Consider the following 57,671-nt stretch of genomic DNA (forward strand, 5'->3'; position numbering starts at 1 on the left):
CCGCGTGATGCACACGAACGCAACACAGGCCGCCGAGGGGCTGAAACAAAACCTCGCCGATGCGTGGCGCGCCGCGCAGGCCGCCGGCATCACGCCCGACGCCTTCCGCCGCATCCTCCTCGAAACAGCGCAGGCTCGCGCTTTCGCTGACAGCGCTGCGGTCGGCTCGCTCATCGAGCGCCGCATCGAGGGCGCGTGGCTCATCCTGCAGCACACGATGGATCTGCCCGATTTCGTCGACCGTGTGCAGGAAGCGCTGCAGATCGTGCAGCTCCGCGAGCAGTGCCGCCAATCGATCGCCGGGCAGAGGGCCGCGTGATGACTTACGAACCACAACCGATAGACACGGCCCCAAAAGACCGGCGCATTCTGGTGTGGGTGCCAGGGCGGTCTCGTAACCAGTGGTATATCGCGCAATATAACGATGATAGATACTCTAAAAAGCCGCGTCCATATTGGGCGTGGGAAGGCTGGTTTCGCGTTACCGACGTGCGCGCAAACCAGCCTACTTTATGGCTGGATCTTCCTGCTGCACCAATAGAAGGGGCAGCGTGATGGCGACGCAGTATTACTCGCTCACCGAAGCCGTCAGGCGGTTTTTCCCGCCGGAATCGCGCATCACGGTGTGGACGTTGCGGAGGGCGATCCGAGAAGGTCGCCTTGCCGCTATCAAACCCGGCAAAATGCTTTTAGTGTGCGAAGCCGATGTCGAAGCGATGTTGGCGAAGTCGAGCTATGCATGCCCAGAAAGCAAAAATCGGCGCGTCTCTATCTCCGCCAGCGCGGCGGGCGTGAGCCCGTCTGGGTCATCCTCGATCGCGGGCGAGAGATTGGCACTGGATGCGGCGTGGGAGACACTGCGGGGGCTGAAGCAGCGCTGCAGAAATACCTCTCCCAAAAATACAGGCCGTCCGGCACAAGCGATCCCGCTGAGGTCGGGATCGCGGATATCCTGAATTTCTACATGCAAGAGATGGCGGGCTCTGTGGCCCGCCCCGACGTTATCACATATCGTAGCGCGCACCTGTTGCGATGGTGGGCTACAAAAAAGGCCATTGAAATCAAGCCAAAGGCGTGCCGCGACTATGTGAAGTGGCGCTGTTCTCTGGTTGGCCCGCGCGGCGGCACCGTCGCCGAGAGCACCGCTCGCAAAGACCTCGAAACGCTGCGAGCCGCGCTCAATTTCTATCACGCCGAATATACGCTGACTGCCCTGCCTGTCGTCTCGATGCCGGGCCGAGGGCGTCGCCGCGAGGACTGGCTCACGCGCAGCGAAGCCGCGCGGCTTCTCTGGGCTGCGTGGCGCGGGTCATCCAGCAAATTTGCCGCCGACGCCGACGCATCAAAACACCTCGCCCGCGTGATCCTGATCGGCCTCTATAGCGGCACGCGCTCCGGTGCGCTGTTGCGGCTGCGTTGGCTGCCGTCGCCCGACGCGGGGTGGATCGATGTCGAGCGCGGTCTCATCTATCGCAAGGGCGGCGCGCAGAGCGTGACGAACAAGCGGCAGCCGCCCGCGCCGATCCACGCACGATTGATCCCGCATTTGCGCCGATGGCAAGCTCGCGACCTCGCCGCCGGTATCGTGCATGTCATCCACTACAAGGGGGCACCGATTGAAAAACTCAAGACGGCCTGGCGGCGCGCTCGCGAGGTCGCCGCGATCGCGCGCGAGATCGTGCCGCACAGCCTGCGCCACACCGCCGCGACATGGCAGATGCAGGCGGGCACGGATCGATGGGAAGCGGCCGGATATCTCGGCATGAGTGTCGACACGCTGGAGCGGCACTATGGGCATCATCACCCCGATTTCCAGAGCGGTGCCGCCCGTGCCGAGGCGCCCAAGAAACGCCCACAAAACGTGGGCGGAAAAGGCACACCCGCGCAAAGGAAGAGCAATTAACACCCTGAAAAAACAGAGTATTTCCTCGCCAGAAATACCCGTCATCGTCCTTCTAAGCAGGGGGTTGGAGGTTCGAGCCCTCCCGGGATCGCCATTGAATACAATACCTTAAGCACCGGTTTCGCAGCGCTTGCATTCCGCAGGAAGGGCGGTACGGAACGCAAACAAGCTGTGATCGCAAAATATGAGGCTTCTCCCCGACGCCTCGCCGCAAATAGATGCCCAGATGAGACCGTCTGCGCGAACGACGTGCGAACGTTCCTGGAAGTCGCTGAAGTCTTTGCGCCCGAAGGCGAACAGCCGGGGGAGCGTAAGGCCCTTGCCAACCAATCCTTTCCAACCCGCGCCAAGACCGTGTAAATCGCGGACATGGGTGATTTGAACAGAGCGCGGGACTGCCTGCGCAAGACCTTCGGGTTCGCGGATTTCCGGGCTGGCCAGGATGATGTCATCAGCGCCGTCCTGAAGGGTAGCGATGTCCTTGCCGTGATGCCGACAGGCGGCGGCAAGTCGCTGTGCTATCAGTTGCCCGCCTTGATGAGAGAAGGACTGACCGTCGTCGTCTCGCCGCTCATTGCGCTGATGCGCAATCAGGTTGCGCAATTGCAGGCTTACGGGATAGCGGCGGGCGCTCTCAATTCTTCAAACAGCCGCGAAGAAACCGCCTCTCTCATCGATGCCATCGCAAATCGCCGCTTGCGCCTGCTTTACGTCTCTCCCGAAAGATTGGCGCTCGGCGATACGAAAGCGATGCTCCAGCGAGCGGGGGTTAGCCTCCTTGCCATCGACGAGGCTCATTGCGTTTCCCAGTGGGGCCATGACTTCCGGCCCGATTATCTCAATCTGGGAGAAGTGGCGGCAGCGCTGACCGGCGTTCAAATTCTTGCGCTTACAGCGACGGCCGACACCGCCACGCGCGCGGACATCCTGAGCCGTCTTTTCGTGCGTGAGCCCGCGGTCTTCGTCCACGGCTTCGACAGGCCGAACCTGCGCCTTGCCATGCGCGCGAAGAGCGACGCTCGCCGTCAGTTGACGGAGTTCATTGCCGACCACACAGGCGAAAGCGGCATCGTCTATTGCAGCGCAAGAAGGCAAACCGAGGATCTGGCGGCGTTCCTGAGCGGGAAAGGCATCCCGGCGCTCGCCTACCATGCCGGCATGGATAGCGCGGCACGATCGCAGACTCAGGACCGGTTCCTGCAGGAAGATGGCCTTGTCATGGTGGCGACTGTTGCCTTCGGGATGGGCATAGACAAGCCGGATGTCCGCTTCGTCGCCCATGCCAATCTGCCCAAATCGATAGAGGCTTATTATCAGGAGATCGGGCGCGCGGGACGCGACGGCCTGGCCGCCTCCACGCTGACGCTCTACGGCCTCGACGACATGCGCCTCCGCCGCCAGCAGATCGAGGATAGCGAGGCGCCGGACGAGCAGAAGCGCGTCGAACGCCGGAGGCTCGATGCACTTGTCGCGCTATGCGAGGCCCCGCGTTGCCGACGGCAGACGCTCCTCGCCTATTTCGGCGAGAGCGCCGAACCTTGCGGCAATTGCGATCTGTGCATCGAGGGTGTCGAACTCGTGGACGGCACGATTCTCGCGCAGAAGGCGCTTTCCGCGATTGCGCGCACGGGCGAACGGTTCGGAACCGAGCATCTGATCGCTCTGCTGCGCGGCCAGCAGACGGATCGCATCACACAACTCAGCCATCATGATTTGCCGACATTCGGGGTCGGCAGCGATATCGGTGCATCGGCATGGCGGGCGATTTTTCGCCAGCTTTACGCAGGCGGCGTCATCAATCTCGATGTTGCCGGATATGGCTCCTGGACCATCACCGCGCATGGGCGGGATGTCTTGCGCGGGAAGGCCGCGGTCGAACTCAGGAAAGAAGCGCTCGTGGAGCGGGGGCAGAAATCGCCTTCCCGCTCTGGTTCGGCGGCGGGCGGAAACGCCGTGGCCTTGTCGGGCTCCGACACAAGCTTGCTCGAAGCTTTGAAAGCGATACGACGTACGCTTGCGACAGACAAGCAGGTGCCCGCTTATGTGATATTCCCCGATAAAACCCTGCTCGACATGGTGCACCTGAAGCCTCAGACGCGCGATCAGATGGCGATGGTCCATGGCGTGGGCGCCGCCAAGCTCGATCAGTATGGCGACGCGTTTCTCGCCGTCGTCGCGGAGCATCTGGCCCGGGTGCGATAAATGCGGCTTTCGCTGGGGCGCCACATGATCGGCGCTTCAGGTTCCTGCCCGGAGCGCGTCCGGCAAGGGTGAAGACAGGATAGAGCGCTCTTCCGATACGATCAAAAGCAGATACGCTTAAGCAACGATCCGGTCGAACCGGCGTTCGCGTTTGCCGATCCTGCATGCGCGCCAAGCCGCAAGCGGCCCGGCGCGCAGACTGGGTCCAAGGCGACGTGCTACCGGTTGAGCACGCGCCCGGCGACAGCGTCGAGCTTCGCAAGCAGTGCCGGATCGCGCGCATCTCGCGACGTGACGATGGCATGTTCGAGCGCGCGGTCGGAGCCGATGGGGCAAGGTTCGTGCTCGCGCGGGAAGTCGGCGGCGAGACGCGCAACGAGACGGCTCGCCTTCTCGGAATTGTCCTTCATGATGCGGATGATCGCCGTCATGTCGACGTCTTCGTGCTCTTCGTGCCAGCAGTCGAAGTCGGTCACCATGGCGATGGTGGCATAGCAAAGCTCGGCCTCGCGGGCGAGCTTTGCCTCGGGCATGTTCGTCATGCCGATGACGCTGCATCCCCACGCCTTGTACATGTAGGACTCGGCGCGCGTCGAGAATTGCGGGCCTTCCATCACGAGATAGGTGCCGCCGCGTGTGTGGGCTATGCCTTCGGCCTTGGCCGCCGCTTCGATATGATCCGCAAGGCGCGGGCTCACGGGATCGGCCATCGGCACATGCGCCACGCAGCCCTCGCCGAAGAACGACTTCTCACGGGCGAAGGTGCGGTCGATGAACTGGTCCACCAGCACGAAATGTCCGGGCGGCAGTTCCTCCTTGAAAGACCCGCAGGCCGAAACCGAAATGAGATCGGTCACGCCGATGCGTTTCAGCACGTCGATGTTGGCGCGGTAGTTTATGGACGAGGGCGACTGAACATGACCGGCGCCATGGCGCGGCAGAAATGCGACCGAAAGGCCGCCGATCTCGCCGAGATGCACGTCGGAGGACGGATCGCCCCACGGCGACGGCACCTTCACCTTGCGCTTGTTTTCCAGTCCCGGCAGATCGTAAAGCCCAGATCCGCCTATGATGCCAAGAAACGACTTCGTCATGTCCCGCTCCAGCCGCGCCAAAATTCAAGTTGGCGCATCTTCAAAGCTGAAGCCGGGTTGTCAAGCCAATAGCTCGATATAATAAAGGGCGAAAACCCAGCGCGCTTCCTCTTCCTCCGTCCTCCTGGTGCCTGCCGGAAGTTCCCGCACGAGATAGATCGGACCGAAACCGCCGAGGTCGAAGGCGTTGCCGTCCGCTTCGAGCGCAAGAACCCAGCGCTCGGAATAGACCGTGTCGAGAGAGAGTTCGGCCGCGAAACCGTCGAGCGCGGAGAAGCGCGCCGTCTTCGCTTCGACGGGAGGCAAGGCGGTCGCCAGAACATCGTGGAGCAGCGGGCCCTTGTAGACATGGGCAATGCCGGCTTCGTCGAGGCTCGTCACGATGACTTGCGAAAACTGGAGGAGATCGCCGTAGGAAAAGGCGCGCGCCTCCTTGAAGTCGATGTTGTTGCTGTAAAACAGGCGGTCGCGCTTCTGCTCCAAAGGCGGGCGGTTCGGCGCGCCGACGAGGCCGCCGACCGTGAGGACCACGAGCCCTGCGGGCGCGGCGGGCGCTGCAACGGCGCTCCGGCCTTGCGTGGCGAATGCCGCCGCACCGCCCGCGAGTGCGGCCATGGTGCCCCGCCGGGTGATATTCCTTGCGAACATGCGTGTTCTCCTGTACATCGGGGTTGCGCCACCGACGCCGCGCGCCTAAACCGCTTCGCGGTGGGACAAGCGGGGCCACAAGGTGGATACTTATATTCAAGCGGCAGTGCTAGGTGTCATAGAGGGGCTGACCGAGTTTCTGCCCGTCTCCTCAACAGGCCATCTGATCGTCTTCGGCGATCTTCTCGGCTTCAAGGGGCCTCCCGGCAAAACCTTCGAGGTGATGATACAGCTTGGCGCCATACTCGCGCTGATCATCCTCTACTTCCGGAAGCTTTTCAGCACCTTGTTCGGCCTCCCGACTGACCCGGCCGCGCGACGATTTGCGCTTTCGATCCTCGTCGCTTTCTTGCCCGCGCTGGTGCTCGGGGCAACTCTTCACGGCTTCATCAAATCCGTGCTCTTCTCGCCGGTCGTCGTGGCGGTCGCGCTCATCGTCGGCGGAATTGTCATCCTAATCGCCGAGGAAACGCAAAAGCGCGTGCTCTACAAGGAGGCCGACAATATCCCGCTCAAGACGAGTTTCCTTGTCGGCTGCGGTCAGGCGCTTGCGCTCGTTCCAGGCGTGTCACGCTCAGGCGCGACCATTATCGCGGGTCTGCTGCTCGGCCTTGAGCGGCGCGCAGCGGCGGAATTTTCGTTCTTCCTGTCGATCCCGACCATGGCGGGCGCCTTCGTCTACGACGCTTTCAAGAACCGGCACGAGCTTTCAACCGGCGATGCCGGGGTGATCGCCGTGGGCTTCATCGCGGCCTTTATCGCGGCCATACTGGTGGTCAAGCCGTTCCTTGCCATCGTAACGCGGATCGGCTTCGCGCCGTTCGCGTATTACCGCATCGCGTTCGGCACCTTCATTCTCGCGGTTATCTACGTGTTCAACGCGTGGCCCGCCGCCGGCACAGCGTAAAGGTTGCGTAAACCTCGCTCATAAAAAATGCGTGACGGGGCACGGCAAAGCTTCCAAAGCGAGGCAATGCCGCTTATGTAATACTGTTGCATGAGACAAAACAGACCAGCCCGCGCTTGCGCTCTTTCGTACAGCCGATGTGCCGCTTTCGGCAGCGATACAGGCGTTCGCTTCGGGACGCTTGCGCTTTTCGGTCGGAAGGGCGACCTTTACCGAAGGGCACGCCGATCGAAATCGTGCGTCGGATCTTGCGCGCGGCATTCGGCGCAGGGTTCCCATTCACCATCATACGCCTCCGCACTTGCGCGTGCGGCTTGGTTTGCTTCCGTTCGGGATGTGCGGTATTGCGTCCGCGGATTCGACGGCTTGGACAGGATAGGCCATGGAAAGCGCTAATCCCCCTTCTCCTTTTGGCGACGCCCGGCAGATTGCCGTGGAACGCGCGATAGCGGAGTTTCGCGCGGCGCGCCCCGTGGTGGTCCGGTCGGGAAGCGCCGCTATCGTTGCGTTTCCCGTGGATGGCGCAACCGAAGCCGCGCTGGCGTTCCTGCAGCGAGGCGACGGCAAGCCGCGTGTCATCGTGCCCGGCGAAAAGATCCTGTCGGCGGGCAAGTGGATCAGGCCCGTTGCGGCGCTCAGGCTCGAGCCTTTCACTATGGAGGCGCTTGATGCGTATTTCGGCCACGATGAGCGCGTGACGGCTGCGGCGAACGAGAGTTTTCGCGCCGCCGACCGTGCCGAGGTAGCCGCGCTCGCGCTGGCGAACCTCGCGCTTCTCCTGCCCGCTGTGCTCGTTGCTGACGCGAGCGCGAATGCGCGGGACGCGTTTTCGCTCCTGGCTGTCGACGCTGAAGATATCTTTGGTTTCCGCGACCGCGAGGCGAAGGCGCTCAAGATCGTTTCGCGTGCGTTTGTGCCGCTTGAAGGGGCCGGAAGCTGCGAGTTCGTCGTGTTTCGCGGGGGCGACGGGTTCCGCGATCAGATCGCCATCCTCGTCGGCAATCCCACGCCGGGCAAGCCCGTGTCGGTGCGCATTCATTCCGCCTGCCTCACGGGCGATCTGTTCGGCAGTCTCAAATGCGACTGCGGCGAGCAGTTGCGCGGCACGGTGCGCGCGATGGCCGAACAGGGCGGGGGCGCGGTGCTATACCTCGATCAGGAAGGGCGCGGCAACGGCATCGCGAACAAGATCCGCGCCTACCGGCTACAGGATCAGGGGTTCGACACCTACGATGCCGACGAGCTTCTGGGCTTCGGGCAGGATCAGCGCCGCTTCGATTTCGCTGCGGACATGCTGAGGCTGCTGGGCTTCACGTCCGTGCGGCTGATGACGAACAACCCGCTCAAGATCAAGGCGCTGCGCGATGGCGGGCTCGATGTGTTGTCCACGCACCGCGTCCTGACACGGCCGACGGCGCACAATGTGAAGTATCTCGCGGCGAAGCGCGACAAGGCCGGACACCTGCTCGGCGACGCGGGGCTCGATACGTTCGAGGGCGGCGAACATCCTCTTTCCCCGGCGCGGCTTCCCTGAGCATTTGGAGCGAAACGGATATCGTCTCGCTCGAAGAGCGTCCGCCCGGAGCCGGCAGGCCAGTTGATCGAGCACCCGGACGCGGTCAAGCAGCCACGCGTTTTCCGACAACGCCCCTCGCCAGGAGCTCGTCGAACAGCGCGCGATACTGCGCCATGATGGTGGCTTCGGAATAGGTCGTCATGGCCTCTTCCTTGCCCGCCGCAGCCAGCCGAGCCGCGAAATCGCGGTCTCCGAGCACCTCGCGGAACGCAGCGGCCATCGCGGCCGGGTTTTCGTTCGGCACCAGCAGGCCCGTCTCGCCGTGGCGGATGAGATGTTCCGGCCCAGGCGAACGCACCGCCACCACCGGCAGCCGGTGCGACCAGCCTTCCAGCACGACATTACCGAACACCTCGAAACGCGAGGCGCACACGAAGATGTCCGCCGCCGCAAGGAACGGATGCACATTGTCCTGCCAGCCAAGGAAGCGGATGCGGTCATTCAAGTGAAGCTCGGCCGCAAGCGCGCGAAGCTCCGCCTCGAAGCGGCCCGCGCCCGCCATCCAGAGATACGCGCCCGGCACCTCCGCCAACGCCCGGACGACGAGATCAGGCCCCTTTTCGTGCTCCATGCGGCCGGTCCATACGATCAGCGGGGCGTCGTCCGGCGTATCGTAGTCGGGGCGGCGCGCCTTGTTCACGCCGAGTTCCAGTTCAGGCACGAAATTCGGGATGTAAAAGATGCGGTCGTCGCTCCAGCCGCCGCTGCGGAAATAATCGAGGCACCCCGGTGTGTTGCCGATGAGGTAGTCGCAGCGCGCGTAGTCCTCCAACGCATAATAGCCGCCGAGGCGGGCAACATGCACCCACGGCCCGCGTGGCGTGCGCTTGGTCGCGCGTTCGAGATGCGTCAGCACGAGGTTTGCGCGGGCTTCCTTCAGGATGCGCGGATATCTGATCGGGGTGACGAGATCGAGCGCCCCGCCGAAAGGCAGGCTGTGTATCTTCACGTTCGTCTTGCCGAGTTCAGCTTCGGTCCAGCCGCCGCGCTTGACGAGCACGCCATACTGCACGCCTTCCGCCTCCATGGCTTCGACAAGGCGCATCGTGAAGCGCTGGGCGCCTCCCTTGTGGCGGCTGCCGATAGCCTGCACGAGCCGGAGGGGCTCCATTTTGCTGCGTTGCCAGAACTGCATCGTTCCCCGCATGCGCCTTAGGGTGCGCGTCGGGTAAAATCTGCTCTAAAAGCGGTGAATGCAATTAAAAGCAGCAGTTTTTGGGTGTAAACATCTGTTGATTGCAAGGCTCACGCAAGTCAGGCTTCAAACGGGGGATCGAACGCGAAGTCGCCGCATCCCGTCACCACAAAATTGTGCAGAGCGGAGACGGAAAGCGTGATTCGCGCCACAGTGTGTGATTTAACCACCATGAGACTGGTCAGCCCCGGCTGGCGGTATGACATAGCGTGTTTGGTACATGACAAAGAAAAAACTGCTTCTTCTGCCCGGCGACGGGATCGGCCCCGAAGTGATGGCCGAAGTCGAACGGGTTCTCGCGTGGCTCAACGAGAGCGGGCGCGCACAATTCGAATATGAGACGGATCTGGTCGGCGGCTGCGCGTATGACGCGCATGGCGAGGCCATTTCCGATGCCGCGATGGACAAGGCGCATGCGGCGGATGCCGTGATCCTCGGCGCGGTCGGCGGCCCGAAATGGGCGAACGTACCCTACGCCCAGCGGCCGGAGGCCGGGCTTCTCCGCCTCCGCAAGGACATGAAGCTGTTCGCCAATCTCCGTCCCGCGATCTGCTATCCCGCGCTGACCGAGGCGTCGAGCCTGAAGCGCGAGGTGGTCGAGGGGCTCGACCTCATGATCGTGCGCGAGCTGACGGGCGGCGTCTATTTCGGCGAGCCGAAGGAAATCGTCACCCTGGAAAACGGCGAGCGTCGCGCAGTGGACTCGCAGCTCTATTACGAGCACGAGATCGAGCGTATCGCGCGCGTCGCCTTCGATCTGGCGCGGGCGCGCGGCAAGCGGCTCGCTTCGGTCGAGAAGCACAACGTGATGCGCACGGGCGTGCTCTGGAAGTCCGTCGTGACCCGCGTTCACGAAGACTACAAGGATATCGAGCTGACGCACGTTCTCGCGGACAATTGCGCGATGCAGCTAGTGAAGTGGCCGAAGCAGTTCGACACGATCGTGACCGATAACCTCTTCGGCGACGTTCTGTCCGACCTCGCGGCGATGTCGACCGGTTCGCTCGGCATGCTTCCTTCCGCCTCGCTCGGCGCGAAGGACGCGAACGGCAGGCGTCCGGCGCTTTACGAGCCGGTGCATGGCTCCGCGCCTGACATCGCGGGCAAGGGCATCGCCAACCCCATCGCCACGATCGGAAGCCTTGGCATGGCGTTGCGCTATTCCTTCGACCTCGGCAAGGAGGCGGACTTCCTCGACGCGGCCATCGCTGGCGTGCTCGCGAAGGGGCTTCGCACCCCGGACATCATGCAGGACGGCAAGACGAAGATCGGAACGGCGGAAATGGGCGAGGCCATCGTCGGCGAACTGAAGCGGCTTGCGGCGTAGCGCCGATCGGCGCGCATCCGTCTCGACGGGCGGAACCGTCTTACACTGCGGAGGTTCGCGCCTTTCGGCGCGGACCGCTTCCATGGGCAGCGGGAAGGAGATGAGGTGATGGCGGATCACTTCAGTCTTATCGGTTTCAAGGCGGCTTCGGCCGAAGATCTGTCGGCGCTTGTCAGCAGCCTCCTTGAACAAGGCGGCGACAAGGAGCCTTGCCCCGTCGGCTATTATCACAGGCTGAGACTGCCCGTTGGACCCGAACTCTGGGTTCACATGCAGAAGGCGGCCGAGAACGATCCCGATCCTTATATCGCCGTTGGCATCACGCCGTTTTTCGAGGGCGAGGGGCGCACGCCCATTCGCGTTCGCGCTTTGCGGCAGCGCCCGGACGACAATCTGTTCGAGGGGGCGTTCTATGTGGAACTCGGGCCGACCATCGCGCTGATCGACGTGGTCGATTTCGCTCGCTTTGCCGGGAAGCGCGTGCCGTTCATGGCCATAGCGCAGATCGTTGCCTTCCCTCACGAACTGGCCGTTTACGAAAACGAAGCCGCCTTCGAAGCCACGCAGGCCGACAAGGACGTGAAATTCACGCCGCGCTCGTTCCTCGCAAGCGGCCTTTTCACCGGCGGCGGCGATAGCGAGATCGTGTTCCTTGATCCGGAGGCGGAAGACTTCCGCGCCCCTGCTCGCGCCTTCCTGACGGGCGAGGTGCAGAAGACGGAACGCCGCCAGAACCCCGTTACCGGCCAGGAATTCACCTGGGCCGTGATAGGAACGGCGGGCGGCACCTTCGACCTCGTCGCCGACGACGCCATCCTCCAGCAGCCTCTCGAACCCGGCATGATCGTCGAGGGAGAATTCTGGTTGTGCGGGCGCCTGATAGAGATCTTCGGCGCGGCTTGATTCGCCTCAGGAATTAGCAAACCACTTCTTTTGTGTATGCACGGGTGTACATTACACAAGGGCAAAGTGATTCGCGCGGTGGGGGCTCATGCGGACAAATATCGATCTCGACGACACGCTTATCGACGAAGTCATGCGCGTCGCGAACGTTAAAACGAAAAAGGAAGCCGTGCATCTCGCCATGCGGGAGTTCCTGAAGGCGAAGAAGAAGAAAAATCTTTTCGAGTTGGCCGGAAAGATCGATTTCGACGCCCATTTCGATCACACCGGCTTCCGGCACACGCGCTACGATGCTGATTGACACCAGCACGCTCGTCGCTCTTTTCCGTGATCGCACGGGCACGGTATCGCGCGCGCTCCAGGCCGTGCTCGAAGGGCGCGACTACTACCTGACGCGCTTCACGCAGACGGAGCTTCTCGCCGGTGCGCGCGATGAGGTGGAGTGGCTCAAGCTGGCCGATTATCTTGCCGATCAGGATTATGTCGAGGCCGGCATGGATACGTGGGCCTTGGCCGCGCGACTTGCTTTCGACCTCCGGCGCGAAGGACTACCCGTTCCGGGCGCGCCAACCTGCTGCATCGCGGCGATCGCCATCGAAAACGGCATGACGCTTCTGCATAACGACGCCGATTTCGTCACCGTTGCGAAAATCAGTGCGCTGAAGCATCTGCCGTTTGAAATGCTTGGCGCGGCGCGGGTCATCTGACGCACCGCTTTGCTTCTTCCGTCGCACGACGGCGGCCACGAAGGCCACCGCCATCTTGAAAGTTAGAGCGCGCTCTTGTTTTTCCGCGCCCCGGTGAGCCTGAGCCGCAGCGCGTTCAGCTTGATGAAGCCCGCCGCGTCGCGCTGATCGTACGCCACCGCGCCTTCCTCGAACGTCACGAGTTCCTGATTATAGAGCGAGAACGGGCTTTCGCGCCCGATGACGTGCGCCGCGCCCTTGTAGAGCTTAAGCCGCACCGTGCCGGTTACGAACTCCTGGCTCTTGTCGATGGCGGCCTGCAACATCTCGCGTTCGGGCGAGAACCAGAAGCCGTTATAGATCAGCTCGGCGTATTTCGGCATCATCTCGTCCTTCAGATGAGCCGCGCCACGGTCGAGCGTGATGCTCTCGATGCCGCGATGCGCCTGAAGCAGAATCGTGCCGCCGGGCGTCTCGTAGATGCCGCGCGATTTCATGCCGACAAAGCGGTTCTCGACGAGGTCGAGGCGGCCGATGCCGTGCTTGCGGCCCAGCTCATTGAGTTTCGTGAGCAGCGTTGCGGGCGAAAGCTTCTCGCCGTTGATGGAGACGGCGTCGCCCTTCTCGAAGCCGACTTCGATGATTTCGGGCGTATTCGGCGCGTCCTCGGGCGAAACGGTCCGCTGATAGACGTAATCGGGCGCCTCGATGGCCGGGTCTTCGAGGAGCTTGCCCTCGGACGAGGTGTGCAGCAGGTTCGCGTCCACCGAGAAGGGGGCGTCGCCGCGCTTGTCCTTCGTCACGAGGATCTGGTTCTTTTCGGCGAAGTCGATCAGCGCCGTGCGGGACTTGAAATCCCACTCGCGCCACGGTGCCACCACCGAGATATTGGGATCGAGCGAATAATAGGACAGTTCGAAGCGCACCTGGTCGTTGCCCTTGCCGGTTGCGCCGTGGCAGACAGCGTCCGCGCCCGTCTCATGCGCGATCTCGATCTGGCGCTTGGCGATGAGCGGCCGCGCGATCGAGGTGCCGAGCAGGTAAATCCCCTCATAGACCGCGTTCGCGCGGAACATCGGGAACACATAGTCGCGCACGAACTCTTCGCGCAGATCCTCGATGTAGATCTGCTTGATGCCCAGCAATTCTGCCTTGCGGCGCGCCGGTTCCAATTCTTCGCCCTGTCCGAGATCGGCGGTGAAGGTCACGACCTCGCAGCCATAGGTGACTTGCAGCCATTTCAGGATGATCGACGTGTCCAAGCCGCCGGAATAGGCGAGGACGACTTTCTTGATGCTTTTCTTGTCGGACATTTCGGGCTCTTCGCGGATGTGGGGCGCTTGCGCGCACGCTTGCTTCGTCCGGCGAACGGCTCGCGGACGAGGGGAAAACATGCCGATACAAAACCCCATGTCGGCGCGAATGGGAAGACGATTCTGACGTGTCGCCAGGTTGAGTCCTTGCCCCGAAATCAGGGGGCGACGTTTTTGATTGAAATCAACAGGATGGACTCACTGAAATACTCAGGTTGCTGGTATACAAAAGACCTTCAACAATCGATCAAAGGTGTGTCCGCAATGCATCATAGGCGCCGCCTACGTGGCGGCGTAAGTCATTCTGATTCTTGTTGGTATTTTTGACGCAAGTTTTAGTTGAATTATATCACCCTGCTCTGCAATCGCGGGTTAGTAATCACCCGATTTTCCCGAAGCTAAACATTGGATTTGCGCATGGCGTGCGTGCCAATATCGGCTTTGGGGGAATTTTATGAAAAAGATTTTGTTGGGTGCGGCGAGTGTCGTTGCGTTCTCGTCGTCGGCTTTCGCGGCCGATCTTTACAAGGGCGGCAGCCTGAAGGATGCGCCGGTTTACGAAGCGCCCGCGACCTGGACCGGCTTCTACGTTGGCGCGCATGGCGGCTATGCCTGGAACTCGATCGATTTTCCCGGGACGCCATCTCACGCAAAAGGCGGTGCGCCGCGCCCCGATCTTGAAGGCGGCTTCGTTGGCGGCCAGATTGGCTACAATTATCAGTACGACAAGATCGTCGTGGGCGTTGTTGCCGACATTTCTGCCGCGAACCTCGAAAAGACCGTCGATGACGGCGGCACACTCAGTGAAACCGCCAAAATCGACAGATTTAATACCGTCCGCGCAATAATTGGTTACTCGTTCGGCAAGTGGCTTCCTTACGGTACGGTCGGCTATGGTTGGGCGAACGTCTCTTATCGCCATGATTGCCCCGCTGATCCCAATGTAAACCCGTACAGCGGCTGCGCTAAAACCACTTACGCAGCCCGTTCGTCCAGCGATGAACAGTCAATCGGTGGACTAGTTTATGGTGGCGGCTTGAAATACGCTATCAACGAAAAGTTTTCGGTCGGAGCCGAATACCTTCGGTTCGATCCTGCTGACGAAACCTTCTCATACAACGCTTACGCGAAATGGGGACCGTCCAAAGGCAAGATTGAAACCGAGACTGACACTGTGAAGGTGTCCGTCGACTACAAGGTCTTCGGCGGCAGCGTTTACGAGCCCTTGAAATAGTCCGCGACCCCATCCGGACTTCGGAAGCGGCGCCTCGCGGCGCCGCCTTTTGTTTCCGTGTGAGGCTACGACGGCACGATGCGGGCACACGCCCGCGTCGCCACCGGCGGCCCGTTTCGGCGAAGGGACCGCCGTCCCACCGAACGCCGCGCCGCACAACCACGCCGCCGCCCACAGCTCCCGCCACCACCTCTCTGGACATCGCGTGGCTGGGCGTCCATGTTATCGCCCATGCAGGCGGAGCTTCTCTCGAACATCGCGGAATTCACAGTCTCGGAGCTTTCCTTCGCCATCAAGCGCACGGTGGAGGATGCATATGGTCTCGTGCGCCTGCGCGGCGAAATTTCAGGCTATCGCGGCCAGCACAGCTCCGGCCACGCCTATCTCTGCCTCAAGGACGACAAGGCGCGCATCGACGCGGTGATCTGGCGCGGCACATTCAATCACCTCAAGTTCAAGCCCGAGGAAGGGCTTGAGGTCATCGTAACCGGGCGTGTCACCACCTTTCCCGGCAAGTCGAGCTACCAGATCGTCATCGAACAGCTGGAACCGGCGGGCGCGGGTGCGCTCATGGCGCTGCTCGAAGAGCGCAAGAAGAAGCTCGCCGCTGAAGGGCTGTTCGATGAGGACCGCAAGCGCCCGCTGCCGTTCTGGCCGCAGGTGGTCGGCATCGTGACGTCGCCGACGGGCGCGGTCATCCGCGACATGCTGCACGGCTTCACCGAGCGCTGCCCGACGCGCGTCATCGTCTGGCCCGTGCGCGTTCAGGGCGACACCTGTGGCGCGGAGGTTTCGGCGGCGATCCGGGGCTTCAACGCGCTCGACGGCTTCGGCCCGCTGCCGAGGCCCGATCTGCTTATCGTCGCGCGCGGTGGCGGCAGCCTCGAAGACCTATGGGGCTTCAACGAGGAAGCCGTGGTGCGCGCCGCCGCCGAAAGCGCGATCCCGCTGATTTCCGCCGTCGGTCACGAGACGGACTGGACGCTGATCGACCTCGTCGCCGACGCCCGGGCGCCGACGCCCACGAAGGCCGCCGAGTGGGCCGTGCCGAAGCACGCCGATCTCATCCTCCGCCTCGCGGAGTGCATCGAACGCGCGCGGCGCTGCGTCCGCCGCAACCTCGAACAGCTGCGAGCGGAGTTTCGCGGCGCGGAACGCGGCCTCCCGCGTCCGCATACGCTTCTTCAGGTGCCGCGCCAACGTCTCGACACGGCGGGCGCGCGGCTCGGGCAGGCGCTCATCTATTTCACGGAGCGCTCGCGCGGACGTTTCGAACGCTCCGCCGTGCGGCTTTCACCGCGCCTCGTCGCGCGGCCTGTCGTCGAGGCGCGCGAGCGTCTGGGCCGCGCCGCCACCTTCAACGCGCGGGCCTTCCGCGATGTGATCGTCCGCAAACGCGAGCGCTGGACCGTTCGCGCCGAACGGCTCAATGCGGGCCTCCTCGCCACGCCGACGCAACGCGGGATCGAGCGGCTGCTTGGGCTTGCCGCCCGCGCCGATCAGGCCGTGACAAACCTCGCCCAGCGCCACCGGCAGCGTGTTGCCGCGCTCGGACAGCTTCTTCAAAGCCTCGGCCACAAGAGCGTGCTGGAACGCGGCTTCGCGCTCGTGCGGGGAGCGGACGGTCGGGTGATACGCCGCGCCGCATCGGTGCCCGGTGCCGCCGCCCTTGACATCGAATTCGCGGATGGTCACGTTCGGGCTCATGGGGCCGCAGCCGATGCGCGAGCCGAGCCTGCGCCAACGCGCCGACGCCCGGCCACGCAACCGCAACCATCGCGGCGCGCGACTTCCAGAGACAAGGACGGGCAGGGTACGCTGCTCTAGGGACGACAGAGATGAATCGCATGGAGCGCCCTTTCGCCTTCGGGCAGGAGGCAAAAATCCGCTACCTCGACGGCGAGTTCCAGGTGCTGAAGCACGGCGCCTATGTGAAGTGCGCGGTAACGGGCGAGCCGATCCGCATCGAAGACCTGAAATACTGGAGCGTGGCGTATCAGGAGCCGTATATCAACGCGGCGGCCTCGCTGCGTCGTCATCTGGAACGTGCGCGCAGCCGCTGAGACGCGTGCGACGGCGTCCGCTTGAATAACTTATCATCCGGGTGATGCGGTGAGCGACGAGGCATCGGAAACATGGCCTGTAGGACCGCTGAACAGAATCCGGCGGGGCGATCGCGCGGATTATGACCGCGACGCCGTAAACGCTGTGCTCGATGAAGGGTTGACGGCCCATGTCGGCTTCGTCGACGGTGACCGCCCGGTCGTCGTGCCGATGTTTTACGGTCGCATTCACGATACCCTTTATCTGCACGGCTCGAACGGCACGCGGATCGCGAGGAAGCTCGGCAAGGGCGCGCCCGTTTGCCTCACGGTGACGCTTCTCGACGGGCTCGTCGTGGCGCGCTCCGCGTTTCACATGTCGGCGAATTTCCGCTCCGTGGTTCTGCATGGCCGCGCCGACCTCGTGACCGACGCCTCGGAAGCTTCGCGCGCGCTCGCCGCCATCACCGACCACGCCTTTCCCGGGCGCTGGGCCGAAGTCCGCCCGATGCTTGAAAAGGAATTGCGCGCTACAGCCGTTCTGCGCGTGACCGTGGAGGCCGCCTCGCTCAAGCACCGCAACGCGCCGCCGAAAGATGACGAGGCAGACATGGCGTTGCCCATCTGGGCAGGCGTCGTTTCGCTCGACACGCGCGCCACGGCAGCGACCGACGAAACATGCCCACCGGATGTGCCCTTGCCGCCGTCGGTCGAGGCGATGCTGAAGCGGCGCGACGCGGGCCTTTAGATTCGGCCTGCGTTAAATCGGGCTCGATTGAACCCGGACAGGCCGATCCGCTTCGCACTTTTCCGGACCCGCTTGAGCAGTCTACCGCAAGCGTGCAGCGACGGCAGTCATCAACGCGGCCTGGTCTTCCGCACGAAACCGCACGTCGATGGGAAGGGCCGCCGCGGCGTCACGAAGTTCTGCCACCGCGCCGGAACCGCCTTTCAGCCGCGCCCTGTCCTTCTCGGTCGTGAGAAGCCGCGCGCCCAACTCGCGCGATCGAAGAAGCAGCGCCCGCGCATCGCCTTCCGTGAAAGGATGATGATCCGGGAACGCCCGCGCCTCCGCCACCGCAATGCCCGCATCTTTCAGCGTGGTGAAGAATTTGCCGGGTCTCCCGATGCCGCAAAAGGCGAGCACCGGCTGCGAAAGAAGCGCGTCGTCGACCACCGGCACGATTTCCGCGCGAAAGAGCGGCTTGTCCGCGCGCATAAGCCTCTCGTCGCCCGGAAAAGGAGCAGCGGCCGCGCCTGCGCCGAGAACGACGATGGCATCGGCGCGAGCGAGTTGGGCATCGAGCGGCGCGCGGAGCGGCCCCATCGGAAACACGCGCGCGTTACCGATGCCCGCGCCGCCATCCACCACCACGAGGCAGAAATCCTTAGCGAGGGACGGGTTCTGAAACCCGTCATCCATGATGATGAGGTCAGGCGCGGTTTTGCCGGGTGGCTCGCATCGTGGCGTCGTGCTTGCCACCGCAGTCAGGGAGTCCCTATCGTTGAAACCGTGTGCGGTCGATCCGTCGGAAGCCGCCGGCAAGGGCTCGCTCCGGCCGCCGCCCATCGCCTCGATGAACCGGGCGCCCGCTTGCCGGTCCCGGCTCACGACTGTCGGCGCGTTGCGGGCCAGCAGGAGCGGCTCGTCCCCAACCCGCTCCGCGTTGTCTTCCTCACCATCGACAAGATAAGGCCCGCGCTCGCTGCCTCCGTAGCCGCGCGTGAGAAAGGCAGGCTGCCGACCGATCCCCCGAAGCAGGGCGGCGAGTTTCAGCGAGACGGGTGTCTTGCCCGCGCCGCCCATCGTGAAATTGCCGACGCAGATAACGGGGAGAGCGCTTTGATAAGGGGTCGCCTTGCGAAACCTGCGCTCGGCGATGCCACCATAAGCGGCAGCCGCAGGCCAGAGGGCCCAGGCTGCGAACGGCGTCTTGACGCCATGCCACCAGCGGGGTGGCTCAAGGTGCATCGTGCGGAAGGAGTTCGGGTTGCGGCGCAGCTTCGCCGGGCGCTCCCTGCGGAAGCCACGGTGCAAGCGCTTCGAGCGTCTTTTCCAGCGCTCCGCCGAGAGTGGCGATGGCGGCGGAAGCGTGGCTTTTCAACTTCGCGGCCTTTTCGCGATCCTCGAAAACCTCTTGCGCGGCGGCGGCGAGTTCGGCTGTGTCGCGCACAAGGCGGACGCCATCGAAGCGGGCGAGCGTCTCGTAGGTTTCGGTGAAGTTGAAGGTATGCGGCCCGGACAGGATGGCGGCGTCGAGCTTGATCGCCTCGATGGGGTTTTGTCCGCCATGCTCGACAAGCGAGCCCCCGATGAAAGCGGCCCCCGCGAGCGTATAGAAAAGGCCAAGCTCGCCGATCGTGTCCGCCACATAGATGCGCGTGGCCGCGTCGATCGCATCACCGGCGGACCTTCGCGCGACCGCGTCGCCCCGCGCGCCAGCGAGGGCCGCGACGTCTGCGCCGCGTTCGGGGTGGCGCGGCGCGATCACCGTCAGAAGGGACGGGATGGCCGCGCGCAGCGTTTCGGCGGCGCGCAGCACGATTTCATCCTCGCCCGGATGCGTGCTCGCGGCGAGGAAGACGGGGCGCTCGCCTATGGCGTGGCGAAGCGCGTCCAGCGCCACGGCGTCGACAGGCGGAGGCGGCGCATCGTATTTCAGATTACCGGTCACGACGATCTTGCGCGCGCCGAGACTCTTGAGGCGCTTTGCGATCCTGCGGTTTTGCGTCAGCACGAGGTCGAAGCGCGAGAAGACCGGCTGGCTCAGGCTCGACAGCCGCCGCCATCGCTGCGTCGAGCGCTGCGACATGCGCCCGTTGACGAGCGCGAGCGGCACGCCCGCGCCGTTCGCTTCCACGATCAGGTTCGGCCAGATTTCGGATTCGACGAAAAGGCCGAGGTCCGGTCGCCAGTGCTCGACAAAGCGCTTGCAGAAAGCGGGATTGTCGAGCGGTACGAACTGATGAATAGCCCCAGCGGGAAGGCGCTCCTTCGCGATTTTCGCCGAGGTCGTGGTGACGGTGGTCAGGAGCAGGTTCAATGTGGGGTGACGGCGCTTCAGCTCATCCATGAGCGCGAGCACGGAATTGGTTTCGCCCACGCTTGCCGCATGGAACCACGCGAGCGGCCCCACGGGGCGCGGCTCCGACGCGATGCCGAGGCGCTCGCCAAGCCGCTCCGGCACTTCCTTGCCGCGCGCGGCGCGCCGCTTTAGGATTGTCATCGCCGCGGGCCGGGCCGCCCATGTCGCGCCGCGATAGGCCGAAAGCAGGAAGCCAGATTTGCGCGGCGGCAGTTTTTCCTGCGGCAGCGTGCGGGTTATGTCACCGCCCGCGAGTTCATAGGCTCGCACGGTGGTCGCGTTCATGGCGTCTTCCACGAGCTGACGGTAGCGTTCCAGCTCGGCGTCGTCCGCATCGCGCGGCACATGGATCGGATCGCCTACGACCAACGCAAGCCGCGTGAACGGCAGATTGATCGTCATGCGGCTCCACGTCGGCAGCGTGAAAAAGCGTCCCGTTGCAACAGCGGCGGGCAGAATAGGCCGCCCCGACATCCGCGCGATGGTGACGATGCCGAGCCCGGCCACGCGCGCTGGCCCCGGCGGAATGTCCGTCGTCATGGCGACGGTTGTGCCGCCTTTCAGCGCTTTCAGCGCGGCACGAAGCGCGCCCGCGCCGCCGCGATCCTTGCCGGAATCGCCCGCGCCCGCGCCCCGGATCAGCCCCATGTCGAAATGCAGAAGCGTGCGGCCGATCATTTCGCCGTCCGCATGCTTCGCGACCATGTTGCTGACCGGCATCGTTTTCGGCTTGATCAACGGCATGCAGAGGAATTGACCATGCCACATGGCGACGATGGACGGATGGTGGGCCAGAAGGCGCTCGTCCGTATCAGCGGGATCGCGAACGATCCTGGAGGTGGAAAGCACCATGCGGACGTGCCTTGCCGCCAGCCCGCTGATCGTGTCCATGAACAGACCCGATTGCTGCACCCGTCGGAGGAATTTCTCTGGCTTTGGGGAAGCTGACGTCATTCAATCGCTGCACATGTGTCCTGAGGCATTGACGGTGTTAGCCCAAAGGATCGCGGCGTGAAAGTCCTAAGCGTCGGCTCACCCTGCTTATCCATTGAGCAGATCGCTTAAAGCGCGTCGCCCATGCGTTCCGCGAGGAGAGGGTAAAGCGATGGCCCGGCCGCAAGATAGCCCGGAACTTTCGCGCTTCTGTTGTTGAAGCGGAATGCGCTGCCGCTGGCATCGGTGGCGAGGCCGCCAGCCTCGGCGACAAGCAGAGAACCGGGCGCCACGTCCCATTCCCATTTGGGCGGCAGCGCGAAGGATGCATCCCCGACGCCGCTCGCGACGAGGCAGAGACGATAGGTCATCGAACAGATGCGGACCGATTTCAAAGCGGGCCACGGGCGCGTCCACCGGCTGCTTTTGAGATGCGAGGGCGAGACGATGAACGTCGCGCCGGAAAGCGTGTCACGCCCGCTGACGGCGATGCGGCGACCGTTGAGGAAAGCGCCGCCGCCGCGGCATGCCTCATAGAATTCGCCGCGCACGGGATTGACGACCGCCGAGAGAACCACTTCGCCGTCCTCGACGAGCGATAACGCGACAGTCCAGTCGTCCTTTGCTTGTATGAAGGATTGCGTGCCGTCGATGGGATCGAGAACGAACACGCGCCGCGCCGAAAGTCGCGATTCATGCTCGGCGCTTTCCTCGGACAGCCAGCCGTAATCGGGACGGGCCTCGCGAAGCCTTGCGGCGAAAAGAGCGTCGACCGCGCGGTCGGCTTCCGTGACCGCAGTGCCGTCCGCTTTCGTTTCCTGGTGAATGCCCCGTCCCCAATAGGACAGCGCAAGCTCGCCAGCTTCGCGCGCGGTCTCCCGGACCAGCTCGAAATCCCGTGCGAGGTCATCCGTCATGTGCGTCAAACCGGGATCGGGATCATGTCGAGGATCAGGGCGAGAAAGACGATCGCGCCAAACAGATGGTTGCTCCGGAAACGGTCGAGGCAATTCTGCCCGTTGTCCATGTCGAGCGTTGCGATCTGCCAGACGAGATGGCCGGCCGCGAGAGCCATGCCGGCATAGAAGACATAGCCCGCGCCGATGATGGCGCCCGCGAGCGTGATGCCGACGATGGTGATGCCATAGAAGAGCGAGAGCCACGCGGGCGTATTCTTCCCGAAGCGCAGCGCCGTGGATTTCAATCCGATGACGGCGTCATCTTCCTTGTCCTGATGCGCGTAGATGGTGTCGTAACCGATGGTCCACGCCACAGCCGCGACATAGAGCAGGATCGGGGCTACACCGAGCGAGCCGAAGATGGCCGCCCAGCCCATGAGCGCGCCCCAGGAGAAAGCTAGGCCCAGCACCGCCTGCGGCCAGAAGGTAACGCGCTTCATCAGCGGATAGACGAGAACGATGCCGACCGACGCGAAACCGAGTGCGATGGCGAAGGCGTTGAACTGGATGAGCACTGCGAGCCCGATAAGGCAGAGCGCCACGATCAGCGCGAACGCGGCCTTGACGGAGATGCGTCCGCTCGCAAGGGGCCTGCTTTGCGTGCGCGCTACCCTCGCGTCGATATCGCGGTCGAGGATGTCATTATAGACGCAGCCGGCGCTTCGCATGGCGAACGAACCGATGGCGAAAAGTGCAAGGAGCCACACATAAGGAAGCGTCGACGCAACGTCCTTGAAGTCGTTGAGATAACGGGCCGCCAGAGCCACCGACCACCAGCATGGCCACATCAAAAGCCACGCGCCGACAGGCCGGTCTGCCCGCATGAGCCGTAGCCAAGGCTTCAGGCTTTCGGGCGCCAGACGGTCCACGATATTGCGGTGCGGCGCGTCAGGGATTATCTCGGCGGGTGCTGCGCCCTGCGCGCTCGCCTTGTTTCCCGTTTCAGGCCATGTCGTTGGCATCGAATCCTCGTTCCCAGCCGATTTTTCTCCGTCGCGCGATATCGTGGCAAATCCTATGCTAAGTTTCAGCCATTGTCCTGCACAATACCCACCCAGCACGTTTTGACGCCATGGCCATGCAACGGATTTTTGTCGCAAATAAACTCGATCCCGACGGAGAGATCGCGCTCGATCCCGCGCAGGCTCACTACCTGTTGCATGTCTTGCGACTGTCGGAAGGAGCGGAGCTTCTGGCGTTCGACGGCACGACCGGAGAATGGCTTGCCAGGATCGTCAAGGCAAGGAAAAGCGCCTGCTCGATTCGCCTCACGGAGAAGGTGCGCGAACAAACCGCGCCAACCGGCATCCATTATGCGTTTGCGCCGCTGAAACAGGCGCGACTCGATTACATGGTGCAAAAGGCCGTGGAGATGGGCGCGTCGCTGCTGCAGCCGGTCGTAACCCAGCACACCGCGGTGCCTCGCATCGGCGCCGACCGCATGAAGGCGAATGCCATCGAGGCGGCGGAACAATGCGGCGTGCTCACCCTGCCTGAGATCCGGCCGCCAGTGAAGCTCGCGGCCTTCCTTCAGACGTTCGACAAGACCCGCGTGCTGGTCTTTTGCGACGAGCGCGCGACGGTCGCCTCGCCGCTCGAAGCGCTGGCGGGGCTTTCAGGAGGGCAAGTCACGGCTCTCATCGGGCCGGAAGGCGGCTTTTCGGAAAATGAGCGCACCGATCTCCTTTCCCGGAGTTTTGTTTGCCCGATTTCGCTCGGACCGCGCATCATGCGTGCGGACACGGCTGCCGTCGCCGTGCTCGCATTGCTTAACGCGACCGTGGGAGACTGGCGGCGTTGAAAAACCGTCTTACATTTCACTATAGTGTCGCCGAACCCCCGCACTCAGGCGGCGACAGGCAGGCCTCTCATGTTAGCGAACAGCGATAAAGCGCCTTTGATCGAAAGCCGCGACGATCTGGTGGCGGAGATTTCCAAGGGCGAAAAGCCGAAGTCGCACTGGCGCATCGGCTCGGAGCACGAGAAGATTCCCTTCTATCGCGATACGCTGCGGCCCGTGCCCTACGAAGGCGACGCGGGAATTTCGGCGTTGCTTCACGGCCTTGCGGAGCGTTTCGGTTGGAAGCCGGTCCACGATCTCGACAAGGTGATCGCCCTCGAAGCGCCAGCCGACAGTTCCGGCGGCTCCATCACGCTCGAACCGGGCGGACAGTTCGAGCTTTCCGGCGCGCCGCTCAAGACGCTGTTCGAAACCTGCGAGGAAGTCGGCCGTCATCTCGATCAGGTTCAGCAGATCGCCGATCCGCTCGGCATTTCCTTCCTTGCGCTCGGATTTTCGCCCGTGTGGACCATCGCCGAAACGCCACGCATGCCGAAGAGCCGTTACAAGATCATGACCGAATACATGCCGAAGGTCGGCGCTTACGGCCTCGACATGATGTATCGCACCGCCACCGTCCAGGTGAATCTCGACTTTGCGAGCGAGGCGGACATGGTCAAGAAGATGCGCGTCTCGCTCGCGCTTCAACCCATCGCGACGGCGCTCTTCGCCAATTCACCGTTCACCGAAGGCAAGCCCAACGGCTATCTGAGCTTCCGCAGCGCGGTCTGGCTCGACACGGACAATGCGCGCGCGGGAATGCTGCCCTTCGCGTTCGAGGACGGCATGGGCTACGAGCGCTATGTCGATTACGCGCTCGATGTGCCGATGTACTTCGTGCGGCGCGATCACAAATATATCGACGCGACAGGCCAGTCGTTCCGCGCCTTCCTTGAAGGGAAGCTGCCGCAATTGCCGGGCGAAAAACCCACCATCGAAGACTGGGCCGACCACCTCACCACGATCTTTCCCGAGGTCCGCCTCAAGCGTTTCCTCGAAATGCGCGGCGCCGACAGCGGCCCTTGGCATGCGACGCTCTGCGTGCTCCCGGCGCTTTGGGTTGGCCTCCTCTACGATCAGGCGGCGCTCGATGCGGCATGGGATCTCGTGAAGGACTGGACGGCCGAAGAGCGTCAGCAGCTCCGCAACGATGTCCCGCGCCTCGGCCTCGCCACGCCGTTCCGCGGCGGTACGGTGCGCGATCTGGCCAGCGCAACGGTGAGGATCGCCGAAGCGGGCCTTGCCTCGCGCGCCCGCGAGCATGGTTTCAAGGACGAAAGTTCCTTCCTGAAGCCGCTGCACGACATTCTGGAAAGCGGCCTTACGCAGGCTGACGTTCTGCTCCGGCGCTATCACCTCGAATGGGGCGGCGACGTGCGCCCGGTCTTTACCGAAAACGCTTACTGAAAACGAAATTCCATCTCGAAAACCTGAGAGCAGCGACTTTTCGCGGCCGCACTGGTGCGCGATCTCGCCAGAGCCACGGTGAGAATTGCCGGGGCGGGCCATAGCGCGCGCCGCGCTGGCGAAAGGCGTGAAGCCGCTTCCCGACACGACAAACAACAAGATAGAGCGCGCTTTTGATTTGATCGAAAGCGGATACCTCTCGCGCTTGCGAGCATGGGATCATTCCTGAAAGCGATCTTACGGCAGGCTGACGTCCGTCTCCGGCGTTATCGCCTGAATGAGGGGGCGATGTGCGCCCGTGCTTTACCGGAAACCCCGGCTGAAAAAACGAATCTCTTCTCTCGGAAACCTGGCGCCGAACGACTCGAATATCAGGAGCGATTCGTTACGAAATCTGTCGCTGCGCCCGAATTTCAGCAGTATTACAACCTATATACTATACTGGTTGCAGGTAATACTGTTGCCGTTTTTCAACAGATTTTTGCCACACCAAACGTCAACTCATTGAAATAGTTCATTTTTCTTTCCGCGTGCGCCTCCATTGTCGTGAAAAAGTGTACTTGCCTAATCTGACAATCTTGAGTTTAGAAAAACGCCATGCGATCACAATTGTCAGTTGAGTACACACATCGTCACAACTCGCGGGGAAATGAGGAGAGACATGACTCTCACGAAATTCGCACTGGTCAGCACTGTGGCCCTCGGCACGCTTTCAATCGCTGCCCAAGCCAATGCTGCCGATATCTATACTCCGAGCACCAAGGACGCTCCGATCGTGGTCGTTCCTCCGACATGGACCGGCTTCTACTTCGGTGGTCATCTCGGCGCTGCCTGGTCGCAGATCGACACGAACAAGAACACCTACTATGACGGTTACGAGTATTACGACCATCATAACCTCGTGGGCGTCGGATACGCGCCTTTCGGCGGCAATAACCTGAATGACCAGAACGCCTTCGGCGGCGGCCAGTTCGGCTATAACTGGCAGACGGGCGGCAACTTCGTCTTCGGTATCGAAGTCGACATCGGCGGTCTCGGCGGCGAAAACGAGAAGACGTTCTTCGGTCACACGTCTGATTATTTCTCCGGCGACCTTCAGGACGGGTTCGCCGTTCGGGTGAAGTCCGAAGGCGGCTTCTACGGCGACGTCACGGGCCGTCTCGGCTACGCCTGGGGCAACACCCTCCTCTATGCGAAGGGCGGTTTTGCGTGGATCCAGCCTGAGCTGAAGGTCAGTGTGGCAGCTTACGACAGCTCCACGGGCGATACTTACGGAATCAGCCGGACCTTTGACGACACCCTCACCGGTTGGACGGTCGGTGGCGGTCTCGAGTTCCTCCTGAACCCGAACTGGTCGGTCAAGGTGGAATACCTTCACTACAACTTCGAACTCGACAACAACCGCTGGAACTGGGGCGATACAGATTGGGCAGCCAACTCGTGGAAGCTGTTCAACAACGACCTGACAATTGACACCGTCAAGCTCGGCGTCAACTACAAGTTCGGCAGCGCTCCTGTGTACACGCCGCTCAAGTAGGCTGGGGCGGTACCGTCAAACTGAAGGCCCCCTTCGGCGGGGGCCTTTCTCTTTTGCCAATGGCGAGCCGGAGCCCGGCGACCGAACGCAAAACGCCGCGCATCCGCCGCGCAATTCCCGTTGCGCGCCAGCGTGAACGCGAAGATGATGGCCGGAGTGAATGAAAGGGAGCCGTTCTTCCTTGTCGAACTCCACGCACAACGGCAACGCGGGAAGCGCCGGACAGGCAGCCGTGATAGCCTTTCTCTCCGAGCCTGAAACCTACGGCGTTTCCGAGGTTGAGCGTATCGAGACCCACGGCGCCATTGTCTTTCTGGCGGGGGATCGTGCTTACAAGCTCAAACGCGCCGTCAAGCTTCCCTATCTCGACTTTTCGACGCTCGAAAAGCGTCATGCCATCATCTCTCGCGAATTCGGCATCAACTCCCATGCGTCGCCCGAGCTTTATCTGTCGATCCAGCCCGTGACACGGCGCGAGAACGGCGCGCTGGCGCTTGGCGCCCCCGGCGAAACGGTCGACTGGGTGCTCGTCATGCGCCGCTTCGATCAGACGCTCCTGCTCGACGCGCTCGCCCGCGATGGCCGTTTCGACCGCACGATCTCGGTGGATCTCGCCAACACAGTCGAGCATTTCCACCGCCACGCTTCCGTTGTGACGAACTCGGGCTTCGCGCGATCACTGCTCGGCGTTGCCGATACGCTGGAGGCGGCGCTTTGCGGTCCGGTGGCGCAATCCCACGGCGTGAATGTCTGCCCCTATATCGCGAAGCTGAGACGCGAACTCGACGATAATTTCGCTTTTATCGAGGCGCGGCAGCGCGAGGGCTTCGTGCGACGCTGCCACGGCGACCTGCATCTCAAGAACATCGTGCTGTGGGACGGAAAGCCGACGCTGTTCGACGCGCTCGAATTCGACGACAGGCTTTCCACGATCGACGTGCTTTACGATCTGGCGTTCCTGCTGATGGACCTGTGGCAGCGGGGGCTTAAGCTCCAGGCGAACATCATTCTCAACCACTACCTCGAAATGGCGGCGATCAGCGAAGTGAAGGGGTTGGCGCTGCTGCCGCTGTTCCTTTCGTTCCGCTCGGCGATCCGCGCGATGACGGGCATTCACGCGCTGACGGTTTGCGCGCCCCGCGACCACGACCGCCTTTTGCGCGAGGTTCGCGATTATTCGGCCTTTGCCGCCGGCGTCATCACGCCGAGCCAGCCGTCGCTCGTGGCTATCGGCGGCCTCTCCGGCACGGGGAAGACGACGGTAGCGCGTGAAGCAGCCCCGTTCATTGGGGCGGCGCCCGGAGCGCTCCACATCCGCACGGACGTCGAACGCAAGAGCATGCATGGCGTTCAGCTCACGCATCGCCTGCCGCGCGAGACATACACCCCGGAAAGCCGCGACGAAGTCTATCGCCGCGTTATCAAGAAAGCCGAAGTTGCGCTCGACAGCGGGCATTCTGTCATCCTGGACGCGGTGTTTCCCGAAGCGATCCAGCGCATTCGGCTTCTTGAAGTTGCACAGCGGGCGGGGGCCGGGTTCGTCGGCGTCTGGCTCGACGCAGGCCCGGAGATTCTCCGCGAGCGCGTCGTCGCACGCGAGGGCGATGCTTCCGACGCGGACATTGCAGTGGTCGAACATCAGTTGCGAACGATCGAGGCGCCTGCCGACTGGCTTCATGTCGACGCGAGCGGTGAAACGGGTGCGTGCGCCGCTGCTATCGTGCGGGAACTCGCCGCGAGAGCGTTTTCAAGCGGTGCGCACACCGGTTAAAAAGTTTAGGGGCTGCGGCTTTTCGCGAATAACGGCCGAAATGCGAAACCGGCCCTACGCACGGCCGGCGGCGCAGACAAGATGGGAAGGATCGATACCGATGCTCTCCATCGCACGATGATATTTCGTGTCGAGATCGGTGGCGAAAACGATATCCGGGTCGGCCGGACAATTCAGCCAATCGTTTTCCTGAATCTCGCGCTCAAGCTGGCCGGGCTCCCAGCCTGCATAACCGAGCGCAAGGATGGCATTGTTCGGCCCGCGCCCTCGGGCGATGGCGCGCAGGATGTCCACCGTCGCCGTCAGGCAAACGCCGTCGTTGATCGGAAGCGTTGCATCGGCCACGAAATAGTCCGAGCTGTGCAGCACGAACCCACGACTTATGTCGATGGGGCCACCGAGATGCACGGCCATCGCGTCCATGCGAATGGACGTCGGCCGAGACCAGCTCATGGGGATGTCGAGCTGTTCGAGCAGCTTCGTCATCGTGATGTGCGAGGCGCGCTGATTGACGATCAACCCCATCGCACCTTCTTCGGAATGAGCGCAGACGTAGATCACGGATCGATGAAAGCGCGGGTCCGTCGTCGAGGGCATCGCAACGAGAAGCTGCCCGTCGAGGTAGCCGTGGCTTTTGAAGCAGCCCATGTGACCGTGTCGTATTGCCATGTCCCTATGGTAGCGCCTCCGCCCGCTGGTTGTGAAGACGGGACTCGAAGAAATCCTGCGCGCGCCAACTCTTTGTGATGTCAGCGTTCCTGCTTCGATAACGGGATAAACCGCAAATCGGGGAGCGGGTTTCCGGCTGCGTAAATTGCGCGCAAGCGTAGCGGGATGGTCTCGGGCCTTGGCGAGGGCGAGCGCGGCAAGTTCGCCACATGCTTGTTGGCGCATGATCGAGATCGTTTCCGGAGCGCCGAAACACCGAGCTTGAGCTATGCACGTCATCGTCCAGATTTTGCAACTGATCCAGGATAGCGTTTATGCGGTTGCGCGCGTCGCCGGCTCGGCCTGGCAGTGGTGCCTGACGCAAATCATGGCCGTGCCGTGGGACCGGCTCGGTGACATGCCCGGATCGAAGGTAATCATCCTGCTCGGAAGCTCCGCCATCGTGTTCTATTTCATCTCGAAAGCGGCTCGGGAGCTTCTGGCCGCCGGTGAAAAGGCGTTCGCGGCGATCATGACGCTGTTTCAGGTTTTCGTGCGCGCCCTGCCGCCGATCCTCATCGCGGGCGCCACCGCCGCCGCCGGTTCGTGGGTGGTCAATAACGTCCATTTCTGAGCGTCCAGCCTGCTTCGCGCCTATCCCAAGACAAGAGCGGCGGACTTGAAATCGGCCTCGTTTTTATGGCGTGTGCGTCGCTGCAGAAAGCCTTACGGACTCGGAATGCGACTGAAGCCGCTGATCCGGTCGCATCAAAAGTCCCGCCGCCTCAGGTGATCCGGGCCGGCCGATCGCGATCCATTCCCAATGAAGCCCGCGCGAATTCTGTTGATCCTCGCGCATGGCCCGGCTCTCCGAGTTTCATGTCGTCTCTCCACGGTTTGTTACGAGTTCAGCATATGCGCCGCTTACCAAAGTATGAGATAAATCGCGTGGGCAACTCTGGCGCCGCGCAACGTGTCCTTTACCGTCACGGCCTGCGCAAGCGAACGGGCCCCTGCTCTGTTCGCGAGCATGCGCTGGCGGGCGGGCCTGATCGATGGCTGGGTTGTAGCGGGTTCCTTCGATGAATGCTCGCGGTTGCTCGGTCATGCCGTATATTTTTGACCGAGCCTCGACGGAGTGCCGCTTATGACTATCCGCAACCTCGATCTTCTCTTCAATCCCACCAATGTCGTCCTCATCGGGGCCAGCGAACGCCACGGGTCCATAGGGAAGCATGTGGCCGAAAACCTGCTCAAGGGCGGCTTCAAGGGCGAAATCGCCTTCATCAATCCGAAACGCGACGAGATCCTCGGAAAGCCGTGCTTCAAATCGGTCGACAGGCTTCCTTTTAATCCGGGCCTTGCCGTCATCGCGACACCGCCCGAGACTGTGCCGGGCGTCGTGGACGAACTTGGCCGCAAGGGATGCCGCGCGGCGGTGGTTATCACGGCGGGCGTCTCGGGCGACCTGCGCAAGCGCATGCTTGAGGCGGCGCGGCCGCATCTCTTGCGCATCATCGGGCCGAATTGCCTCGGAATGCAGGTGCCGCGCCTCGGACTCGACGCAAGCTTCGCTCAGGTGCTCGGCAAGCCGGGCAGCGTGGCGCTCGTTTCGCAGTCGGGCGCGATCACGACCGCGATGCTCGACTGGGCTGCCGTCGAAGGCGTCGGCTTCAGCCATGTGGTTTCGATCGGCGACGCGGCGGACGTGGATCTGGGCGACATGCTCGATTATCTCGCGGGCGAAACGACGAGCCGCGCCGTCTTCCTTTATATCGAATCCGTTGGCGACGCGCGGAAGTTCATGTCGGCGGCCCGGCGATGCGCGCGTGTCAAACCCGTGATCGCCATCAAGGCGGGACGCCATCCGGAAGGCGCGAAGGCCGCCGCATCGCATACCGGCGCGCTCGCAGGGTCCGACAACGTCTATGGCGCGGCGCTCCGGCGTGCGGGTGTGCTGCGCGTGACCGACCTCGACGCGATGTTCGACGCCGCCGAGATGCTCGCCTATGTGCCGTCGATGCCGGGCGACCGCGTGGCCGTCGTCACCAATGGCGGCGGCGCGGGCGTCCTCGCCGTGGACAGCCTGACCGATTTCCGTGGCGCGCTGGCGACGCTGGCTCCCGAGACAATCGACGCGCTGGACGCGGTGCTGCCGCCAACCTGGTCACACGGCAACCCCGTCGACATCATCGGCGATGCCGGGCCTGAACGCTACCGCGCGACCCTCGATGCCGTGCTCGCCGACCCGACCGCGGATGCCGTGCTCGTCATCAACTGCCCGACGGCTCTCGCCTCGTCGCTCGACGGCGCCAAGGCGGTCGTCGCGGCGGTGCAGGACATGCGCGCGAAGGGGAGGAACAAGCCCGTTATCGCCAATTGGCTGGCGCGCCAAGACGAAACCGGCATCCGCGACGCGTTCGCGGCGGCGAAAATCCCGTCTTATGAGACGCCCGTCGCTGCCGTTCGCGGCATGATGCACCTCGTCCATTACCGCCGGGCACAAACCGAGCTGATGCAGACGCCGCCCGCCCTGCCTGAAAACCTCGTTTTCGACGCGGGCGCCGTCAGCGCCGAAATCGCGCAGGTGCTCGCGGAAAAGCGCGATCTCATGACCGAGCCGGAGGCGAAGGCCGTGCTCGCCGCCTACGGTATTCCGACCGTGCCGACGCGCGTCGCGCGGACTCCTGAAGAAGCGGGCGAGGCGGCGGCCGAGCTTCTGCGCCGTTCGCCTTCGGTCGTGGTAAAGATTTTGTCGCGCAACCTCTCTCACAAGTCCGACATCGGCGGAGTTCGTCTCGATCTCATGTCCGCCGAAGCGGTCGAAACCGCCACGCATCAGATGCTGACGGCCATCGGAGAGGCAAGGCCCGACGCGATCCTCGAAGGCGTGACCGTGCAGCCGATGGTGCGCCGCCCGAACGCCTATGAACTCATCCTCGGCATAACGACCGACCCGACCTTCGGCCCGGTGATCCTATTCGGCGCCGGTGGAACGGGCGTCGAAGCCATCGGCGACACGGCCATGTCGCTGACGCCGCTCGACCTAAAGCTTGCGCGCGACCTCATCGCATCGACCCGCATTTACAAGCTTCTGAAGGGCTTCCGCGATCGTCCTCCGGTCGATCTCGACGGGCTGGCGCTGTGTCTCGTGAAGCTTTCGTCGCTTGCGGTGCAGCATCGCGCCATCCGCGAACTCGACATCAACCCGCTCCTGATCGACGCCAAGGGCATGATTGCGCTCGACGCCCGTATCAAGGTGGTCGACCCGGCTGAGCACAAGCCGGTGCCGTGCGCCATCCGGCCCTACCCCGTGCGATGGGAAGCGCACGAAACGCTGCTTGACGGCTCGCCGGTCACGGTCCGCCCGATACGCCCGGACGACGAACATTTCTACCCCTCGTTCATGAGTCACGTGACGCCCGAGGATTTGCGCCTGCGCCTGTTCAGTCCGGTGCGGCAGTTCTCGCACCATTTTCTGGCCCGCCTCACGCAGATCGACTACGCGCGCGAGATGGCTTTCATCGCGGTGCGTCCGGCAGAAAACGGCGGGCCGTCCGAAATGCTGGGTGTGGCGCGCTTCTTTGCCGACCCGGATTACGAGAAAGGCGAATACGCCGTGCTGATCCGATCCGATCTCAAGGGGCGCGGGCTCGGCTGGGTGCTGATGCGCCAACTCATCGGTTATGCGCGCGAGGAAGGGCTGAAGCAGCTTTATGGAAGCGTGCTGGAAGAAAATACGGGAATGCTCCAGATGTGCCAGGAATTAGGTTTTCATATCGCAAGAGACCCGGATGACGCCCGTGTTTTTGCCGTAACACTGGATCTTTCATCGCCCGCCGTTGACGAAGTTTTGAAGACTTGGCAGCATCACGTAAAATAAATCTATTCTTATTCTAAATGATGCTCAATGTGCGATATTCGGTCGCACGTTGAGCATCGCCTTATTCCTTTGCACTGTAACTTCCGAAATCGATAACGTTTCCCCAGCGAATTGGGCACGGTGGGGACATGCGCTCAAGGCATTGGATTTGCTCGTTAGCCATTATCGGCGTGCTGCTGCATGCCGGTACGCTTGCGCGCCACCATCTCGTCGTCTTCGGCGAGACGGTTGCGGCGGCGGAAAGGCTGGCGGCTGCCGAGGCCTTCGACGAACATGCGGTGTGTCGCTCCGGCGCTGAAGACGATAGCGCAGGCGAGCGGCAAGGAAACAAAGTGCCCGGCGCGCCGAAGTCTTGCCTCGTCTGTCTTGGCCTCGCGTTCGCGCACGCGCTGCCCCCTGCGGAAGCGCCTCCCTTCCCCCCGCCGCCTGCCTACGGCGCTGTTCTTCCGGCCATTCCCCTTCATGGTTCCCACGCGACGGCGAACGTCCGGCTGCCGCAAAGTCGCGCTCCTCCCTCTCTGCAAGTCTGATTGTTTCTGACGCGCATTCCGGCCGTGGGGGCCGCCGCGCGTGCGAATTCTTGCACTTGAGGGAATATCCATGTCGAAAGTCATCATCGCGGTGCTTGGCACCGCTGCCGCGGGGCTGTGCGCAGAGCACGCCCTTGCACAATCGAGCGACCGCCCGTCCACGCTGCCGCCCGTCACGGTGAGCACTGAAAAGGCAAAGAAGCCCGTAAAGAAGAAAGCGACGTCTTCGACCGAGGCTAACCGTGCGGCTGAGCCCGCGCCGCAAGACCTCGCCGGGCCGGAGCCGCAAACTCTCGCGAAGCCGCTGTCTGCGGCGGTGATTTCGGGCGCTACCCTCACGGAAGCCCGCCCCGGCGAACGCGACGCGGCCGCGCTTCTGACAGCCGCGCCCGGCGTGGCCGTCGCAACCGGCGGCGGCGTCTCCAGCCTTCCCGCCATCAACGGCCTCGGCGACGAGCGCATCCGCACCGAACTCAACGGCATGCTCATCACGTCGGCCTGCGCGAACCGCATGAACCCGACGCTGTCCTATATCGATCCATCGAGCATCGGCAAGGTGGAGGTCTACACGGCGCTTGCGCCGGTGAGCAAAGGCGGCGACTCGATCGGTGGCACGATCTCGGTCGAGCGCGCGCCCGCAAACTTCGCAACCGTTCCGGGCGAGGTGCTGACTGCGGCGACACTTTCGACATTCTACCGCAGCAATGGCGACGGCTTCGGCGGCTCGGCCCGCATCGAGGCGGCGACCCAGAACCTGAACGCCACGTATAACGGTGCGTGGAGCAAGTCGAGCAACTACGAGCGGGGCGGCGGCGAGGAAGTTCGCTCCACCGAATATGAGGCTGGGAACCACGCGCTCACGCTCACCGCGCGAGACGGCCGCGACCTCTACGTGCTCGAAGGCACCTACCAGAAGATCCCGGAGCAGGGCTTCGTGAACCAGTGGATGGACATGCTGGACAACGAGGGCTGGTCCTTGAAAGCGAGCGTCTTGCAGCATTACGGCTGGGGCACTCTCGATGCGCGCGCCTATTACCAGCACACCGACCATTACATGAATTTCCTTGCCGACAAGAACGGCGGCAAGGACGCCGGCCCCAACGAGGGCATGCCCATGTACACGCGCGGCGAAGACTTCGGCTATTCGGTGAAGGCCGAAATCCTGACCTCCCCGCGCGACAAGGTACGCGTCGGCAACGAGTTCCACGGCCAGACGCTCGACGACTGGTGGCCGCCGGTTGCGGGCAGCATGATGATGGGCCCAGACACCTACTGGAACATCAACGGCGGTGAACGAAACCGCGTCGGTACCTTCGCGGAATGGGAGCGCAAATGGACGCCATCGTGGAGCACTCTCTTCGGCGCTCGCAACGACATCGTCTGGATGGATACCGGCAACGTGCAGCCCTATAGCTGGACGTCGATGATGCAGAGTTCCGACATCGCCGCGGCTAAGGCTTTCAATGCGCGCGACCACGCCCGCACCGATGTCAACTTCGACCTGACGGCGCTTGCCCGCTACGAGCCGAACACGTCGAGCACCTACGAATTCGGCTACGCGCGGAAGACCCGCTCGCCTAATCTCTACGAGCGCTACGCGTGGGGCACGGGCATGATGTCGAGCATGATGGTCAACTGGTTCGGCGACGGCAACGGCTATGTCGGCAATCTCGATCTCAAGCCCGAGGTCGCCCACACGATCAGCGCTACGGCAGCCTGGCGCGCGGGTTCGGCCGGGGAGTACGAAGTCAAGGTCACGCCTTATTACTCCTACGTCGAGAACTTCATCGATGTGGACGACACCGGCAACATGATGTTCACGCAGCTTAAATTCGCCAACCACGATGCGGAACTCTACGGCGTGAACGTCTCCGGCAAGGCTCCGCTGTGGTCGAGCGAAAGCTATGGCCGCTTCGGCGTGAACGGACTCATCGGCTGGGTGGAAGGCGAGCGCACCGATGGCGTGAACCTCTATCGCATTCAGCCGCTCAACGCGAAGGGCGCCCTCACGCACAGCCTCGGCAACTGGTCGAACACGGCGGAACTGCAACTCGTCGCGGCGAAGGACAAGGTGCAGTCCCTCCGCAACGAGCTTGAGACGCCCGGCTATGCGCTCCTGAACCTGCGCACGAGCTATCTCTGGGGCAATGTGCGCTTCGACCTCGCCGCCGAGAACGTGTTCGACAAGCTCTATTACCAGCCACTCGGCGGGGTGGACCTCGTGGACGGCGGCGCGGTGGCGGGCGTGGGCCGCTCGTTCAATGCATCCGTCACGGTGAAGTTCTAAGAAACGCGCCGTCGCGAAAATTGTAAAGAACGCTCGACAAGCCGGGGCACCGTTCGGTGCTCCGGTTCTTTTTGACGGGCATGTCGAATGGCGGCCCTGCATTCTCCGCGCCTTGAACGCCCGTGCGCGCGCACCACCTGCGCCCTGTGCGATGGCGACCGGCCAAGCCCGGCGCACCCGGCGCCCATCGTGCCGCTTGGCGCCCATCGTGCCGCTTGGCACTCATCGTGCAAAAGGACTATGATCCCGCATCGAATTTTCTCAGGGGGCTCCATGCTCATTCGCCATCCCTATCTGCTTTTTCTGAGTGACGTTCCCGATCAGCTTTCTGCCAAGACCGCGCAAGGCATCGTGGACTGGCGACGCGACTGGTGCCTCGGCCAGCTCCGTCTTCCGGGCTGCAAGGCCGACACCGGCCTTCCGGACAAGACCATTCAGCAGGCGGCCGATGAGGGCGCCAGGACGCTGATCGTCGGCGTTGTCAACGCGGGCGGCATTCTGCCGGATCACTGGATCGGCGTCATTCAAGAGGCGCTTGCGGCAGGGCTCGATGTGGCGAGCGGGCTGCATGTGCGGCTGTCGTCCATCCCGGCGATTGCGGATACCGCGCGCGAATGCGACCGCGAGCTGTTCGATGTGCGTCATTCGGATCAGCGTTTCGCCGTCGGCAAGGGCACCAAGCGCTCGGGCATGCGGCTTCTCACTGTCGGAACCGATTGCTCGGTCGGCAAGAAATACGCCGCGCTGGCGCTCGAAAAGGAAATGCGCGCGCGGGGCTTCGACGCCGACTTCAAGGCGACGGGGCAGACGGGCGTCTTCATCTCGGGGCGCGGTGTCGCCATCGACGCGGTGGTCGCCGATTTCATTTCGGGCGCCGTGGAATGGATTTCGCCCGCCGCCGATATCAGCCATTGGGACTTGATCGAAGGGCAGGGTTCGCTGTTCCATCCGTCCTTTGCGGGCGTGTCGCTCGGCCTCCTGCACGGAGCGCAGGCCGATGCGTTCGTCGTCTGTCATGAGCCGACGCGGAGAACCATGCGCGGCGTCGCTCATCCGCTGCCGACGATCCGCGAGGTGATCGACATGACGGTTCGGCTCGGGGCGCTCACCAATCCCGGAATCCGGCCCATTGGCATTTCCGTCAACACGCAGGCGCTTGACGAGAAAACCGCGACCGAAACCCTCAAACGGTTGCAGGACGAGCATTTCCTTCCCGCTACCGACCCGATCCGCTTCGGCGTCGGTCCGATCGTTGATCGTATCGCTGCGGACTTTCCGTTGACGCGCGGCGCGGTCAAGGTCGGCTGAGCGATGCGCAGGCTCTCCGTCGCCATCGAAAGCTGGCCCATCGCGGGGGCGTTCACGATCTCACGCGGCAGTCGCACGGAAGCGCGCGTCGTGGTCGCCACCGTCGAGGACGGCGGCGTGCATGGGCGGGGCGAATGCGTGCCTTATCCGCGCTACGGCGAAACCGTCGAGGGCGTCGCCGCGAAAATCGAAAGCTTCGGCGAAGCGATCGCGGGCGGGGTGACACGAGCGGAGCTTCTGACCCTGCTCCCGGGCGGTGCGGCGCGAAACGCGCTCGACTGTGCGCTGTGGGATCTGGAAGCGAAGCTTGCGGGCAAGCGTGTCTGGGATCTTGCGGGCATTGCCGCGCCTCAACCCGCCACCACCGCCTATACGCTGAGCCTCGGCGATCCTGCCTCAATGGAGGAGGCTGCGCGCGCGGCCAGACACCGCCCGCTCCTCAAGGTCAAGCTCGGTGGAGCGGGCGACGCGGAGCGCATCGCCGCCGTTCGCAGAGGCGCGCCGAATGCCGCGCTTATCGCGGATGCCAACGAGGCATGGAACGACGCGGTGTTCGCGGAAAATCTGGCGGCCTGCCGCGCCGCCGCAGTCTCGCTCGTGGAGCAGCCGCTTCCGGCCGGAGCGGACGCCCGCCTCGCCGATGTCGCGGACGAAGATCGGGGCTCCATCCGTTTCTGTGCCGACGAAAGTATCCACACAGCTGCGGACCTCGGCCAGATCGCGGCGCGATATCAGGCGATCAACATCAAGCTGGACAAGACGGGCGGGCTCACCGCTGCGCTGGAACTCAAGCGTGAGGCGCTCGGCCGCGGACTGTCGATCATGGTCGGCTGCATGGTCGGCACGTCGCTTGCGATGGCGCCCGCGCTGTTGCTCGCCAACGGGGCCGACTATGTGGACCTCGATGGCCCGCTGCTGCTGGCGCGGGATCGCGACCCCGGCCTTGCCTTTGAAGGCAGCGTCATCGGCGCACTGCCTTCCGCTCTCTGGGGGTAACGGCACGCTCGGGGTAGGAGGCGCGGAGGCCGCCCTTGTTGGGCGCCCTCGATGCGGCGATCAGCCGTGCCGCCCAAGCATGCGGCGAATTGCTTCACAGCTCTTGATTCAAAACTAACCGCGGTCTCGGATTGAACGTGCCGAAGCGCCGGGAAGCCTTCAAATTATCCGCACCCCAGCGGAGCGAATTTGACATTTGAGTTCCGGTTGCTGCGAGTTCTCGCTCAAATGTCGAATTCAAAATCTCCAATAAACTCATGGTGTTGTCGCCGCGTGGGGCAGTTATCTTAAGGAGCCCAAGCCGGTCGGATCGGGCTTCTGGAAAGCAGGTGCGAGGTGTCATGCGTTCCGTTTGTCTGAAGGTTGCCATGCTGTCGGCCGCGCTGAGTTTTTCTGCTGGCTGTCCTGCCAATGCCGAGGAAGAACGTGACAGCTATCTTCCTCCAAAGGAACTCGTTGCGAAAGAAGCACCAGCACCCGTGAAGAAAGTCGATCGCGGAGCTGTTGCCGCAGTTGAAAGGCGCGCCAGAACTACCGCGCGGCAGCAAAAAAGATACTTGAATCGCCCTCAAAAACGCGTGGTAAGGGTTGGTAAGGGTGGATATGCAAAACGATACGTTGTATACGATTTTCCGATGCAATCCTTTGGCGCATATTAGTTAGAGACTTTTAGTCAGGCACCGTCGCTTTGGTTTGTGAACCGAAAGCGCATTTTGAGGAGTCGATAATGTCTTTTCTGAAGGCGAAGCAATACTTATCCCGTTTTTGGAAGAAATACGTAGTGGCCGAGGATCACGACGAAGCTGAACGCATGCGTCAGAAGCGCATCGACAATATCATGCTGGATGTAATTGCGCGCGAGTCCATGCTCAAATGGGAAAGGGAACGGTTCAACGAAGTCACAAAGAAGCAATCCGATAGCAAGAGAACATCTCTCATGCTTTGACCGGATCGCCTTCTTTTTCCAGAATGTTCAGCCTTCCAGAACCTCATAGACGGCGGGCGCCTTGGCGGATCCCGTTCGGGTCGTGCGGATGAAGTTCTTCTTTTCGAGAGACTGAAGAACGGAATGAAGCGATCCGAGAGGAATCTTGGCTGCGCTGGCAAGGGAAGCGGCGCGCATTTCGACTTCGTTGTTTTCATTCTTGCGGCTACGGAGCGTTTTCAAAACCGCGGCCTGACGCTCGCTCAATTCCGAGACCACATCGCTGGTGCCCGCTTCCACGTGACTGGCGGACGAACGCCTCGGCTCCGCTTTTGCTTCGGCGCGCACCGGGGATTCGGCCGAAGTCTTGCTGCTTTCTTTCGCGGCATAGTCTCGCGCGCGCTCTTCGTCAAAGAAGGTCGCTACGACTTCCAGCTTTCTCTGATCGCCAGCTTCGACCGCCACCACTGCATAGCTGCCGTCGTCGAATGCGACCGTCTTGAACGTACCACCAATTGCCATGACTTTCCTCATTTGCCCGTCTACTTGCCCTCTCCACTACCATTGCCGATAGTGCCAAGAAGGGGCGATGCCGCTTGAGCATTCCCGTATACATTTCTGAAATCGCACGCACACTAACCCGAAATTGGTTTCAAATCTGTTCGTGTAGCCTTCACTGGCCAGGGGGTTGCTGGCGGTTCTTTTGATCCCGGCGTTTGCAGCGTGCTGCAAACGGATGCACATGTCGGAATCGGACCACCGGTCTGGCGATCTGACGAGACAGTTTGTTTCGGGATCAAAGAAAGTGAAACGCTTACATCATAATGGTCGGAATTTGCCCATGATGAAGCGGACCCGTTCCAAGCAACGGAATGTGATCAGGGAGTTATCGATCTTGATCGGAGACAAGAGCCAGAGGTCTCTGCTTGAAAGCCAGCGTCCATCTTTCTGACGTCAATCAGATCACCGGCCACGGGCTATCTTCACGCATGAGGCGGAGCAACTCGGTCTTGAGAATGTCCGGTCGCAGCGGCTTCGCAAGCGCGGGCACGCCATGAAACGCCAGCGGAAGCTGGTCGAGCGAGTACCCCGATACGATCACGAACGGAATACCGCGCCGATTGAGTTCGAGCGCGACGGCTTCCGATGTTTCCGCTCCGAGATTGATATCGAGCACAGCAGCGCTGAAACGGAATTCCTTCAGAATTTCCAGGGCTTGCGCCACACTGCGCGCCGGCCCCAGAACGTCGAACTGCGCTTCCCTCAGCGTCTGCACGATTTCGAGGGCGACGAGCGCTTCGTCCTCCACGACAAGAACGTATCCGCGCCCCGACTGCGGCCCCATCGGCAGAGGCTTGGCTGGAACGGAAGCTGCTGATCGTCCCTCGACCACGTTCTTCAGCGGGCATTGCAGGCGCCAGATCACACCGGTCGGCTCGAAGTCAAACTGAACCTGCGCATCGAGGCTCATTTCGGTCATCGGCCCGAGAACGGTGGAGCCGAAACCTTCCTTGGCTCGACTGTTAACGCGCGGTCCATGCGCCTCGCGCCATTCCAGTTCGAAGCTGTCGGAATCGTCACACGCGTCGTGCCGTGCGGACCAGCTGACGTGGATCGTGCCCTCGCCTGAAGAGAGCGCGCCATATTTTCCCGCGTTCGTCGCGAGTTCATGCAAAGCCATTCCGAGCGTCTGAGCCGCCGAAGCCGAAATGAACAGCGGCGGACCGTCGAGCGAGATCCTCTGTCCAATGGCGTCGAGAAAATGCGCAAGCTGAGAACGGATCAGTTCCGCGAGAACGACGCCTTTCCACTCCGATTTGACAAGCAGATCCTGCGCGGCCGCAAGGGCGCGCACGCGCTCCTCGAAGCGCTCAAGAAAGTCTTCGGCGTTGGTGGATACGGTTTGCCGCGCGATAGCCTGAACGAGGGCGAGCATATTCTTGGATCGATGGTTCACCTCCCTCAGCAGAAGCTGCACTTCTTCCTCATGCCGCTTCCGCTCGGTGATGTCGCGAATTGTGCCGGTAAAAAAGCGCTTGCCGGCAAAATGCCATTCCGCGATGGCCGTATCGGCCGTGAAGACGGTGCCATCCTTCCGCCTGTGCATGAGTTCGCGGCCGGTACCCATTAGCATCGCTTTGCCGGTTTTCAGATAGTTGGCGATGTAGGAATTGTGGAGTGCGAGGTTCTGCTCGGGCATCAGAATTCCGATATTCTGGCCGGCGAGTTCTTCTTCGCTGTAGCCGAAGATGCGTTCTCCGGACGGATTGATCGACTGGATCAGCCCTGCATCGTCAATGACGATGATTGCATCGACGGCGGTGTCCACGATCGCGCGCAGACGTTCTTCGCTCTCCTTTCGTGCATCGTCAGCACGACAGCGTTCCAGAAAGTCCGTGGCCTGGCGAACGAAGAGAGCGAGCCGCTGAAAATCCTGTTCCGAAAGATCGTGCGGCTGCGAAAACTGAGTGGTCAGCAATCCCAGAACTGTACCGTCCCGCACAACGAGAGGACAAAACTGGGCCGCCCGGAATCCCAGGATCTTGGCTACCTCCTGGTACTGTGGGGGCTGGAGCCGGGGATCGGTTTCGATATCCCTGATGGTGAGCGTTTCGCCGCTTCGTATAGCGTCGGCGAGAACGGGATAGTCGTCGATCCTGGTCTCATCGAAGGCACTGACGATTGCCTCGTCATAGCCTCGGACGGCTGCAAGGCGGATGATGCCGCGCTCGGCGTCGTAAACATGAATCCCTCCGCGATCCGCTCCCAGAAGCTCGATGGCCGCGCCGAGCACTTCATCGAGCCCGCTTGCCAGATCGCGCGCGCGCCAGAGCCTCGAACTCGCGTCATTGAGGCGGCGAAGCGCCTCCGCGTCGCGCGCCAGCGTCGCTTCGCTGTCGCGCAGGGCTTTTTCCGCAAGCTTCCATTGCGTGCAGTCGAAAAACGCTCCCACAGCGCCCCGAATCTCTCCGTGCTCGTCGAAGAGTGGCAAGGCGTTGCCATAAATGAAACGCGTGCTGCCATCGGCATAGTGAAGTTCTACATCCTCGCCAAAAAAAGAGCGCCCGGTCTTCGCCGCCCAATGAAGCGGAAAATCGCCCCTCTCGATGAGGCGTCCGTCCTTCAGTGCCCTGACGAGGCGTGGCATTCCTTCAACCGTAACTTTCGCGGGCATCCCAAGAATGTCCTGCGCCATGCGATTGAGGCTGAGGCGCGAGCAGGCGCGGTCTTCTCCGAAAATCACGCCAGCCGGGACCGCTTCAAGCACGGCTTCGAGATCGTGCCGCCTGAGCCGCTCCCGACGCTCGCTCTCGCGCAGCGCCTCCTCGGCTTGCTTGCGTTTCGTTATGTCCGTCGCGAGGACTATTGCGAAGCGCGCTCCGCCTCCGCTCTCATCGGGCAGCAGGGAAACGATCTTGTGGGTCCAGACCGACTGGCCGCTTTTGTGCACATAGCGGCCTTCAACGTCGATGAACGAGATTTCGCCCGCCTGAAGTGCCCGAGCGAGTTCGAACTGCTCCGCGAAATCGTCGGGATGGAACAGCTCGGAAAAATGCTTCGCGCGAAGCTCGCTCTCCGAATATCCGACCAGCTTGCTGTAAGCGGGATTGCATTCGAGAAAACGGCCATCGGGTCCGGTGATGGCGATTCCGGCGAGCGAATATTTGTAGATGCTGCGGAACCGGCTTTCCCAGAGGGCGCGGTCCATTTCGGCCCGTCTCTGCTCCGTCACGTCGATCAGCGTGCCGATGGAGAGCGCCACCTTGCCCGTCGCCGGATTGACGGGACCGAGCGATTGCCCCCTGTCCAGAAGCCAGCGCACCTCCCCACCCGGACGCACGATGCGGAATTCGTTGTGATACCGTCCCACCGTTCGCACAATGGCCTTCGCCGCCCGATGAATGCGCTCGCGGTCTTCCGGGTGGATGCAGGGGAGCACGCTGTCCATGCACGCCTTGCTATCCTCGGGAATGCCGAGGAGGCGCCGCATATAGCCGGACCAACGCACCTTTTCGTTGTCGATGTCGTATTCGTAAATGCCGAATCCGGCCGCTTCGCTGGCGAGCTCAAAGCAATGAAGGGCACCTTCCAGCGCAGAGAGGCCTGTTCTTTTGTCGCTCATTCCGTTCATTTCACTTGATGAGCCTGCCCTCTTTTTCAGGCTCGCGCGTCGAGAGACGCTGTCGAAATATCAATGATCAAGCTACCCCAAGCTTCAACAGGAAAGGAACCGCCTATGTAAGGAATTTGAACCTGCGTTCAACGCACGCCGCGCGGCTTAATGCCGGGACTGGCACCAGCGGCAGCGCCGCTGTTGTCCTGTCGAAAAAGGAAGATTACTGAAATCGCAGGCGAACGGAAATCAATCCTCGAAGAGTGTTAAGAAACATAACGTTGCTTGCTTCGATAATATCCTTTCTCGTTAACACGTCTTCGCTGACATCACCACGGGCGAGAAGCTCCGCGCGGAGCGTTCCCGGCAAGAGGCCGCAGGTTTCAGCCGGTGTAACGAGCTTGCCGTTGCGCATGATGGCGACATTGCCCCTAGTAAACTCCGTGATCTCGCCTCGCTCGTTGAAGAGGAGCGTGTCGAAGACGGCGCCATCCTTCGGGGCATGCGCTTCGTAAACGGCGCGGTTCGTCGTCTTGTGCCGCAGGAATTCGTCATCGCTTGAGACGGGCGATTGCGCGAACACCACGAAGGGATCGGCGGGCGTGGCGGGAAGCGGCCCGGTTTCAAGCGTCAAGGCACCCTCCCGCGAGAGGAGAAGTCGCAGGCGATGCGCGCCCGTCGCGTGGTCTGCGCAAATGTCGGCCACAGCGCGGCGCACCTCGTCTTCGTCGAAGGGAAAGCCGAAATGCTCAGCCGCGCGGGCGAGCCTCGCCATGTGACGATGCAGAAGAACAATCGCGCCGTCATCGATCTTCATCGTTTCCAGCAGTTCAAAAGGGGCGCTCGCGCGAAGAAGGAAACGGCGCTTCATGATGCACTCCTCATATTCGTCGGCCGCGTTCGAATCCCATGTCACGCCGCTGCCGACCCCGCAGGTGGCGGTGCCGTTCGCGATCGCGACCGTTCGGATGCCGACGCTGAAAGTCGCCGCACCGCCGGGTTCGATAACGCCGAGCGCCCCGCAATAGGGGCCGCGCGGGCCGGTTTCGAGCGCCGCGATGGATTTCATCGCCGCGATCTTCGGCGCGCCGGTGACGGAGCCGCAGGGGAACAGGGCGGCGAAGATGTCGGCGAGTGCGGTCCTCGGGCGCGCGGTGCCGGTGACGGTCGACGTCATCTGCTGCACGGTGGAGAGCTTCTCGATGGAGAACAGCTTCGGCACACTTACGGTGCCGTCCACGGCGACGCGCGCGATGTCGTTGCGCAGAAGGTCCACGATCATCAGGTTTTCGGCGCGCTCCTTCGGCGAGGCCAGCAGCGCATCCGGGGGCGCGTCGGCGTGCGCGGTGCCCTTCATGGGCCGGGTGAGGATCGCGCGGGTTCGCGGTTCCCACGCGAAGAACAATTCCGGCGAGACGGACGCGATCTGCCATGGAAGCGCGGAACAATCGCCGAAATCGAGATAAAGCGCGTAGGCGTGCGGCTGGGCGCGGCGCAAGGCGTCGAACAGGCCGCGCGGGTCGCCATCGAAGCGCGAGGCGAGGCGCATGGTCAGATTCACCTGATAATGCGCACCGTCGGCGATGCCGTCGTGAATGGCCGCGATTTTTTCGCTGTAGTCGGCGCGCGTCATGTCTGCCCCCCAGCCCGAGCAAGCGAAGGCGGCGGGCGCTTCTTGCCACGGCTTCGGAGCATCGAACACGGCGAAGGCCGCGAGCGGAAAGCGCGGGTCGGGTGCAAGTGTCGTTAGCGCCATGTCGAACGCCGCTGCTGCTTCATAGGCCACGAAGCCGACGGCCCAACGCCCCTGTTGCGCGTGGTTTTCCGCCGCGCGAAGAACCGGCACGACATCGGCGGCGCGCTCGGCGACGAGCAGTTCGCGCGGCCCGGCGAAGCCAAGGCTAAGCGGCGGCGCATCGTCCTTCGGAAAATCGATTAAGGCGCGGGCGTACAGCGGACGATCCTGAGGCTTCGGAGTGCTGGCCGGAGCCTACCAACCCGACCGGCCGCTGCAAATCACGTTTTATGATCGGCCCCTGGGGTATCGGCGAAGTGGCGGCCGGACTGAAACGCCCACCCCCGGCGAAAGACGAAGACGCGGCTTGACCGGGCAGGGCTTGCGCGCGACACGCGCCGGGAGCACTCTGAGCGAAAAAGATACATAAGCTCGGAGGAAACATGGGCTACGATTATGTCATCGCCGGGGGCGGTTCGGCGGGTTGCGTGCTCGCGAACCGGCTCTCCGCCGATCCGTCGATCAAGGTCGCGCTTCTCGAAGCGGGAGGCCGCGACTGGAATTTTCTCATTCATATGCCGTCCGGTTATGCGGGCCTGATGCGAACGGGCTGGGTCGACTGGGGCTATCACACCGAGCCGCAGGCGGGCCTGTACGGGCGTCGGCTTTATTGGCCACGCGGCAAGGTCCTCGGCGGCTCAAGCTCCGTCAACGCGATGATCTACATTCGCGGCGTGCCGAGCGATTACGACACGTGGGCGCAGCTCGGCAATCGCGGCTGGGCGTGGGACGATGTGCTGCCCTATTTCAAAAAGGCGGAAAACTATTCAGGCGGCGCGGACGAGTATCACGGCGGCGACGGCCCGCTGAAGGTGTCGCGGCCGGGCGTCGTCAATCCGCTGAACGTGGCATGGATCGAGGCGGGCCAGCAGGCGGGCCACCCCTACACGGACGATTTCAACGGCGCGTCGCAGGAAGGCTTCGGCCCCATCGACTGCACGGTGTCGAACGGCCGCCGCGCGAGCGCCGCGGTGTGCTATCTGAAGCCGGTGATGGACCGGCCGAACCTCACCGTGATCACGCGGGCGCAAGCAACGCGCATCATCGTGGAAAGCGGACGCGCGGTCGGCGTGGAATATGCGCACGGCCGCGAGAAGCGCACCATTCGCGCCGCACGCGAGGTGATCGTCTCGGGCGGCGCGATCAACTCGCCGCAATTGCTGCTGCTCTCGGGCATCGGCCCGGCGGACGAGATCGCACCGCACGGCATCAGGCCGGTGCATCACCTTCCCGGCGTCGGCAAAAACCTTCAGGATCACATCCACGGCGCGATCAAGCACTACTGCCCGAAGCCCGTCTCCTACTATAACATCGTCAAGCCGAGTGCGCTCCTGCGGCACGTCGCTTACTATCTGATGACGCACAAAGGGCCCGCGTCGATCGTGGGGCTGGAATCGCTCGCCTTTCTCAAGACGCGGCCCGAGATTGTTGCGCCGGATGTGCAGTATCACTTCGCGGCGATCCTTTACGCCGATCACGGGCGCAAGATGATCCAGCGCCATGGATATATGGGCTATTACAACGTGCAGCGGCCCGAGGCGCGTGGCGAGATCGCGCTGAAATCGGCGGACCCGCTGGCGCATCCGGCGATCCAGCCGAACTATCTTCAAAACGAGGCCGACCTGCGCACGTTGCGAGACGGTTTCAAGATGCTGCGCGATGTCTTCGCGCAACCCGCGTTCGATCCGTATCGCGGCGAGGAATGGCAGCCGGGCGCGAAGGTGCGCACCGACGCCGAAATCGACGATTACAACCGTCGCACGGCAGAGACGATCTATCATCCGATCGGCACCTGCAAGATGGGGCAGGACGCCATGGCGGTGGTGGACGAGACGCTTCGCGTGCGCGGGCTGGAGGGACTGCGCGTGGTGGACGCATCGATCATGCCGCGCCTCATCAGCGGCAACACCAACGCGCCGACGATCATGATCGCTGAAAAAGCGGCGGATATGATCCTGTCGGGAGCGATAGCGTCTTCCTCGGATGACGCTGCGCTGGCGGCGTGACGCCCATCGTCACGCGCCCGTTCCGAAGCCAGGGCGGCTTGCCCCGGCTCTTTCCGTCTCAGTTCGCGCCAGGCCCCCGGAAGCGGTAGCCGCCGTCCTCCAGCTCATCGAACAACTCGCCGAGCTGCGGATGGCGCAACGGCTCGCCGCTGTCGTCCGGCAGCAGGTTCTGCTCGGAGACATAGGCGACGTATTCGGTTTCCTCGTTCTCGGCAAGCAGGTGATAGTACGGCTGATCCTTCTCCGGGCGAATATCCTCCGGGATGGCAAGCCACCATTCATCCGTGTTGGCGAACTCGGGGTCGACGTCGAAGATAATTCCCCGAAACGGGAAAAGACGATGCTTCACGACTTCCCCGATGGCAAACCGCGCGCGCCGTTCTTTCACCATGGCGTTATTGAATTCTTCCCGCATCCTTTAAAAACTTTGCACTAATGCTGCTGGGCTACAAGATGTCACACGGTCACTGGGGCGCGCCGTCTTTGGCTTCGACGAGGTTCGCGAGGTCTACGATGACCTTGGCCTGTTTCCAGGTCGCGTCGTCCTGCATCTTGCCGTCGACCATTACCGCGCCCGTGCCATCCGGCATGGCTTCGAGGATGCGCCGGGCAAAAGCCGCCTCCCCCGGATCCGGCGTGAAAACACGGCGCGCGATCTCGATCTGCGAGGGATGCAACGTCCATGCCCCCGCGCAGCCCTGAAGGAAGGCGTTGCGGAATTGCGCTTCGCACGCCGCCGCGTCGGAGAAATCGCCGAACGGACCGTAAAAGGGCTTGAGGTCATAGGTGGCACAGGCGTCCACCATGCGGCCCACGGTGTAATGCCACAGATCCTGCTGGTAGAAGGCACGCGGCGCATCGCCCGCCGCGTCCGCAAGCACGCCGTAGGACGGATGGCCGCCGCCGACGCGGGTCGTCTTCATGGCGCGGCTCGCGGCGAGGTCGGCCGGCCCGAGGCTCATGCCGTGCATGCGAGGGCTCGCGCCCGCGATGTGATCGACATTCGCCACGCCTTCCGCCGTTTCGAGCAGGGCGTGGATCATGACGGGCTTCTTGATATTGTGCTTCGCCTCAAGCTGGGCGAGCAGCTGGTCGAGATAGTGAATGTCCCACGGGCCTTCCACCTTCGGCAGCATGATGACGTCGAGCTTGTTGCCCACCGCACCCATGATCTCGACGATGTCGTCGAGCACCCACGGGCTGTTCAGCGCGTTGATGCGCGTCCAGAGCCCCGTGCTGCCGAACTCGTTTTCCTGAGCGAGCTTGATGAAGCCCTTGCGCGCGGCCTCCTTCTCGGTCGCGGGGATCGCGTCTTCGAGATTGCCGAGCACCACGTCGACCTGCTTGATGAGGTCCGGCACCTTCGCGCGGATCTTCTCTACATGCGGGGCGACGAAGTGGATCATCCGTTCGAGGCGCACGGGCTTTTCCACGAACGGAGCGGGAGCACCCGCTGCGAGGGGCTTGAAGAATTTGGATGGGGTCTTTGTCGCTGCCATGGAAGCCTCCGCCGAATGCTCCCTCTATTTGCCTTTGTGGACCCAGCGGGTCAAGCAGCGGAAAACCATTGAGCCCAAAGACGAATGACAGACCCTTGTGGATCGAACACGGGCCGAGCTGTATGGTCGTCGCCTCCGGGATACAAGCAGCAGCCAACGATGCGGTGAAATCATGCGCACGGCCGATTCTTCGAACGAAACGACGAGAGAGCCCTACGTGATCGCGGAGGACGGAACGCGCGCCCCCGGCATATCACCAGCCTATGCAGACCGATCCGCGATACCGATAGTCACATGCTTCAACCGCAAATACATGCCGGGCGCCGCCGCGCTGTTTGCGTCCATAGCCGAGCACGCATCGCCCGAGCGTCTCTACGATCTGGTGGTGTTCACCGACGATCTGGCGAGTAACGACCGCCAGAAACTCAGGCTCTGTCTCCTTGAAAAGCCAAATATATCCCTCCGCTTCTTTGATGTCACTGCGTATTATTCCGATTTCGCCATCAAAGGATCGGGCTACTTTACGAAAGAAGCTTTCTATAGGATTCGTATTCCAGAAATAATGCTATCCTGCGATAAAGTCTTGTATATCGACGCAGACACTGTCACCAACCGCGATCTGGCCGAATTGTTCGATACTCCGATGGATGGGCACTGCATAGCGGCAGCTCCGGATATGTTTTATACGCTGCTTGGCCAAATCGGAGCCGACCGCAATAAGAAAGGGCCTATACAGGAGATCAGACGGAACGGAACCTATTTCAACTCCGGCGTTATCTTGTTCAATGTCCATGAAATGAAGGCGACAAACGCAAGCGCCGGTATTATCCGCGTCATGCAAGAGCATGAATATCGCCTGATGGATCAGGATATTCTCAACATAGCGTTGGCCGGCGCCACCAAGTTCATAGACTGGAAGTGGAATTCGCTCCTGTTTTTGGAAGGGGATCATCGCATGCCCCGGGAATTTCACGCCAAGATCGTCGAAGCGAAACGCGATCCTTATATCGTTCACTTCACGGGACCGGTGAAGCCCTGGCACAATGCCGATCTCAACATGGCGCAACACTACTGGCGCTACGCGTTGAAGACGCCTTTTTATGATGAACTCATAGAAAACATGCACCGCGGCCGTCAGCTTCACCGCAAGGATATCGTTCGTGGCAGCGCAAGTGTGGTCCGTTACATCCTGCTTCCATTCGGCAAGCGCCGCAAGAAGCGCGATGCAATCTTGAATTTCGCCCGGGACAGGTTCGCCTGAGCCTGCCCCGGGGCGGCTGCAATCGTTGCGTTCAAGCCGGGTGATGCGCGCCTGCTTCGGGGAGCGACCCGTCTGCCCCGCTTTCGCGCGCGCCGAGCGCCGCGAAGATCAGGCTCAAGCCGGTCAACAGCAATTCGATGCCGACAAACAGGCCGAGGACCCAAAGGCCGGTCGACGGCCAGCCCGCGATCACGAACGCCGCGATCACGAAATCGACCAGCGCGACGAACAACAGAAGAACCCACCGGCCCGTGTCGGGTTTGATCGAGAAGGCGAACGCGATGGTCGCGATGCCGTGCGCGATGAAATAGGCGGTCAGGACCAGCGTGAGCGACAGCGACCCCTGAACGGGAAACAGCGCGAGCACGAGGCCGAGGATCGCCATCAGCGCGGACAGCAGGATGTGCCAGATATAGCCAGGCGCGCGCGGCGAACGGATGGTAGAGATGGCGGAGAAGACCCCCGCAAAGAAAAGGAGCCAGCCGACGAAGGCCGCCACCGCGATGGAAGCGAGCACCGGCACGGCAATAGCCGCCGCTCCGAGCAGCACGAGCAGCACGCCTTCGGCCGTGAACCACTTCCAATGTTCACGAAGGCCCTTTTGCACGGCAGCCTCCAGCTCTTTTTCTGCGGCCTCGAATCTCTTTGGATCAAAATCCTGCGAGCGATCAGGGAAGGGACGTTCCGGAATGCTGGGGGAAGTCATGGGCAACTCCTATGGTGTCGGGGCGGATGCGCGCTTGCTTGATCGGTGTTCGCGAACCAAAGTCGGGAGGTGCGTTCCTCGGATACGGGGGGCGATGCTCCCCTTCAGGTGCTCTGGCGCACAGGTTTGCTCAACTCACCGATCCTAGTGCGGTTCAGAAGCTTGCATTTGATGATCGAGCCAGCGGCAGGGGTGAACCAGATGCAAAATTCAATGCACTAGACGCCTGACGCATTGGCAGGCACCATTCCGTTGTAGACCGCGCGCCGTTTCGGCAGGCTTGCGTGAAACCGAACAAATCGACCAATCCCATCGGCTTTCGACGCGTCGAACCGACGACGCAAGAAGCGGCAACAACGACAGCCCGACAGTCATGAATTATCGCCACGTCTTTCATGCCGGAAACTTTGCGGACGTCATCAAGCACGCGGTTCTGGCCTTCTGCATCGATTATCTGCTGCGGAAGGAAAACCCGCTCTGCCTTGTCGATGCGCATGGCGGCGCGGGTCTTTACGATCTGCGTTCGGACGATGCGGAGAAAACGGGCGAGTGGGCCAAAGGCATCGGTGCCCTCATGAACGCGGCGACCGGTGCCGGGATGGCCGAGCGTGTGGCGGCGCTGGAGCCCTATCTCCGGCTCGTGCGCGAGGATGTCGGGGACGGCTTCTATCCCGGTTCACCGCTTCTGCTTGCGCGGCGGCTGCGGCGACAGGACAGGCTGATCGCGAACGAACTGCACGCCTCCACCCGCGACGCGCTTCATGGCACGCTGGCGGAATTTCCGGCCGCGCGCGTGACCGGCATGGATGCCTATGAGTGCATTCGCGCGACGATCCCGCCGAAGGAGCGGCGCGGTCTCGTGCTGATCGACCCGCCGTTCGAGGAAAAGAACGAGTTCGAAACTCTCATCAGGCAGATGCGCGAATGGAAGAAGCGCTGGGCGACCGGCGTTTTCCTGCTGTGGTATCCGATCAAGGCGGTTTCGCCGACCGATGCCTTGAAGGCTGAGGCGGCCGCGCTCGGCCTGCCTCGCACATGGTGTGTGGAAACGCTGATCTATCCGCGCGGCCGCGCGCTAAGCCTGAATGGCTGCGGATTGATCCTGTTCAATGCGCCCTTTACCGTGCCGGAGGCCGTCGAGACGGCACTCCCGACGCTCGCGGACGCGATGCGCCTGCACGAAACGCACACGGCGTGGCTCGTGCCCGGCACGTAAGCCGATCAATAGCCGCCGTCGTTGGGCGTGAAGGCATCGCTGTTCGAGGGCGTGAGATCGAGCACGGCCTCGCCCGTCTTTGCCGGAGCGATGGGCTCGTCGAATGAGCGCTCGTCTTCGGTCCAGCGCAGCGTGCCGTCGTAACGCGTGCCCATTTCGATGCCGATGCCTTGATGGAAGATGTCACCTTCGACCTTCGCGGATGATTGCAGCATGACGCGGCGGCCGCGAATGGTGCCGTTCACCTTGCCTTGGACGGTGACTTCCTGATTGGCGATAATGCCGCCGTTCACGCGGCCGTTCGCCGTCACGATGAGCGAGGTGCAATAGATGTTGCCCTCGATGACGCCATCGAGCGTCACGCTGCCCGTGGAGGTCACATCGCCGATGATCGTTAGATCGTTTGAAATATTGGAATCGCCGGTGGAGTGGACGCTGCGGCTCGGCGTGACGGGGGAATAATTCGGCTGGTTGAGGGCAAACGGTGTCGCCATGGGTGACCTTCAAGCGTGACGAGTGGCGTTGATCCAAAGCGGATGCCGGCTGCGCTTTCGCGGCCGTCCTGCCTCTCTAGCCGGTCATTCTGGACATTTGCAAGGCAAAGCTTCGCCGATTTTAATAAAGCGTTAAGCGCTTGCCCGCTGAAATCGGCGGAATGAAAACGGCCGGGCGAAAGACCCGGCCGCGATCTGTGTCTTGAAGGCTGTGCTTACGCCCGCTTCTCGATGAGCCCGCGATTGATGATGAGTTCCGCGATCTGCACGGTGTTGAGCGCCGCCCCCTTGCGGAGGTTGTCGGACACCACCCAGAGCGACAGCCCGTTCTCGACCGTCGGATCCTCGCGGATGCGGCTGACATAGGTCGCGAACTCGCCGACGCATTCGACGGGCGTGATGTAGCCGCCGTCCTCGCGCTTGTCGACAACGAGCAAGCCCGGGGCTTCCCGCAGGATGTCGCGCGCCTCCTTTGCGGAGATCGGGTTCTCGAACTCGATATGCACCGCCTCTGAATGGCCGACGAACACGGGCACCCGCACGGCGGTGGCGACGAGCTTGATCTTCGGATCGAGGATCTTTTTCGTCTCCGCGACCATCTTCCACTCTTCCTTCGTGAAGCCGTCATCGAGGAACACGTCGATGTGCGGGATCACGTTGAAAGCGATCTGCTTCGTAAACACCTCGGGCGTGGGCGCGTCGGTGACGAAGATGCCCTTCGTCTGGTTCCACAGCTCGTCCATCGCCTCCTTGCCCGCGCCGGACACGGACTGATAGGTGTCGACGACGACGCGCTTGATGGTGGCGGCGTCGTGCAGCGGCTTCAGCGCCACGACGAGCTGAGCGGTCGAGCAATTCGGGTTCGCGATGATGTTCTTCTTGCGGAAGCCGGCGACCGCGTCGGCGTTCACTTCCGGCACGATCAGCGGCACGTCGATGTCGTAGCGCCAAGCGCTCGAATTATCGATGACGACGCAGCCGGTCTTCGCGATCTTCGGCGCCCATTCCTTCGAGACATCGCCGCCCGCGGACAACAGCGCGAAATCGCAGCGCGAGAAATCGAACGTCGCGAGATCGTGGCATTTGAGCGTTTTGTCGCCGAACGAAACTTCCACGCCGACGGAGCGGCGCGACGCAATCGCGAAAACCTCTTTCACCGGGAATTCGCGCTCGTCGAGGATGTTCAGCATTTCGCGGCCCACATTGCCCGTGGCGCCGACGACAGCGACGTTATAGCTCATGGTTTCATCCTTTTTAGAGGTCGGCGGAATGTATGCGCGCTTTGCCTTCGTGAAAAGAGTTTTTGCACGCCGCCTTTCTTCTCGCCGCTTTCAAAGCTGCACTCTTTTTCGGCAAGTTGAGCAGAAGTTATGCAGAATGTTCGTGACCTGAAAAAAATGTTCGCGCGACAAAAGCCACGGTTTCGGTAAATTTACACTTAGTGTAATTTCAAGCCTCGCAAGGTCGGGCAATCCGGCAACGAACTGCAGTCTCGTGCTCCGGCGCGAAAAAAGGAGATACCATGGCGAACATTACATTTTCTTCCCCGAGCCTGGCAAAGGATGTCACGGTTTACGCTGTAGCGGGCGATAGGGGGACCATTCTCGCCGTTGCCAAGGAGCACAAGATCCCGATCCCGTTTGACTGCCAGGATGGCGAATGCGGTTCCTGTCTCATCGAGGTGAAGCAGCTCGATTCGCAACGCGCTCACGCCATCTCGCTCACTGAGAAGGAAAAGGAGCAGCTCCGCCAGCTCGGCAAGATCACGGCCGAGGAAATCAAGAACGCTGAAACCAGCGACGTGGCACCGCGCTTCCGCCTCGCATGCCAGTATATCGTGCGCGACGAAGACATCATCGTTTCGTTCGTGGGCGACGAGACCGTTCCCGCCAAGGGTCCGGCCGTCACGAAAGCGGCGCGCGTCTACAAGGGCGGCACCGAGATCCGCAGCCTTGAGGAGTTTTTCGGATATGCGGTGAAGGTCGAGGAAGACGCCGCGATCCACTACGACCAGCTGTCGAAGTCCATGGCGGATGTCGGCAACACAGAGGTCGCCGAACTTTTTGCCAAGCTTGCCGAGTTCTCCCGCCTGCATCTGGCGGAAGCGCAGAAGCGCGCCGGCACCATCGACCCCAGCCTGCATATCCCCGCCGACTACGTCTGGCCCGACCATGTGACGCCGGAGCGTACAGCGCTTTGGGCTGGCGATCCGACGCTGTCGCGCCTCGATGCGCTGAAGGCCGCCCTTCAGGGCGAGAAGCGTGGCTACGAGTTCTATTACGCCGTGGCCCATGTGTCGAAAGACCCGGCCATCGTCGCCGAAGCGAAGCAATTCGTGAAAGAGGAAGCCGAGCACGTTGCGGAGCTTGAGAAGTGGATCGCCCGCGAGGAATATGCCCGCAAGGGCTGATCAAGCCTCAGCAGGTTCGCTCAGACCGGAGCGCCGCCGCGGCGCTCCTTTTTTTTTGCTTCTGGCGAACGCGCTCAGCCGCGCCGCCTCCCCTCGCGAAGCGCCCGTTTTCGTCAGGACAACCCGGGCGATGGAACCAATTGGCTGGCCTGGTGATCGCAGGCAAACGGCCTTTGCGGCGCGCCGCCTCCGAAAGATCGCGGGCGCCTCCGTCTTCGCGCCGACGACCCCGACCGCCGCAGGAGGATGAAGCCATGACCGGCAGCGCATTTCTGTTCGATCTCGACGGCACGCTCGTCGATAGCGTGTATCAGCACGTGCTCGCCTGGAACGAGGCGCTGCGCGCGGAAAACATCGGCCTTTCAGTATGGCGCATCCATCGCAAGATCGGCATGAGCGGCGGCCTTTTCACGAACCAGCTTCTTCGCGAGATCGACCGCGAGGTGACGCCCGATCAGGTCCAGCGGCTCAGGGAGCGGCACGCGCGTGAATATCTGCGCCTGGCGAAGTCCGTCGTTCCTCTGCCGGGCGCGCGCGAGCTTCTCGCCGGTCTGACAGATGCAGACATTCCGTGGGCCATCGCCACCAGCGGGCGCATGGAGACAGCCGCGCCGAACCTCGCGGCACTGGGCGTCGATCCAGCGAAGGCCGTCGTGGTGACGCGCGATCAGGTGCGATTTGCGAAGCCCGATCCGGACCTCTTCATCGAAGCGGCGCGGCGGCTCGAAGTGCCGATCGAGAGCGCAATCGTTGTGGGAGACAGCATTTGGGACATGCTCGCGGCCGCGCGATGCCGGGCGCTCGGCGTGGGGCTTCTCTCCGGCGGCTACGGGCAAGCCGAGCTTGAGAACGCCGGTGCGCTCCGAGTCTACGAAGACCCTGCCGATCTCCGCCGCCATCTCGACGAAGTGGCCTCGCGGACACGATGAAACGGGAGGCAATCAGGTGCGAGCGTCTGCCGTCGAAGCGAGCGCGTCGTTCGAAGCGACCGTTCGGGCGAGCGCCGGGAACCGCGAGCCGAGCGATCAGCGCTCGCATCGGACGCCTCGCCGGAAGCGCACCGGTGCATAAGCTCGCATTTGCTCAGGGTTGGTGCGCCGCGCTTTCGGCAAGCGACGGCAACTGAGCGTTTTTTCCAATCTTCGCGCTCAGCAGAGAGGGGAAAGCGGCGCGCACAGCCATCGTCGCAACCATGGAAGCGGCGCCGCCGGCCGCCAGAACGGTCGAAACAGAAAATGCCTGGGAGGCCGCCCCCGTCTGGAAGCCGCCGATGGCCGGAGCCGCCGAGGATTGCAGGAGCCAGAGGCCGAAGACGCGCCCTCTCAGCCGATCCGGCACGTGACACTGCAACAGCGCACCCCTCAGGATTTCGCCAGCCGCCCCAAAAAAGCCCATCAGGCCGAAAAGCGCCGAAGCGGACCCGATGTCTGGCGCCGTCGCGGCAACCGCAACGCAAAGTCCCCAGCACGCCGTCAGCATCAACAGCACCCGCCCAGGCTGCCGGAGATGGCGCGCCCATCCCGACGTCAGCGCTGCGAGCAGACCGCCTACGGCGGGCGCCGTATAAAGGAGGCTCGCGTAAGCCGTTCCACCTGCGAAAATATCGAGGGCGAGTTGTGGAATGAGAACGTGCGGGACGACAAAAAGACATGTCAGGAAATCCGTCGCCAGCAAGCCCGCAACAACAGGGTGCGTTCTGAAGAAGACGAGCGCATCGAGCATGCGAGGGCCGTAAAGGTCGCCATCGTCCGCGGATTTCGGAGGCAGCGGCGGCAGGCGAGCCAGCAAGACCGGCGTAATCGAAGCGCCGATTGCGACGAAGGCGTAACAGAACGCGAATCCGGGCCCGGCGATGAGAAGACCTGCGACGGGCGGCCCGATAATCGCCCCGGTTTCGATCCCAATGGCGGTAAGCGCGCCTGCGGCAGCCAGGTGCTCGCGCGCGATGAGCGTCGGAGCCGCCGCCATCAGGGCGGGAGCGCTGAAGCCGCCTGCGAGCCCGCCCAGACCCGCGGCCAGATAGATGAGCCAGAGGCGCGGTTCGGCGAGCAAGGCGTTCGCAAGCAGCGCAAGTACAGTGCAGAGGAACGCGAGCCTGCTCCAGACCATCTGCGGCTTGCGGTCGTAGCGGTCAGCCATCGGCGAGCCGAAAAGAAGTCCGAGCGCGGTTCCGCCTGCGGCCGCGAATCCGACCGCTCCGACATGAAACGACGATTGCGTGAGCGCGAAAACCTGCAGGCTGACGGCAACGCCGAGCACGCCATAAACGAGCAGCGACGCGGTCCGCGCAAAGAACAGCATACGGAACGGCTGGCTCTCCCGCAGGGGAGCGATGTCCACGAGGAGGCGCGAGAGACGCTCCCGCAGGAGCCCCACGGAGCGGGCCATCCTATTTGATCGAGAAGCGCACGGGCGCGGTGATGGTCAGCGGCGCGCCGGGTGGAGGGACGGGCAGCGGAGAAGCGCGCCGCACGAGGTCGAGCACTTCCGCATCGAGGTCTGGATGTCCGGAGGGTTTTTGCAGCGAAGCCGAAAGCACCTTGCCGAAAGGATCGAGACTGAAGGTCACCGTGACTGTGCCCGTTTCGCCTCTGGCGCGCGCATCGGCCGGGTAGCGCTTGTTTCGCCCGAGATGCGTCATCAACCGGCTTTCCCATGTCGCGATGGCAACGGCCGAGGATGAGCCCGCACCGGACTGTCGTGCAACGCTCCGGTCGGACTTCTGTACCTCCGCCGCTGCCTCGATTGCGGCGACCGACGCAGGGGCGGGCTTATTCGACTTTTTCACCGGTTCGGGCCTGGGCGTTTCAGTTGGAAGCGGAACCTCGACGTTCTCCGTCTGCGGCAGAGGCGTCTTGATTTCCTCCGGCGGCTCGTCGGGCTTTTTCTCGACGGGTTTTTCAGGTTCGTCCGGCAGGGAATCGGGCGTTTCCGATGGCTTCTCCACCGGCTCGATTGCGTTGCTCTGAACCTCCTGCGCGGCGAACATCGCATTGCCGATTTCGGTCATGTCGGTACGGGCGGCTTCAT

50 protein-coding genes (2 of these 50 only partly in view) are annotated in these 57,671 nt (G+C 62.5%); 31 read left to right on the plus strand and 19 right to left on the minus strand.

What is annotated here, in order from left to right; all coding sequences use genetic code 11:
• The 4 genes from EK416_RS13750 to recQ all read left to right on the plus strand — a co-directional run.
• Positions 1-8, plus strand: partial view of a hypothetical protein gene (locus EK416_RS13750; protein WP_127078426.1) — the end only. The gene continues 634 nt to the left of window position 1, outside the view; 8 of the gene's 642 nt are visible here — the last part of the coding sequence; its start codon lies beyond the left edge, outside the window; it ends in the stop codon at positions 6-8.
• Positions 8-319 (plus strand): hypothetical protein, encoded by a 312-nt coding sequence (locus EK416_RS13755; protein WP_127078428.1) that lies wholly within the window; start codon positions 8-10, stop codon positions 317-319. The genes EK416_RS13750 and EK416_RS13755 overlap by 1 nt, the downstream gene beginning before the upstream one ends.
• 420 nt (positions 320-739) lie before the next feature.
• Entirely contained in the window at positions 740-1,903 is a 1,164-nt protein-coding gene (locus tag EK416_RS13760; RefSeq protein WP_127078430.1) for a tyrosine-type recombinase/integrase, read from the plus strand.
• A 369-nt stretch (positions 1,904-2,272) separates the two neighbouring features.
• Positions 2,273-4,105 (plus strand): DNA helicase RecQ, encoded by a 1,833-nt coding sequence (recQ, locus tag EK416_RS13765; protein ID WP_127078432.1) that lies wholly within the window; start codon positions 2,273-2,275, stop codon positions 4,103-4,105.
• A 218-nt stretch (positions 4,106-4,323) separates the two neighbouring features.
• On the opposite strand, the gene EK416_RS13770 is transcribed toward recQ, so the two are convergent.
• Positions 4,324-5,199 carry an S-methyl-5'-thioadenosine phosphorylase gene (locus EK416_RS13770; RefSeq protein WP_127078434.1) on the minus strand — a complete coding sequence of 292 codons (876 nt, stop codon included), beginning with the start codon at positions 5,197-5,199 and terminating at the stop codon, positions 4,324-4,326.
• A 60-nt stretch (positions 5,200-5,259) separates the two neighbouring features.
• Entirely contained in the window at positions 5,260-5,847 is a 588-nt protein-coding gene (locus EK416_RS13775; protein WP_127078436.1) for a molybdopterin-binding protein, read from the minus strand.
• Positions 5,848-5,929: 82 nt separating this feature from the next.
• Between EK416_RS13775 and EK416_RS13780 the strand changes: the two genes are divergently transcribed.
• Both EK416_RS13780 and ribA read left to right on the plus strand, forming a co-directional pair.
• On the plus strand, positions 5,930-6,754 hold the full coding sequence (locus tag EK416_RS13780) for an undecaprenyl-diphosphate phosphatase (RefSeq protein ID WP_127078438.1): 825 nt from the start codon (positions 5,930-5,932) through the stop codon (positions 6,752-6,754).
• A gap of 382 nt (positions 6,755-7,136) precedes the next feature.
• Positions 7,137-8,288 carry a GTP cyclohydrolase II RibA gene (gene ribA / locus EK416_RS13785; RefSeq protein ID WP_127078440.1) on the plus strand — a complete coding sequence of 384 codons (1,152 nt, stop codon included), beginning with the start codon at positions 7,137-7,139 and terminating at the stop codon, positions 8,286-8,288.
• Between the two features lie 85 nt (positions 8,289-8,373).
• Here the strand turns inward: ribA and EK416_RS13790 are convergent, their stop codons facing one another.
• A complete protein-coding gene (locus EK416_RS13790) occupies positions 8,374-9,441 on the minus strand; it encodes a glycosyltransferase (protein WP_164730026.1) in 1,068 nt (355 codons plus the stop codon).
• A 304-nt stretch (positions 9,442-9,745) separates the two neighbouring features.
• Between EK416_RS13790 and leuB the strand changes: the two genes are divergently transcribed.
• The 4 genes from leuB (at position 9,746) to vapC (ending at position 12,462) form a co-directional block, all read left to right on the plus strand.
• Positions 9,746-10,852: a 3-isopropylmalate dehydrogenase gene (leuB, locus tag EK416_RS13795; protein WP_127078444.1), complete on the plus strand. Its 1,107-nt coding sequence runs from the start codon at positions 9,746-9,748 to the stop codon at positions 10,850-10,852.
• Positions 10,853-10,960: 108 nt separating this feature from the next.
• Positions 10,961-11,755 carry a hypothetical protein gene (locus EK416_RS13800; protein WP_127078446.1) on the plus strand — a complete coding sequence of 265 codons (795 nt, stop codon included), beginning with the start codon at positions 10,961-10,963 and terminating at the stop codon, positions 11,753-11,755.
• Between the two features lie 88 nt (positions 11,756-11,843).
• Positions 11,844-12,056, plus strand: coding sequence for a type II toxin-antitoxin system VapB family antitoxin (locus tag EK416_RS13805; RefSeq protein WP_127078448.1), 213 nt, complete (start codon positions 11,844-11,846; stop codon positions 12,054-12,056).
• Positions 12,046-12,462: a type II toxin-antitoxin system VapC family toxin gene (gene vapC / locus EK416_RS13810; RefSeq protein WP_127078450.1), complete on the plus strand. Its 417-nt coding sequence runs from the start codon at positions 12,046-12,048 to the stop codon at positions 12,460-12,462. Before EK416_RS13805 ends, vapC begins: the two co-directional genes overlap by 11 nt.
• A gap of 62 nt (positions 12,463-12,524) precedes the next feature.
• On the opposite strand, the gene EK416_RS13815 is transcribed toward vapC, so the two are convergent.
• The gene (locus tag EK416_RS13815; RefSeq protein ID WP_127078452.1) at positions 12,525-13,754 is read right to left on the minus strand and encodes an argininosuccinate synthase; all 1,230 of its coding nucleotides are present in this window, start codon (positions 13,752-13,754) and stop codon (positions 12,525-12,527) included.
• Between the two features lie 454 nt (positions 13,755-14,208).
• Between EK416_RS13815 and EK416_RS13820 the strand changes: the two genes are divergently transcribed.
• From EK416_RS13820 to EK416_RS13835, 4 genes are all read left to right on the plus strand, one after another.
• The gene (locus EK416_RS13820) at positions 14,209-14,988 is read left to right on the plus strand and encodes an outer membrane protein (protein ID WP_127078454.1); all 780 of its coding nucleotides are present in this window, start codon (positions 14,209-14,211) and stop codon (positions 14,986-14,988) included.
• Positions 14,989-15,207: 219 nt separating this feature from the next.
• Positions 15,208-16,815, plus strand: coding sequence for an exodeoxyribonuclease VII large subunit (xseA, locus tag EK416_RS13825; protein WP_245434059.1), 1,608 nt, complete (start codon positions 15,208-15,210; stop codon positions 16,813-16,815).
• An 11-nt stretch (positions 16,816-16,826) separates the two neighbouring features.
• Positions 16,827-17,051: a DUF2093 domain-containing protein gene (locus tag EK416_RS13830; RefSeq protein WP_127078456.1), complete on the plus strand. Its 225-nt coding sequence runs from the start codon at positions 16,827-16,829 to the stop codon at positions 17,049-17,051.
• A 49-nt stretch (positions 17,052-17,100) separates the two neighbouring features.
• Positions 17,101-17,778: a pyridoxamine 5'-phosphate oxidase family protein gene (locus EK416_RS13835; RefSeq protein WP_164730027.1), complete on the plus strand. Its 678-nt coding sequence runs from the start codon at positions 17,101-17,103 to the stop codon at positions 17,776-17,778.
• 81 nt (positions 17,779-17,859) lie between these two features.
• Here EK416_RS13835 and lpxK read toward each other — a convergent pair whose 3' ends face one another.
• From lpxK to ubiA, 4 genes are all read right to left on the minus strand, one after another.
• The gene (gene lpxK, locus EK416_RS13840) at positions 17,860-19,002 is read right to left on the minus strand and encodes a tetraacyldisaccharide 4'-kinase (RefSeq protein ID WP_164730028.1); all 1,143 of its coding nucleotides are present in this window, start codon (positions 19,000-19,002) and stop codon (positions 17,860-17,862) included.
• Complete coding sequence (locus tag EK416_RS13845) at positions 18,992-21,007, minus strand: glycosyltransferase N-terminal domain-containing protein (protein ID WP_245434060.1); 2,016 nt, start codon at positions 21,005-21,007, stop codon at positions 18,992-18,994. The genes lpxK and EK416_RS13845 overlap by 11 nt, the downstream gene beginning before the upstream one ends.
• A 170-nt stretch (positions 21,008-21,177) precedes the next feature.
• The gene (locus EK416_RS13850; RefSeq protein WP_127078464.1) at positions 21,178-21,966 is read right to left on the minus strand and encodes a 3'(2'),5'-bisphosphate nucleotidase CysQ; all 789 of its coding nucleotides are present in this window, start codon (positions 21,964-21,966) and stop codon (positions 21,178-21,180) included.
• A gap of 5 nt (positions 21,967-21,971) precedes the next feature.
• A complete protein-coding gene (gene ubiA / locus EK416_RS13855; protein WP_127078466.1) occupies positions 21,972-22,970 on the minus strand; it encodes a 4-hydroxybenzoate octaprenyltransferase in 999 nt (332 codons plus the stop codon).
• A gap of 110 nt (positions 22,971-23,080) precedes the next feature.
• On the opposite strand from ubiA, the gene EK416_RS13860 reads away from it, so the two are divergent.
• The 4 genes from EK416_RS13860 (at position 23,081) to EK416_RS13875 (ending at position 28,563) form a co-directional block, all read left to right on the plus strand.
• Positions 23,081-23,809 carry a 16S rRNA (uracil(1498)-N(3))-methyltransferase gene (locus tag EK416_RS13860; RefSeq protein WP_127078468.1) on the plus strand — a complete coding sequence of 243 codons (729 nt, stop codon included), beginning with the start codon at positions 23,081-23,083 and terminating at the stop codon, positions 23,807-23,809.
• A 69-nt stretch (positions 23,810-23,878) separates the two neighbouring features.
• A complete protein-coding gene (locus EK416_RS13865) occupies positions 23,879-25,255 on the plus strand; it encodes a glutamate--cysteine ligase (RefSeq protein WP_127078470.1) in 1,377 nt (458 codons plus the stop codon).
• 661 nt (positions 25,256-25,916) lie between these two features.
• Positions 25,917-26,792 carry an outer membrane protein gene (locus EK416_RS13870; RefSeq protein ID WP_127078471.1) on the plus strand — a complete coding sequence of 292 codons (876 nt, stop codon included), beginning with the start codon at positions 25,917-25,919 and terminating at the stop codon, positions 26,790-26,792.
• Between the two features lie 181 nt (positions 26,793-26,973).
• Positions 26,974-28,563, plus strand: coding sequence for a bifunctional aminoglycoside phosphotransferase/ATP-binding protein (locus tag EK416_RS13875; RefSeq protein WP_164730029.1), 1,590 nt, complete (start codon positions 26,974-26,976; stop codon positions 28,561-28,563).
• 54 nt (positions 28,564-28,617) lie between these two features.
• Here the strand turns inward: EK416_RS13875 and EK416_RS13880 are convergent, their stop codons facing one another.
• Positions 28,618-29,232, minus strand: coding sequence for a YqgE/AlgH family protein (locus EK416_RS13880; protein WP_127078475.1), 615 nt, complete (start codon positions 29,230-29,232; stop codon positions 28,618-28,620).
• 268 nt (positions 29,233-29,500) lie between these two features.
• On the opposite strand from EK416_RS13880, the gene EK416_RS13885 reads away from it, so the two are divergent.
• From EK416_RS13885 to EK416_RS13920, 8 genes are all read left to right on the plus strand, one after another.
• Positions 29,501-29,845, plus strand: coding sequence for a hypothetical protein (locus tag EK416_RS13885; RefSeq protein WP_127078477.1), 345 nt, complete (start codon positions 29,501-29,503; stop codon positions 29,843-29,845).
• A gap of 513 nt (positions 29,846-30,358) precedes the next feature.
• On the plus strand, positions 30,359-33,094 hold the full coding sequence (locus EK416_RS13890) for a bifunctional acetate--CoA ligase family protein/GNAT family N-acetyltransferase (RefSeq protein ID WP_127078479.1): 2,736 nt from the start codon (positions 30,359-30,361) through the stop codon (positions 33,092-33,094).
• Positions 33,095-33,222: 128 nt separating this feature from the next.
• A complete protein-coding gene (locus EK416_RS18245; protein WP_425376120.1) occupies positions 33,223-33,624 on the plus strand; it encodes a DUF2946 family protein in 402 nt (133 codons plus the stop codon).
• A gap of 70 nt (positions 33,625-33,694) precedes the next feature.
• The gene (locus EK416_RS13900; protein ID WP_127078483.1) at positions 33,695-35,911 is read left to right on the plus strand and encodes a TonB-dependent receptor; all 2,217 of its coding nucleotides are present in this window, start codon (positions 33,695-33,697) and stop codon (positions 35,909-35,911) included.
• A gap of 273 nt (positions 35,912-36,184) precedes the next feature.
• Positions 36,185-37,219, plus strand: a complete 1,035-nt coding sequence (dgcN, locus tag EK416_RS13905; RefSeq protein ID WP_127078485.1) for an N-acetyltransferase DgcN — start codon at positions 36,185-36,187, stop codon at positions 37,217-37,219.
• A gap of 3 nt (positions 37,220-37,222) precedes the next feature.
• Entirely contained in the window at positions 37,223-38,215 is a 993-nt protein-coding gene (gene dgcA / locus EK416_RS13910) for an N-acetyl-D-Glu racemase DgcA (RefSeq protein ID WP_127078486.1), read from the plus strand.
• Positions 38,216-38,583: 368 nt separating this feature from the next.
• Positions 38,584-38,874: a hypothetical protein gene (locus tag EK416_RS13915; RefSeq protein ID WP_127078488.1), complete on the plus strand. Its 291-nt coding sequence runs from the start codon at positions 38,584-38,586 to the stop codon at positions 38,872-38,874.
• A gap of 68 nt (positions 38,875-38,942) precedes the next feature.
• Positions 38,943-39,161 carry a hypothetical protein gene (locus EK416_RS13920; RefSeq protein WP_127078490.1) on the plus strand — a complete coding sequence of 73 codons (219 nt, stop codon included), beginning with the start codon at positions 38,943-38,945 and terminating at the stop codon, positions 39,159-39,161.
• 27 nt (positions 39,162-39,188) lie between these two features.
• On the opposite strand, the gene EK416_RS13925 is transcribed toward EK416_RS13920, so the two are convergent.
• The 3 genes from EK416_RS13925 to EK416_RS13935 all read right to left on the minus strand — a co-directional run bounded on the left by EK416_RS13925 (position 39,189) and on the right by EK416_RS13935 (position 45,100).
• Entirely contained in the window at positions 39,189-39,662 is a 474-nt protein-coding gene (locus EK416_RS13925; RefSeq protein WP_127078492.1) for a hypothetical protein, read from the minus strand.
• A gap of 436 nt (positions 39,663-40,098) precedes the next feature.
• Positions 40,099-43,263, minus strand: a complete 3,165-nt coding sequence (locus EK416_RS13930; protein WP_164730030.1) for a PAS domain S-box protein — start codon at positions 43,261-43,263, stop codon at positions 40,099-40,101.
• A 214-nt stretch (positions 43,264-43,477) separates the two neighbouring features.
• Complete coding sequence (locus EK416_RS13935; RefSeq protein ID WP_210211004.1) at positions 43,478-45,100, minus strand: chorismate-binding protein; 1,623 nt, start codon at positions 45,098-45,100, stop codon at positions 43,478-43,480.
• A 332-nt stretch (positions 45,101-45,432) separates the two neighbouring features.
• Here EK416_RS13935 and EK416_RS13940 point away from each other — a divergent pair, with 332 nt between their 5' ends.
• Positions 45,433-47,055: a GMC family oxidoreductase gene (locus EK416_RS13940; RefSeq protein WP_127078498.1), complete on the plus strand. Its 1,623-nt coding sequence runs from the start codon at positions 45,433-45,435 to the stop codon at positions 47,053-47,055.
• A gap of 58 nt (positions 47,056-47,113) precedes the next feature.
• On the opposite strand, the gene hspQ is transcribed toward EK416_RS13940, so the two are convergent.
• Entirely contained in the window at positions 47,114-47,446 is a 333-nt protein-coding gene (hspQ, locus tag EK416_RS13945) for a heat shock protein HspQ (protein WP_127078500.1), read from the minus strand.
• Positions 47,447-47,519: 73 nt separating this feature from the next.
• Positions 47,520-48,554: an HpcH/HpaI aldolase/citrate lyase family protein gene (locus EK416_RS13950; RefSeq protein WP_127078502.1), complete on the minus strand. Its 1,035-nt coding sequence runs from the start codon at positions 48,552-48,554 to the stop codon at positions 47,520-47,522.
• A gap of 172 nt (positions 48,555-48,726) precedes the next feature.
• Between EK416_RS13950 and EK416_RS13955 the strand changes: the two genes are divergently transcribed.
• Positions 48,727-49,815 carry a glycosyltransferase family 8 protein gene (locus EK416_RS13955; protein ID WP_127078504.1) on the plus strand — a complete coding sequence of 363 codons (1,089 nt, stop codon included), beginning with the start codon at positions 48,727-48,729 and terminating at the stop codon, positions 49,813-49,815.
• 31 nt (positions 49,816-49,846) lie between these two features.
• Here EK416_RS13955 and EK416_RS13960 read toward each other — a convergent pair whose 3' ends face one another.
• The gene (locus tag EK416_RS13960) at positions 49,847-50,422 is read right to left on the minus strand and encodes an HdeD family acid-resistance protein (RefSeq protein ID WP_164730031.1); all 576 of its coding nucleotides are present in this window, start codon (positions 50,420-50,422) and stop codon (positions 49,847-49,849) included.
• A 472-nt stretch (positions 50,423-50,894) separates the two neighbouring features.
• Here EK416_RS13960 and EK416_RS13965 point away from each other — a divergent pair, with 472 nt between their 5' ends.
• Complete coding sequence (locus tag EK416_RS13965) at positions 50,895-51,737, plus strand: 23S rRNA (adenine(2030)-N(6))-methyltransferase RlmJ (RefSeq protein WP_127078508.1); 843 nt, start codon at positions 50,895-50,897, stop codon at positions 51,735-51,737.
• Between the two features lie 5 nt (positions 51,738-51,742).
• On the opposite strand, the gene EK416_RS13970 is transcribed toward EK416_RS13965, so the two are convergent.
• On the minus strand, positions 51,743-52,231 hold the full coding sequence (locus EK416_RS13970; protein WP_127078510.1) for a bactofilin family protein: 489 nt from the start codon (positions 52,229-52,231) through the stop codon (positions 51,743-51,745).
• A gap of 215 nt (positions 52,232-52,446) precedes the next feature.
• Positions 52,447-53,472, minus strand: a complete 1,026-nt coding sequence (locus EK416_RS13975; protein WP_127078512.1) for an aspartate-semialdehyde dehydrogenase — start codon at positions 53,470-53,472, stop codon at positions 52,447-52,449.
• Between the two features lie 281 nt (positions 53,473-53,753).
• Between EK416_RS13975 and EK416_RS13980 the strand changes: the two genes are divergently transcribed.
• Together EK416_RS13980 and EK416_RS13985 are read left to right on the plus strand one after the other, a co-directional pair.
• Complete coding sequence (locus tag EK416_RS13980; RefSeq protein WP_127078515.1) at positions 53,754-54,641, plus strand: 2Fe-2S iron-sulfur cluster-binding protein; 888 nt, start codon at positions 53,754-53,756, stop codon at positions 54,639-54,641.
• Positions 54,642-54,895: 254 nt separating this feature from the next.
• Positions 54,896-55,570 (plus strand): HAD family hydrolase, encoded by a 675-nt coding sequence (locus EK416_RS13985; RefSeq protein ID WP_127078517.1) that lies wholly within the window; start codon positions 54,896-54,898, stop codon positions 55,568-55,570.
• A 154-nt stretch (positions 55,571-55,724) separates the two neighbouring features.
• Here EK416_RS13985 and EK416_RS13990 read toward each other — a convergent pair whose 3' ends face one another.
• Both EK416_RS13990 and EK416_RS13995 read right to left on the minus strand, forming a co-directional pair.
• A complete protein-coding gene (locus tag EK416_RS13990; protein ID WP_127078519.1) occupies positions 55,725-57,029 on the minus strand; it encodes an MFS transporter in 1,305 nt (434 codons plus the stop codon).
• Position 57,030: 1 nt separating this feature from the next.
• Positions 57,031-57,671, minus strand: partial view of an energy transducer TonB gene (locus tag EK416_RS13995; protein ID WP_127078521.1) — the 3' portion only. The gene runs 229 nt beyond the window's last position; the window shows 641 of its 870 coding nt (coding positions 230-870); its start codon lies beyond the right edge, outside the window — the gene reads right to left on this strand; it ends in the stop codon at positions 57,031-57,033.

Source organism: Rhodomicrobium lacus, assembly GCF_003992725.1.
Lineage (GTDB): Bacteria > Pseudomonadota > Alphaproteobacteria > Rhizobiales > Rhodomicrobiaceae > Rhodomicrobium > Rhodomicrobium lacus.

Coding starts and splice junctions, on each gene's coding strand:
- EK416_RS13805 (WP_127078448.1), top strand. CDS start 11,844: ATGCGGACAAATATCGATCTCGACGACACGCTTATCGACGAAGTCATG.
- ubiA (WP_127078466.1), bottom strand. CDS start 22,970: ATGCCAACGACATGGCCTGAAACGGGAAACAAGGCGAGCGCGCAGGGC.
- dgcN (WP_127078485.1), top strand. CDS start 36,185: ATGCTCATTCGCCATCCCTATCTGCTTTTTCTGAGTGACGTTCCCGAT.
- EK416_RS13925 (WP_127078492.1), bottom strand. CDS start 39,662: ATGGCAATTGGTGGTACGTTCAAGACGGTCGCATTCGACGACGGCAGC.
- vapC (WP_127078450.1), top strand. CDS start 12,046: ATGCTGATTGACACCAGCACGCTCGTCGCTCTTTTCCGTGATCGCACG.
- ribA (WP_127078440.1), top strand. CDS start 7,137: ATGGAAAGCGCTAATCCCCCTTCTCCTTTTGGCGACGCCCGGCAGATT.
- EK416_RS13880 (WP_127078475.1), bottom strand. CDS start 29,232: ATGGCAATACGACACGGTCACATGGGCTGCTTCAAAAGCCACGGCTAC.
- EK416_RS13815 (WP_127078452.1), bottom strand. CDS start 13,754: ATGTCCGACAAGAAAAGCATCAAGAAAGTCGTCCTCGCCTATTCCGGC.
- recQ (WP_127078432.1), top strand. CDS start 2,273: ATGGGTGATTTGAACAGAGCGCGGGACTGCCTGCGCAAGACCTTCGGG.
- EK416_RS13965 (WP_127078508.1), top strand. CDS start 50,895: ATGAATTATCGCCACGTCTTTCATGCCGGAAACTTTGCGGACGTCATC.
- EK416_RS13885 (WP_127078477.1), top strand. CDS start 29,501: ATGCACGTCATCGTCCAGATTTTGCAACTGATCCAGGATAGCGTTTAT.
- EK416_RS13770 (WP_127078434.1), bottom strand. CDS start 5,199: ATGACGAAGTCGTTTCTTGGCATCATAGGCGGATCTGGGCTTTACGAT.
- lpxK (WP_164730028.1), bottom strand. CDS start 19,002: ATGCACCTTGAGCCACCCCGCTGGTGGCATGGCGTCAAGACGCCGTTC.
- EK416_RS13760 (WP_127078430.1), top strand. CDS start 740: ATGCCCAGAAAGCAAAAATCGGCGCGTCTCTATCTCCGCCAGCGCGGC.
- leuB (WP_127078444.1), top strand. CDS start 9,746: ATGACAAAGAAAAAACTGCTTCTTCTGCCCGGCGACGGGATCGGCCCC.
- EK416_RS13830 (WP_127078456.1), top strand. CDS start 16,827: ATGAATCGCATGGAGCGCCCTTTCGCCTTCGGGCAGGAGGCAAAAATC.
- dgcA (WP_127078486.1), top strand. CDS start 37,223: ATGCGCAGGCTCTCCGTCGCCATCGAAAGCTGGCCCATCGCGGGGGCG.
- EK416_RS13755 (WP_127078428.1), top strand. CDS start 8: ATGCACACGAACGCAACACAGGCCGCCGAGGGGCTGAAACAAAACCTC.
- EK416_RS13775 (WP_127078436.1), bottom strand. CDS start 5,847: ATGTTCGCAAGGAATATCACCCGGCGGGGCACCATGGCCGCACTCGCG.
- EK416_RS13915 (WP_127078488.1), top strand. CDS start 38,584: ATGCTGTCGGCCGCGCTGAGTTTTTCTGCTGGCTGTCCTGCCAATGCC.
- EK416_RS13845 (WP_245434060.1), bottom strand. CDS start 21,007: ATGGACACGATCAGCGGGCTGGCGGCAAGGCACGTCCGCATGGTGCTT.
- EK416_RS13800 (WP_127078446.1), top strand. CDS start 10,961: ATGGCGGATCACTTCAGTCTTATCGGTTTCAAGGCGGCTTCGGCCGAA.
- EK416_RS13850 (WP_127078464.1), bottom strand. CDS start 21,966: ATGACGGATGACCTCGCACGGGATTTCGAGCTGGTCCGGGAGACCGCG.
- EK416_RS13950 (WP_127078502.1), bottom strand. CDS start 48,554: ATGGCAGCGACAAAGACCCCATCCAAATTCTTCAAGCCCCTCGCAGCG.
- EK416_RS13865 (WP_127078470.1), top strand. CDS start 23,879: ATGTTAGCGAACAGCGATAAAGCGCCTTTGATCGAAAGCCGCGACGAT.
- EK416_RS13990 (WP_127078519.1), bottom strand. CDS start 57,029: ATGGCCCGCTCCGTGGGGCTCCTGCGGGAGCGTCTCTCGCGCCTCCTC.
- EK416_RS13985 (WP_127078517.1), top strand. CDS start 54,896: ATGACCGGCAGCGCATTTCTGTTCGATCTCGACGGCACGCTCGTCGAT.
- EK416_RS13890 (WP_127078479.1), top strand. CDS start 30,359: ATGACTATCCGCAACCTCGATCTTCTCTTCAATCCCACCAATGTCGTC.
- EK416_RS13870 (WP_127078471.1), top strand. CDS start 25,917: ATGACTCTCACGAAATTCGCACTGGTCAGCACTGTGGCCCTCGGCACG.
- EK416_RS13930 (WP_164730030.1), bottom strand. CDS start 43,263: ATGAGCGACAAAAGAACAGGCCTCTCTGCGCTGGAAGGTGCCCTTCAT.
- hspQ (WP_127078500.1), bottom strand. CDS start 47,446: ATGGTGAAAGAACGGCGCGCGCGGTTTGCCATCGGGGAAGTCGTGAAG.
- EK416_RS13790 (WP_164730026.1), bottom strand. CDS start 9,441: ATGGAGCCCCTCCGGCTCGTGCAGGCTATCGGCAGCCGCCACAAGGGA.
- xseA (WP_245434059.1), top strand. CDS start 15,208: ATGTTATCGCCCATGCAGGCGGAGCTTCTCTCGAACATCGCGGAATTC.
- EK416_RS13955 (WP_127078504.1), top strand. CDS start 48,727: ATGCGCACGGCCGATTCTTCGAACGAAACGACGAGAGAGCCCTACGTG.
- EK416_RS18245 (WP_425376120.1), top strand. CDS start 33,223: ATGCGCTCAAGGCATTGGATTTGCTCGTTAGCCATTATCGGCGTGCTG.
- EK416_RS13900 (WP_127078483.1), top strand. CDS start 33,695: ATGTCGAAAGTCATCATCGCGGTGCTTGGCACCGCTGCCGCGGGGCTG.
- EK416_RS13940 (WP_127078498.1), top strand. CDS start 45,433: ATGGGCTACGATTATGTCATCGCCGGGGGCGGTTCGGCGGGTTGCGTG.
- EK416_RS13860 (WP_127078468.1), top strand. CDS start 23,081: ATGGCCATGCAACGGATTTTTGTCGCAAATAAACTCGATCCCGACGGA.
- EK416_RS13920 (WP_127078490.1), top strand. CDS start 38,943: ATGTCTTTTCTGAAGGCGAAGCAATACTTATCCCGTTTTTGGAAGAAA.
- EK416_RS13980 (WP_127078515.1), top strand. CDS start 53,754: ATGGCGAACATTACATTTTCTTCCCCGAGCCTGGCAAAGGATGTCACG.
- EK416_RS13970 (WP_127078510.1), bottom strand. CDS start 52,231: ATGGCGACACCGTTTGCCCTCAACCAGCCGAATTATTCCCCCGTCACG.
- EK416_RS13975 (WP_127078512.1), bottom strand. CDS start 53,472: ATGAGCTATAACGTCGCTGTCGTCGGCGCCACGGGCAATGTGGGCCGC.
- EK416_RS13820 (WP_127078454.1), top strand. CDS start 14,209: ATGAAAAAGATTTTGTTGGGTGCGGCGAGTGTCGTTGCGTTCTCGTCG.